Below are 55,850 nucleotides of genomic sequence, written 5' to 3' on the forward strand. Positions count from 1 at the left end.
CGCCGACTATCTCGCCATCGTCACCATCGCGGCCGCCGAGATCGTCCGGCTCATCTTCCGCTCGGTGGCGTTCAAGAACGTCTTCGGCGGCTCCGACGGCCAGCGCGGCTTCTCCGACGGCTTCTACGCGCTCAACCCCTTCTCCGAAGGGCAGTACGGCTTCAACCTCGGCCCGGTGCCGCTGTTCTTCAACAACCGGCAGCTGTGGGTCATCCTCGTCGGCTGGGTGCTCATCGCCCTGGCCTGCACCATGGTCTACCTGCTCATGAAGAGCCCCTGGGGCCGGGTGCTCAAGGCCATCCGCGAGGACGAGGACGCCGTGCGCAGCCTCGGCAAGAGCGTCTTCTCGTACAAGATGCAGTCGCTCATCCTGGGCGGCGTCATCGGCTCTCTCGGCGGCTTCCTCTACGGCCTGGCCTACGCCTCGGTGCAGCCCGACGTGTTCGGCACCGAGACCACGTTCTACATGTACACGATGGTCATCCTCGGCGGCGCCGCCCGCGTGCTGGGCCCCGTCATCGGATCGATGATCTTCTGGGGGCTGCTGGTCCTCATCTACGGCGTGCTCTCCGAGGCGGTCGGCGCGGGGTACATCACCTTCATGGACACCAACCAGGTCGGCGCCCTGCGCTGGATCCTGGTCGGCCTCGGCTTGATCCTGTTGCTCATCTTCCGGCCACAGGGCATCTTCGGTGACAAGAGGGAGATAGCAATCGATGCACGCTGAAACCCACGCTCAGGCAGGAACCTCCGAGCGCAAGGCCGCTGCCCTGGCGGCGTTCAAGGACCTGGCGCGCGATCCCGGCGTGCCCAAGCCCGACCCCATCCTCGTGGTGGACAACGTGGTGCGCCGCTTCGGCGGCCTGACCGCCGTCGAGGTGGGCCACGTCGAGGTCCAGCGGGGCTCCATCACCGCGCTGATCGGCCCCAACGGCGCCGGCAAGACCACGTTCTTCAACCAGCTCACCGGGTTCGACACGGCCGACTCCGGCTCGTGGACGTTCAACGGGCGGGCCATGAACGGCGTGCCCGCGCACAAGGTCGCCCGCAGCGGCATGGTGCGCACGTTCCAGCTCACCAAGGCGCTGTCCAAGCTGACGGTCATGGAGAACATGCGCCTGGGCGCCCAGCAGCAGAAGGGCGAGAACTTCTTCCGCGCGCTGGTGCCGAGCTTGTGGCGCGGCCAGGAGGACGAGATCACCGAGCGGGCCGAGGACCTGCTCACCCGCTTCAAGCTCGACGCCAAGCGCGACGACTTCGCCGGGTCGCTCTCCGGCGGCCAGCGCAAGCTGCTGGAGATGGCCCGCGCGCTCATGGTCCAGCCCGAGCTGGTCATGCTCGACGAGCCCATGGCCGGCGTCAACCCGGCGCTGACGCAGTCGCTGCTCGGCCACGTCAAGGACCTGCGCGAGCAGGGCATGACGGTGCTGTTCGTCGAGCACGACATGGACATGGTCCGCGACATCAGCGACTGGGTGATCGTCATGGCCCAGGGCGCCGTCATCGCGGAGGGCCCGCCCGGGACGATCATGTCCGACGAGCGCGTGATCGACGCCTACCTCGGCGCCCACCACGACGCGCCCCTGTCGGAGAGCGAACTGACGGCCCAGCTCCACGAGGCGGAGGCGGCGCTGGAGGCCGAGATCGAAGAGGAGACGCAGAAATGACCGTCCCCGAGTCGGCCCAGTCCAAGGCGGCCGTCACCGACCGCAGCGCCCACCTGGAGGGCGCCAAGGACGCCGTGCTGCGCTGCGACGAGCTGATCGCCGGCTACCTGCCGGGCGTCAACATCCTCAACGGCTCCGACCTCTACGTCAAAGAGGGCGAGCTGATCGGCATCATCGGCCCCAACGGCGCCGGCAAGTCGACGCTGCTCAAGGCCATGTTCGGGCTGGTCAACATCCGCAGCGGCACGGTGCTGCTCAAGGGTGAGGACATCACGAACATGAAGGCCCACTCCCTGGTCTCCCGCGGCGTCGGCTACGTGCCGCAGACCAACAACGTCTTCCCCAGCCTCACCATCGAGGAGAACCTCGAGATGGGCGCCTTCCAGGTGCCGGGGAAGTTCAAGGAGCGCTTCGAGTTCGTCGCCGAGCTCTTCCCCGCGCTCAAGGAGCGGCGCAAGCAGCGCGCCGGGTCCCTGTCCGGCGGTGAGCGGCAGATGGTGGCGATGGCCAGGGCCCTCATGACCGAGCCGTCCGTGCTGCTGCTCGACGAGCCGTCGGCCGGCCTGTCGCCCAAGCTGCAGGACCTGGTGTTCATCCAGGCCCAGCAGATCAACAAGGCCGGCGTCACGGTCATCATGGTCGAGCAGAACGCGCGCCGCTGCCTGCAGATCTGCCACCGCGGCTACGTCCTCGACCAGGGCCGCAACGCCTACACCGGCACCGGGCGGCAGCTCGCCAACGACCCCAAGGTCATCGAGCTGTACCTCGGCACGCTGGCCAAGGCATAAATCCCGATCAAGACGGCGGAGGGGCTGTTATCAGCCCCTCCGCCGTTCTTTAATGAGCGCTGTGAAACGTTTTGCGACAGTCGCGCTCATGCTTCCCGTCCTGCTCGTCGGCTGCCAGGACAACGCCTCGTCCGCCTCCAAGTACAGCACCGGCGGCGATCCCACCGACAGCCCGTGCGCCCGCGTGGTCTCCGCCATCGGGTACGCCAACCTCATGCTGAAGCCCAAGGGCCAGGAGGACCAGCAGTACTTCGAGGACGCCGTGATCGGCCGCCTGGCCGAGCTGCGCGGGATCACCATGGAATTCGGCGACCGGCTGCCCGACTCGCTCAAGGGGGCCGTACAGACGGTCAGGACCACGACCGCGGGGCTGGCCAGGAACGACGTGCCCCGCAAGCGGCAGGTGGCGCTGCTCAAGCAGTACCGCGTGGCCGCCGACGAGATCATGGCGGGATGCAGATAGCAAGAAGGGCCCGGCCGTGGCGGCCGGGCCCTTCTACGTGAGGCGGCGGTACTAGCCGGCGATGTTGCCGGTGCGGTACTCCAGCGCCTTGGTGGCGTACTTGTTGTTCGCGCCGTACTGGTAGATGCCGATGGTGGCGACGGCCGGGTCACCGGCCTCGTTGAACTCGACCGGGCCGCTGACGCCCTCGTAGTCGATGTCCTTGCCGGCCTTCAGCAGGTCCACGCACTCCTTGAAGCTCTTGCACTTCTCGCCGCCCTTGCTCACCTCGGCCAGCTTGGCCGCGATGTCCACGCCGGCGTCGCTCTTGGCGGCCTCGGCGGCCAGCGCGAGCAGGTTGGCCGCGTCGTACGACTCGGGGGCGTAGCTGAAGTCCTGCAGCTTGGGGTCGATCTCCTTCAGCTTGCTCTGGAACTCCTCGGGAGCCGCGGCGCCGGGGATCGTGCCCTTCACGCCGTCGAGCGTGCCCTTGGGCATCTTCACGTAGTTCGTGTTGGACGTGTTGCCGTCCACCATGTACCACTTGTGCTTGTCCGCGGGCAGGCCCTGCTTGACCAGCTCGGCGATGACCTTCGCCGTCTCCTCGAACCCGATCAGCACGATGCCCTTCGGGTTCTTCGCCTTGATCTTGGCCACGTCGGCGGAGAAGTCGGCCGCCTTCGGGTCGTAGTCGACGCGCTCGACGACCTCGGCGCCACCGTCGGTGACGGTCTTCTGCACCTGGTCGGCCAGGCCGGTGCCGTACGAGTCCTGCATCGCGAGGATGCCGACCGTGTCGTTGCCGTCGGCGACCACGAGGTCGCCCAGCACACGGCCCTGCAGCTTGTCCGGCGGCGAGGTACGGAAGTACAGGCCCTTGTCGTTGATCGTGGTGAACTTGTCGGAGGTGTTGGCCGGCGAGAACTGGATCACGCCCGCACCCGTGATCTTGTCGATCACCGACTCCGACACCGACGACGACGCGGCGCCGATGATGGCGTCGGCCTTCTGCGCCAGCAGCTTGTCCACCGACTGCGAGGCGATGTTGGTGGTCGTGTCACCCGAGTCCGTGTCGTACTTGGTGACCGGCTTGCCCAGCACGCCACCGGCCTCGTTGATCTCCTTGACGGCGAGGTTGACTCCCGCGATCTCGGGCGGGCCGAGGAAGGCCAGCGAACCCGTCTGCGGCAGCAGCGTGCCGAGGGTCAGCGTGCCGTCGCCCTTGGCCGCTGCGGGCGCCGACGAGGATGGCGCGGCAGACGTGGAAGTCTGCGTGGCGGTGTTGCCTCCGCCACCGCCGCAGGCTGTCAGGGCGAGGCTGGTGGCAGCCACGACAGCCAGCGCCCGACCCACGGGAGCAATGCGGACCATGAAGTGTCTCCTTCATTTCCAGAGGCCGGGATCCGCCAGCTGCGCCGAGCGTTCCCGAACGAATGCTGGAAACGTACAAAACCGCAGCGTGCTCCCGACAGATGCACTGAGGAACTGTCGGCACTTGGATGCGGAGTCGTAATCACTCCTCAACTTACGGACCTGCGCAAGGACGCTTAATCTGCACTGAGTGAAGCGCTTTACGGTTCTCCTCGTGACGGCGATGCTCCTCACCGGTTGCGGCTCCTCCGAGCCCTCTCCCCCGCCTTCCGCGAAGCCTCCCGGCGGCGTATCCGTCTCACTGGCGCAGTGGCGTTCGGACGAGCCCGTGCACGCGATCGAGGTGGCCGTCCGCAATACCACCGACACACCCGTCTATTTCGCCGATATCCAGCTTGTCACGCCCTCGTTCAGGACGCTCCCGCCGCAGCGGATCGACAGCGCCATCAAGAAGACCGAGCGCACGGACCTGCGCATCACGTACGGCCCCGCCAACTGCACCCCCAAGGGCCTGCCCGAGGTGCGGCCCGCCACGGTCGTGGCGCATCTCAGCACCGGCTCGGAGCCGCCGCGCAAGGTGGTGTTCGACGTGCCGCATCCCGACCCGCTGCTGGCCAGGCTGCTGCGGGACGAGTGCTCCGAGTTCCTGATCAAGGAGGCGGCGGACATCGAGTTCGGCCCGGAGTGGAAGGAGTCGGGCAAGGCCATGCGGGGCGAACTGGTGGTCACCCGGCGCGGCCAGGGCGCTGTCACGCTGAACGACATGGGCGGGACCACCCACTTCATCGTCACGCCCGGCCACCGGCCCCTGGGCGTGCTGGCGGCCGGGCAGCAGCGGATGGAGGTGCCGATCGCGCTCGCCCCCGGCCGCTGCGACCCGCACGCGTTCGCCGAGGCCAAGAAGGCGTTCCTGTTCCCCGTGCGGGCCAGCATCGACGGGGGCCAGGAACGCGTGGTCATCGTGGTGCCGCCCAAGCCGCTGCAGGACCGCCTCATCACGTACGCGCTGAGGACGTGCGGCTTGGGCCGATGAGAAACCTGCTAAATGGACTGCCGCTGCGACACCCGCCAGGCACGATGCTGGGGCGGCAGACCGATGAGCAGGTTTCTTGTCGGCAGGCCCCTAACCCTCGATCTTGCCGGTGCGGTACTCCAGCGCCTTGCCGGGGTACTTGTTGTCGTCGCCGTACTGGTAGACGCCGATCGTCGCCACCGACGGGTCACCGGCGTCGTCGAACTCCACCGGGCCGCTGAGACCGTCGTAGTCGATGTCCTTGCCGGCCTTGAGCAGGTCGACGCACTCCTTGAAGCTCTTGCACTTCTCGCCGCCCTTGCTCACCTCGGGCAGCTTGGCCGCGATGGCCTGGCCGGTGTCGTCCTTGGCGGCCTCGGCGGCCAGCGCGATCAGGTTCGCCGCGTCGTACGACTCCGCGGCGTAGGTGTAGTCCTTGAGCTTGGGGTCGAGCTCCAGGAGCTTCTTCCTGAACTCGTCGGGCGCCTCGGCGCCGGGGATGGTCCCCTTGACGCCCTTGAGCGTGCCCTTGGGCATCTTCTGGTAGTTGGTGTTCGACATGTTGCCGTCCACCATGTACCACTTGTACTTGTCGGCCGTCAGGCCCTGCTTGACCAGCTCCGCCACGACCTTGGCGCCCTCCTCGAACCCGATCAGCACGATCGCCTTCGGGTTCTTCGCCTTGATCTTGGCCACGTCGGCGGAGAAGTCGGCCGCCTTCGGGTCGTAGTCCACGCGCTCCACGACGCTCGAGCCGGCGTCCTCGGCGGTCTTGGTGATCTGGTCTGCCAGACCGGAGCCGTACGAGTCCTGCATGGCCAGGATGCCGACGGTGTCGTTGCCGTCGGCGGCGACCAGGTCACCCAGCACGCGGCCCTGCAACTTGTCCGGCGGCGCCGTGCGGAAGTACAGGCCCTTGTCGTTGATCGTGGTGAACTTGTCAGAGGTGTTGGCCGGCGAGAACTGCACCACGCCCGCACCCGTGATCTTGTCAATGATCGACTCCGACACCGACGACGACGCGGCGCCGATGATGGCGTCGGCCTTCTGCGCCAGCAGCTTGTCCACCGACTGCGAGGCGATGTTGGTCGTCGTGTCACCCGAGTCGGTGTGGACCTTGGTGACCGGCTTGCCGAGCACGCCACCGGCCTCGTTGATCTCCTTGACGGCCTGGTCCACGCCGGCGAACTCGGGCGGGCCGAGGAAGGCCAGCGAACCCGTCTGCGGCAGCACCGTGCCGAGCGTCAGCGTGCCGTCACCCTTGGCCGCGGGAGCCGAGGAGGCCGCCGCGGACGGGGCCGCCGAGTCGGACTGCTTCGCGGCCGTGTCACCACCGCCTCCACCACAGGCCGTCAGAGCCAGGCTCGCCGCTGCGGCGACGGCCAGTGCGCGTCCTGCTGGAGCAATGCGGATCATAAAAGAGACTCCCCCTATCTCAACGAAGGAACGATCACCTTCGCTGTGTTTTCCGAGCTCAGCATGCCTGTTCGGGAAGGGGGTGGGGAGTTCTTACGCCGCTTTTATGCGGATTCGTAATGTCCCAAACACGCCCGGCGTCCACCAGGTTCGCCGTGATGGCCACCCCCGAGTCGTCCCCGGCCACCTCGGCGGCCAGCGCCACCAGCGTCACGGCGTCGTACGACTCCGCCGCATACGTGAACTGCCTCGGTGACGCTCTTCTGCACCTGGTCGGCCAGGCCCGTGCCGTACGAGTCCTGCATCGCAGGATCCCCACGGTGTCATTTCCGTCGGACGCCAAGTCGCCGAGTCACCCGAGTCCGTGTCGACCTTGGAGACGGGCCTGCCCATGACCCCGCCCGCCTCGTCCGCCTCCCGCAGCGCCAGATCGACGCCCGCGAACATCGGCGGACCCAGATAAGCCAGCGAACCCGTCTGCGGCAGCACCGTGCCGCTGGCCAGCCTGCCGTCCCCTCTCCCCGCCGAAGCCGAGGAGGACGGTCCGGACCTCGCAGCCGTCGTGCTCGAACACGCCGCCAGCACCAGGCACCCCGCGGCGAGAAGGGCCGGCCCTCGGGAAGCCGTGCGAACCGGCGCGCAAATGGAGCGGATCATCGAAAGCGTCTCCGTTCGAGATGAGCGAACCTGCCGTCCACCCATCAGTTACGCGCCGGAACACCTCCCACGAAAGCGCCCGAAGCCGGTTGGGTGCCCACTCGTGACCACACCACAACCCACCGGCCCGAACCACCTGATATTGGGCCTTATCAGCTCCGCCCGGCCGCGTCGTCGATAACGATCTGAGCAACCTCACGCATGCTCAACCGCCGATCCATCGACGCCTTCTGAATCCACCGGAACGCCTGAGGCTCACTCCAACCGTGCTGCGTCATCAACAGCCCCTTGGCGCGCTCCACCAGCTTCCGCGTCTCCAGCCGCTCCGACAGGCTCGACACCTCGGCCGCCAGCGCCACCATCTCCTCGTGCCTGCTGACCGCCATCTCGATCGCCGGCACCAGATCCGCCTTCGTGAACGGCTTCACCAGATAGGCCATCGCCCCCGCGTCCCTGGCCCGCTCAACCAGGTCACGCTGGGAGAACGCGGTCAGAATCAGGCACGGGGCGATCCGCTCCGCCACGATCCGCTCAGCCGCCGAGATACCGTCGAGCACCGGCATCTTCACATCGAGGATGACGAGGTCGGGCTTATGCTCGGCGGCCAGCCGGATCGCCTGCTCACCGTCCCCGGCCTCGCCGACGACGACGTAGCCGTCCTCCTGGAGCATCTCCTTGAGGTCGAGGCGGATCAGGGCCTCGTCTTCCGCGATCACTACTCGCCGCTGCGTACTCACGAGCAGAAGAGTACCGATGTCCGGTACATTAGAGCCACGCTGGCGCCCTCTCGTTGATCGACTTCGGCAGTAGGGCGTGGCTTTTGTCCGGACAAATCCGGATAAATCCGCCGGAATGATGGAATGGCAGACATGGACGCCTCAAAAGCGTCTGCTCGAAAGGGCGTGCGGGTTCGAATCCCGCTTCCGGCACCTGTAGCGCAGCAGAAACTGTCAGTGATGGTTGCCACACTGGTCTCATGCACCCCCGCGAGACCGTGGATCGCGCCCTGCGCCTCTCGGCACAAGGCCTGTTCGACCGGCAGGTAGCCGAGCTGTGTGGCGTCTCCATTGGAGCGATCCAGAAGTGGCGGACCGGCGCCCGCCGCTCTAACAAGGACCAAGATCTTCGATGCCACAACAACTGTCCCCGCTGCCATGGCCGCGAGCTTGACGACGCGGCTTATGCCTACCTCCTAGGGCTCTATCTGGGCGACGGGCACATCGTCCGATGCCGTAAGGATGTCTACCAGCTCTCGCTTTTCTGCAGTGACGCCTGGCCCGGTCTGATCGACGAAGCCGAGCGGGCAATGGCCCTTACGATGCCCACCTCGTCCGTGAGCCGCCGACGACGCCAGGGCTGTACGGAGGTGAAGAGCTACTCCAAGCACTGGCTGTGCCTGTTCCCGCAGCATGGCCCAGGGATGAAGCACACTCGCGAGATCAAGCTGGCCACCTGGCAGCAGGAAATCATGGAGAAGCACCCGGGGCGCTTCGCCCGAGGGCTGATCCACTCCGATGGCTGCCGGGGTGTCAATCGGGTCCGTCGTGTCCTCTCCAGCGGTGTCCGGTGGTACGAATACCCCCGCTACCACTTCAAGAACGAGTCCCGCGACATCCTGGCTCTCTGCTGCGAGGCGCTCGACCTGCTCGGCGTGGCCTGGCGGTTCAACAACCGCAACGAGCTCTCGGTCGCCAGGCGAGAGGCCGTGGAGCTGCTCGACCTTCACGTCGGCCCGAAATACTGACCGGCACCAGGGGTCCCGTCGTCGTAGAACCCGCCTGTCGAGCCGTCGGGCCGAGGGTAGCGAGCTTGATGACGATGGCGGCGCCTTCCGCGAGTCTGAACCGCAGGTCCGCCGTCTTCACAAGGTCGCAAAGCCGTGCTGATGAGCTTTTCGGGACCGCTCACACCGGGAATACCGTCTCAAGATCGATGAAGACGGGGGTGGGGCGGGATGCCGTTGAGCGTGGCGGAGCGGGAGGCGTTCCTGGCGGAGGCGTACATCGCGAGCCTGGCCGTGGAGGCGGGTGACGGGCGGGCGCCGCTGGCCGTGCCCGTCTGGTACGACTACGTTCCCGGTGGCGACATCAGGTTCCTGACGGACGGCGACTCGCGCAAGGCCCAGCTGATCGCGAAGGCGGGCAGGTTCTCGATGCTGGTGCAGCGGGTCAGCCCGACCTATCGGTACGTGTCCGTCGAGGGGCCTGTCACCAGCTCCGGGCACACGACGCTGGAGGACCTCACCCGCATCGCCTCCCGCTACCTGCCGCCCGACGCGCTGGACGGATACGTACAGGGCTCCGACCTGCACGCGCTCGTGACGTTCAGGATGCGGCCGGAACACTGGCTCTCCGCCGACCTGGGCGCCCTCGGCTGACCCGCGAACGGTATTTTTGGGCTCGTGACTGCTACTGATCCCACCTCTACCGGCGCTTTCGGCGTCGGGCTCGCGACCATCGCCGCCGACGGCACCGTACTCGACACCTGGTTCCCCGCCCCCGAGCTGGGCGACGCGCCCGTGACGGGCACCGAGCGGCTCTCCGCCGGCGAGGCGGCCGGCGACCTGGCCGAGCTGATGGAGCTCGCGGGTCCCGACGCGGCGCGGGGCGTGGAGGTGGTGGCGGTACGCACCGGCATCGCCAAGCTCTCCGAGGCGCCCGTGGACGCGCACGACGTCTACCTGCGGCTGCACCTGATCTCCACGCGCCTGGTCAGGCCGCACGGGGTGAACCTGGAGGGCATCTTCGGCCTGCTCGCCAACGTCGTCTGGACCAACTTCGGCCCGTGCCCGGTGCCGGGCTTCGAGCGGACGCGCCTGCGGCTGCGGGCCAGGGGCGCGGTGACGGTGTACGGGGTGGACAAGTTCCCGCGGATGGTGGACTACGTGCTGCCCTCCGGCGTGCGGATCGCCGACGCCGACCGGGTACGCCTGGGCGCCCACCTGGCCGAAGGCACCACGGTCATGCACGAGGGCTTCGTGAACTTCAACGCCGGCACGCTGGGCGCCTCCATGGTCGAGGGCCGCATCTCGGCCGGTGTGGTGGTCGGCGACGGCTCCGACGTGGGCGGCGGCGCCTCGATCATGGGCACGCTGTCGGGCGGCGGCAAGCAGGTCATCTCGATCGGCGAGCGCTGCCTACTGGGCGCCAACGCGGGGATCGGCATCTCGCTGGGCGACGACTGCGTGGTCGAGGCGGGCCTCTACGTGACGGCGGGCACGAAGGTCGCCCTCCCGGACGGCACGGTGGTGAAGGCGGCCGAGCTGTCCGGCTCCAACGGGATCCTGCTGCGCCGCAACTCGCAGTCGGGCGCGGTCGAGGCGGTGCCCCGCACGGGCCAGGGCATCGAGCTCAACGCCGCCCTGCACGCCAACTGACGCTTCCCTGTCTGCGCGGGCGGCGCTTCACACCCTGTCGCCCGCGCACAGGCGCCACCGTGGTGCGCAACCGCAGTGCCCTTCTCCACGGTGGAAGGGCACTCGCCGTCTTGGCCGCTCGACCCGGCTCGTCGGCGTGGCGGATCGAGCGGGAGCCACGCGGGCGCCCCGCCGGTGCCTGGAGGGCCCTCAGCCGCGGTCAGCGGAAGGGCCCGCCACGACGGAATCAGTGCGCGTGGGAAACGGCCGAGCCGATGGTGTGGACACGGAGGGCGTTGGTCGAGCCCGGCGTGCCGGGAGGCGAGCCGGCGACGATGACGACCTTGTCGCCCTTCTCCAGCCGCCCCGACGACAGCAGCGACGCCTCCACCTGCCGCACCATGTCGTCCGTGTGGTGCACGAACGGCACGTGGAAGGTCTCCACGCCCCACGTCACCGACAGCTGTCCCCGCACGTGGGGCGAGGACGTGAAGGCCAGGAGCGGGATCGGTGAGCGGTAGCGGGCCAGGCGGCGAGCGGTCTCGCCCGACATGGTGAAGGCCACCAGCGCCTTGGCCCCGACGACGGCCCCCACCTCGGCGGCGGCGCGCGCGATGGCGCCGCCGGTGGTCTCCGGCATGCGCTCGAGCTTGTGGGTGGCGTGCAGGGACGTCTCCTCGGCGGCGCAGGCGATGCGGTCCATCGTGGAGACGGACTCGATCGGGTAGTTGCCGACCGACGTCTCGCCCGACAGCATGACCGCGTCGGCGCCGTCCATGACCGCGTAAGCCACGTCGGAGGCCTCGGCGCGGGTGGGCCGCGGGGCGTTCATCATCGAGTCGAGCATCTGGGTGGCGACGATGACCGGGTGGGCCTTCTCGCGGCAGAGCTCGATGATGCGCCGCTGCACGATCGGCACCTGCTCCAGCGGCAGCTCGACGCCGAGGTCGCCGCGGGCCACCATGATGCCGTCGAAGGCGTCGACGATCTCGGGGAGGCGGTCGACGGCCTGCGGCTTCTCGATCTTGGCGATCAGCGGCAGGCGTACGGCCTCCTGCTCCATGATGTTGCGCACCACGTCGGCGTCGGACGGGCGGCGCACGAAGGACAGGGCGATCATGTCGAAGCCGGTGCGGAGCGCCCAGCGCAGGTCGGCCTCGTCCTTGTCGGTCAGCGCGGGGGCGCTGACGTTGACGCCGGGCAGGTTGAGGCCCTTGTTGTCGGAGATCATGCCGCCGATGACGACGCGGGTGATGACGCGGTCGCCGTCGACGCGGGTGGCCTCGAGCACGAGGCGGCCGTCGTCGACCAGGATCGTGTCACCGGGGCGTACGTCGTTGGGGAGCCCCTTGTAGGTGGTGGAGACCTGCTCGCGGTCGCCCGGCACGTCTTCGGTGGTGATGGTGAAGACGTCGCCGAAGCCCAGCCTGACGGGGCCCTCCTCGAACGTCCCGACGCGGATCTTGGGGCCCTGCAGGTCGGCGAGCAGGCCTACACCGCGGCCCAGGTCGGCCGCCACCTCCCTGACGCGGTCGTAGACCTCTCTGTGCATGTCATGGTTGCCATGGCTGAGGTTGAACCGTGCCACGTCCATGCCGGCGGCGATCAGCTCGCGCAGGCGTTCCTTGGACGATGTGGCGGGGCCTAGAGTGCAGACGATTTTCGCGCGACGAGTCACGAGTCCTACCTTAATTGGTACAGACCACTTGGCAGTCACTGACGACGGAGAACGTAGCCCACGTTGGAGAACAGAACGAGAACGGCGACCCCCAGTCGCGTCAAGTTCGTGTACTTCTCGGGGTGAACGTCGAGGTCACGCCCAGGCTGCGACCGCCAGACGTCCCCATATCGTACGCCTCCCCCACCACCGCCCACGACTCGGCGGCAGATCACGGCTCGGCGGTGGCGGCTTTCCAGGCGTCCACGACGCCGTGTCCGTAGAAGCCGTTGTCGGCCGTGTCGCCCTGGCATTCCTGCGTCACGGTCTGGCCGTAGGTCTTGTACACGTACTGGCGGGGCGTCGGGCACGCCTTCGGGGTCGCCGTCTTGTACAGCAGGTCCTCGACCGTGGCGGGAGAGAGCTCGAGCCCGCCCTTGCCGGGCTTGCCGAAGCGGCTGACGAGGATCGCCGCGACGCCCGTGGCGTGGGGGGCGGCCATGGAGGTGCCGTCGAGGTACTGGTAGTAGGAGCAGGGGCCGGCCGTGCAGTCCTTGACGACGTCCGCGCCCTTGGGCTCGCCCTTGGCGTCGATGCGGCCGGCGGCCCGCAGCACGCGCTCGGGCGCGGCGGCCAGGATCGACCTGGTGGCCTTGGCGCCCTCGCCGTCCACCGCGTCGCCGCCGGGCGCGGCGAGGTCGGTCTGCTCGGTGCCGTAGTCGCTGTAGATCGCCTTGCGGCCGGAGGGTCCGAGCGCGGAGACGGAGATGACGCCGTTCGACTCGGCCGGCACGTCGATGCAGGAGTTGTCGATCCGGCGGACCTTCTTCTCGCCCGCCGGGTAGCCGGGGCTCTCCTTGTCGACCTTGGGGTTGCCGAGGTCGACGGATTCGTTGCCGAGGGCGGAGATGAGCGTGACGTTGTGCTGGCGGGCGTAGTCGAGCGCGCGCTGCATGCCGGTGATGATGGCCTGCTGTTCGAGCTGCTGCTTCTTGGTGTCGGCCGGGTTGGCCGTGCAGTTGAACAGCCAGGGGTCGACGTAGTAGCTCATGTTCACGACGTCCACGCCGATGTCGGCGGCGTAGGTGAGCGCGTCGAGGCTGGGCTTGAGGAAGAAGTACCCGGAGTCCTGCCCGGCCCGGATGTTCACGATCTGGACGTTCGGGGCCACGCCCGCGATGCCGATGCCGTTGATGGGCGAGGCGATCGTGCTGGCCACGTGGGTGCCGTGGCCGTCGTCGTCCTCGTCCACGGGGTCCTTGCAGCCGCTGACCTCGCAGGGGCCGTCGAGCGTGTCGCCGTCCTCGTCCTTGGGCTTGTCGGTGACGAAGTTGCGGCTGAGCTCGCGGTTGAAGTTGGGGGCGATGTCGGGGTGCTTGCCGTCCACGCCGGTGTCGATGACGCCGACCAGCACCTGCCTGCTGCCGGGAACCTTGGCGTTGGCGCGGTCGGCGCCGATCATCCGCATGTCCCACTGGCGGCCCGCCAGCGGCTCTCCCGAGCGGCTCCTGGTGAACGATCCCGCGTCGGGGAAGGCCGCTGACCGCGCCGTCACACCCGCCCCGGCGTGGTTGGTGGCGAAGCCGATGCTCCGGTCGGGGGACACTCCGACGACGGCCCGGTCGGCGCCCACCTGCTCCACGAATCCGCCGCTGCCCGAGGCCATGAGGTAGCCGAGCCTGGCGTCCCCTCCCACCGTGGTCCCGCCTGCCCGCTCGACGGCCTCCTGCGCCTGGCGCTGCTGTCCTTGGGCGTAGAAGACGAGGTATTCGGGGCCCGTGGGGGCAGCGGGTTTGCGCGGGGCCGTGGCCGGGGTGGAGGCGGAACAGGCGGTGAACGCGGCCATGGCGGCAAGCGCCATCAAGCCAGAGGCGACTCGCCGCATGCTTCCCCCATCCACCCAGTGCCGCAGATTCTGCATCTTCCCGACAGTCATCAGCTGATGCAACTTCGTAGTGAAATTTCGGACGGTAAGGAGCGAAGCGGACCCGAGGCATGGGATCCGCTTCACCTCAGGTCAGGCCGGCGTACCCGGCGCGGGCTCCACCTTGGCCCCGGTTTGGGCCGCGGGCTCGGACGCGTGCTCCAGGCGCATCCACCGACATAAAAGCGCCCGCCGTACAGGGCGGGCGCTTTCTGCGGAGCATCGGTCAGCGGGCGAGGTCGATCTTGACGCCGCCCAGCATGACCTGGCGAGGCATGGGGCGGCTCAGGAACTCGTGCGGGAACCCCAGGTCCACCCTGCTGGCCTCCTCCAGCGTGGCCAGGTGGCTCTCGCTGAAACGCACCTCCAGGGCCGCCAGGTTGTCCTCCAGCTGCCGCAGCGTGCGTGCCCCCACAATGGGCGCGGTCACGCCAGGGTTGAGCGTCGTCCAGGCCAGCGCGACCTGCGACGGCGTCACGCCCAGGTCGGAGGCCACCTGCTTGACCACGTCGGCGATGTCCAGGGCGCGCTCGGTCAGGGACCCGTTGGCCGCCGCGACGTTCTTGCGCGTGCCGGACGGATCGGCGGAGACCTCCTGGTCGAGGTCGGCGCGGCTGTACTTGCCGGTCAGCACCCCGCTGGCCAGCGGCGACCATGGGACGACCCCGAGCCCCATCTCGCGGGCCATCGGGATGAGATCGCGCTCGACGGTCCGCTCGACCAGGCTGTACTCGATCTGCAGCGCGATCAGCGGGGCCCACCCGCGCAGGTCGGCGATGGCCTGCATGCGGGAGACCTGCCAGGCGGGCGTGTCGGAGATGCCGGCGTAGAGCACCTTGCCCGACCTGACGAGGTCGTCCAGGCCGCGCAGGATCTCCTCCACCGGGGTGGTGAAGTCCCAGGCGTGCAGGTAGAGCAGGTCGATGTAGTTGGTGTTCAGCCGGCGCAGGCTCGACTCCACCGACTGGACCATGCTCTTGCGGTGGTTGCCGCCGGAGTTCGGGTCGCCCGGCCGCCTGGCCAGGGTGTACTTCGTGGCCAGCACCAGCTGCTCGCGCCGCCCCGACGCGAACTCGCCGACCAGGGTCTCCGAGGTACCCTCCGTGTACTGGTTGGCGGTGTCGATGAAGTTGCCGCCCCGGTCCACGTAGGCGTCGAAGATCCGCCGCGACTCGTCCTTGTCCGAGCCCCAGCCCCAGTCCGTGCCGAACGTCATGGTCCCCAGCGCCAGCGGCGAGACCCGCAGACCGGACCGGCCGAGCAGGCGGTAAGTGTCAAGAGTCGTCATGCCGTCAAGGCTGCTCCGGCGGTCGGCGGGGCGGAAGGGAAGGCTCTTCCTGGGAAGACCGGTCCTAGGCAGGCGCGTCGTAGGATCGAGGAGATGAACACCGTGGATCAGACCCGGGAGCTCGCGGCCTTCCTGCGCACCCGGCGCGAGCGGCTGACCCCCGGCGAGGTCTCCCTGCCCGCCCGCCGCGCCCAGCGGCGCACCCCGGGCCTGCGCAGGGAGGAGGTCGCCGAGCTGGCCGGCGTCAGCGTCGACTACGTGATCCGCCTGGAGCAGGGCCGCGGGCTGCGTCCCTCCCCCGAGGTGCTGGAGGCGCTGGCCGAGGCGCTGCGGCTGAGCGAGGACGAGCGGGCCTACCTGTTCGACCTGGCCCAGCAGCGGCCCACCAGGCATGCTCCGCCGGCGGAGGAGGCGGGTCCGCTGGCGCGGCTGGTGCTGGACCTGTCGCCGCTGCCCACCATGCTGATCAACCACCGCTTCGACATCCTGGCGTGGAACCCGGAGATGGCGGCCCTGTTCTCGATGGACCTGGCCACGCTGCCCCCGCCGCAGCGCAACACGCTCTGGCTGTGCATGCTCCACCCGGGCCTGCGCGGCTTCTTCCGTGACAGGGAGCGGGCGCTGCGCGAGAGCATCGCCGACCTGCGGGCCTCATGGGCGGCCCACCCCGACGACAAGGCGCTGACGGAGCTGATCGACGAGCTCACCACCGGCAGCGAGGAGGTCGCCCGCCTGTGGGCGCTGCGCGACGTGCGGGTCAACGGCCGGGGCCAGAAGCTGCTGCGGCACAGCACGAAGGGCCCGCTGACCGTCGACTACGAGGTGCTGGCCCCGCTCCAGACGCCCGAGCAGCGGCTGATCATCTACCGCGCCGCCGACCCGGCCTCGCAGGGCGTCCTCGACGCCATCGCCCGCGACTGCACGTGAAAGGCCCGGGGCCGAAGCCCCGGGCCTGAGGTCACACCAGCGGCCGAGCCGTCGGCAGGATCGGGTACGGCAGCGCCGTCTCCCCGGTCAGATACCGGTCCACGCCCGAGGCGGCGGCCCGCCCCTCGGCGATGGCCCACACGATGAGCGACTGCCCGCGCCCCATGTCACCGGCCACGAAGACGCCGTCCACCTTGGACATGTACGTCTTGTCGCGCGAGACGTTCCCCCGCGCGTCGTAGAAGCCGTCACCGGCGACCTCGGCGAAGTCCTGCAGCAGCGCGCCCTTCTCCGGCCCGAGGAAGCCCATGGACAGCGTCACCAGCTCGGCCGGGATCTCCCGCTCGGTGCCCGGGATCGGCTTGAAGCCGTTCTGCGGCCCCTCGACCTCGACCAGCCGCAGCGCCCGCACGTTGCCCTCGGCGTCGCCGACGAACTCCGTGGTGGAGACCGCGTAGACCCGCTCTCCCCCGCCGTCGGCCAGCTCCTCGTGGGCGCTCTCCATCTTGAACAGGATGGGGAACGTCGGCCACGGCTGGCTGCCGGGCCGGCTCGCCGGCGGCTGGGGCATGATCTCGAGCTGGGTGACGGACTTGGCGCCCTGCCGGATCGCCGTGCCGATGCAGTCGGCGCCGGTGTCGCCGCCGCCGATCACCACCACGTGCTTGCCCTCGGCCGAGATCGGCGACTTCTCGAAGTCGCCCTCCTGGACCTTGTTGGACAGCGGCAGGTACTCCATCGCCTGGTAGACGCCCTTGAGCTCGCGTCCGGCCGCCGGCAGATCGCGCCACTGGGTGGCCCCGCCCGACAGCACCACGGCGTCGAACTGCTCACGCAGCTCGGCGGCGGTGATGTCGACGCCGACGTTCACGCCGGTGCGGAACTCGGTGCCCTCGGCCCGCATCTGCTCCAGGCGGCGCTCGATGTGCCGCTTCTCCATCTTGAACTCGGGGATGCCGTACCGCAGCAGGCCGCCGATCCGGTCGGCCCGCTCGAACACGACCACGTCATGCCCGGCCCTGGTGAGCTGCTGCGCCGCGGCCAGCCCCGCCGGGCCCGAGCCGACGACCGCGACCTTCTTGCCGGTCTTGACGGCCGGGGGCTGCGGGGTCACCCAGCCCTCGGCGAACGCCCGGTCGATGATCTCGACCTCGACCCGCTTGATCGCCACGGGGTCGGAGTTGATGCCGAGCACGCACGCCGCCTCGCACGGGGCCGGGCAGAGCCGGCCCGTGAACTCGGGGAAGTTGTTCGTGGCGTGCAGCCGCTCGATCGCCTCGCGCCAGTCGGTGCGGTAGACGAGGTCGTTCCACTCGGGGATGAGATTCCCGAGCGGGCAGCCGTTGTGGCAGAACGGGATGCCGCAGTCCATGCAGCGGGCCGCCTGCTTGGTCAGCTTCTCCTGCGAGAAGTCCTGGTAGACCTCGCGCCAGTCGCTGATGCGGACGTCCACGGGGCGGCGCGCCGGCAGCTCCCGGTCGTGCGTGAGAAAACCCTTCGGGTCAGCCATTCGGTTACGCCTCCCTTAGCTTTGCACGGTGGTTGACAGGCACAGCCCGCCATGGCGGCCCGGCTCATTACGGCGGGTCATGACTGCACCGCGGCCGCCATGACGGCCTCGTCGATGTCCCGGCCTTCGATGCGGGCGGCCTCGGCGGCGGCCATCACCCGCTTGTAGTCGGTCGGCATGATCTTGCCGAACCGGGCGAGCGCCGAGTCCCAGTCGGCCAGCAGCTCCTTGGCGACCGGCGAGCCGGTCTCCGCGAAGTGCTTCTCGACCGTCTCCTTGAGGAACTCGCCGTCCTCCTCGGTGAGCGTCTCGATGGCGACCATCTCGCGGTTGACCCGCTCGGGCTTCAGGTCGAGCAGGTACGCGATGCCGCCCGACATGCCGGCCGCGAAGTTGCGCCCGGTCGCGCCGAGCACGACGGCCCGGCCACCGGTCATGTACTCGCAGCCGTGGTCGCCCACGCCCTCGACGACCGCCGTGGCGCCGGAGTTGCGGACGCAGAACCGCTCGCCGACGACGCCGCGGACGAACACCTCGCCGGACGTGGCGCCGTACAGGGCGACGTTTCCGGAGATGATGTGGCCGTCGAGCGGGGCCTCCTCGTGCGGCCGGACGGTGATCCGCCCGCCGGACAGGCCCTTGCCGAGGTAGTCGTTGGCGTCACCGGTCAGCCTCAGCGTGACCCCGCGCGGCAGGAACGCGCCGAACGAGTTGCCCGCGGAGCCGGTGAACGAGATGTCGATCGTGTTGTCGGGCAGGCCCTTGCCACCGTACCGCTTGGTCACCTGGTAGCCGAGCATGGTGCCGACCGTGCGGTTGACGTTGCGGATGGGCAGCTCCAGCGTGACCGGGGTGCCCTCGGCGAGCGCGCCCTCGGCGAGCTGGATCAGCGTGTTGTCGAGCGCGTGCTGCAGCCCGTGGTCCTGCTCGATGACGCGGCGCAGCGCCGTGCCGGCGGGCAGCTCGGGCTTGTGCAGGATCGGGGCCAGGTCGAGCCCACTGGCCTTCCAGTGGTTCTCGGCCGCCGACATGTCGAGCAGCTCGACGTGGCCGATCGCCTCGTCGAGCGAGCGGAAGCCCAGCTCGGCCAGGTATTCGCGGATCTCCTCGGCGATGAACTCGAAGAAGTTGACCACGAACTCCGGCTTGCCGCTGAAGCGCTTGCGCAGCTCGGGGTTCTGCGTGGCGACGCCCACGGGGCAGGTGTCGAGGTGGCAGACCCGCATCATGACGCAGCCGCTGACGACGAGGGGCGCGGTGGCGAAACCGTACTCCTCGGCGCCGAGCAGCGCGGCGATGACGACGTCACGGCCGGTCTTGAGCTGGCCGTCGACCTGAACGACGATGCGGTCGCGCAGGCCGTTCAGCAGGAGCGTCTGCTGGGTCTCGGCCAGGCCGAGCTCCCACGGCGCGCCCGCGTGCTTGAGCGACGTGAGCGGCGAGGCGCCGGTGCCGCCGTCGTGCCCGGAGATGAGCACCACGTCGGCGTGCGCCTTCGACACACCCGCGGCGACCGTGCCGACGCCGACCTCGGCGACCAGCTTCACGTGGACCCTCGCCTCCGGGTTGGAGTTCTTCAGGTCGTGGATGAGCTGGGCCAGGTCCTCGATCGAGTAGATGTCGTGGTGCGGCGGCGGCGAGATGAGGCCGACGCCCGGCGTGGAGTGCCTGGTCTTGGCGATCCACGGGTAGACCTTGTGGCCGGGCAGCTGGCCGCCCTCGCCGGGCTTGGCGCCCTGGGCCATCTTGATCTGCAGGTCGGCCGCGTTCACCAGGTATTCGCTGGTGACGCCGAACCGGCCGGAGGCGACCTGCTTGATCGCGGACCTGCGGGTGGCGTCGTAGAGCCGCTCGGGGTCCTCGCCGCCCTCGCCGGTGTTGGACTTGCCGCCGAGCCGGTTCATCGCGATGGCGAGCGTCTCGTGCGCCTCCATCGAGATGGAGCCGTACGACATCGCGCCCGTGGAGAACCGCTTGACGATCTCCGAGACCGGCTCGACCTCCTCGATCGGGATCGGGTTGCCCTTGCGCAGCTTGAACAGGCCGCGCAGGGTCATCAGCCGCTCCGACTGGGAGTCGACGAGGTTCGTGTACTCCTTGAAGATCTCGTAGCGGCGGGTCCTCGTGGCGTGCTGCAGCTTGAAGACGGTCTCGGGGTTGAACAGGTGCGGCTCGCCCTCGCGCCGCCACTGGTACTCGCCGCCGACCTGGAGCTTGCGGTGGGCGTTCTCCGCCCGCGGGTAGGCGTGGCGGTGACGCTGCTCGACCTCCTTGGCCAGCACGTCGAACCCGACGCCGCCCAGGCGCGAGGTGGTGCCGGCGAAGCAGGAGTCGATGACCTCCTGGCTCAGGCCGAGCGCCTCGAAGATCTGCGCGCCGGTGTAGGAGGCCACCGTGGACACGCCCATCTTGGACATGACCTTGATGACGCCCTTGCCGTACGCCTTGATCAGGTTGCGCACGGCCTTGCGCTTGTCCATCTGGAGCACACCGGTGTCGACCAGGTCCTCGATGGTCTCGATCGCGAGGTACGGGTTGATCGCGCCGGCGCCGTACCCGATGAGCAGTGCCATGTGGTGGCACTCGCGGGCCTCGCCGGTCTCGATCACCAGGCCGATCTTGGTGCGGGTCTTCTCCTGGATCAGGTGGTGGTGCACCGCGCCGGTCAGCAGCAGCGCCGGGATCGGCGCCAGCGTGTCGGAGGAGCCGCGGTCGCTCAGCACGATGATCCGGGCGCCGTTCGCGATCGCCTGGGACGCCTCGGCCCTGATCTCTTCCAGGCGGCGCAGCAGCGCCTCGCCGCCGCCGGCGACCTCGTACAGGCCGCTGATGACGTACGGGTGGAAGCCCGGCAGGTCGTGCTCGTCGTTGATGTGGATGATCTTGGCGAGCTCGTCGTTGTCGATCACTGGGTACGGCAGCACGAGCTGGCGGCACGACGAAGGACCCGGGTCGAGCAGGTTGCCCTCGGGGCCGATGGTGCTGGCCAGCGAGGTGACCAGCTCTTCACGGATGGCGTCCAGCGGCGGGTTCGTGACCTGCGCGAACAGCTGCGTGAAGTAGTCGAACAGCAGGCGCGGCTTCTCGCTCAGCACGGCGACGGGCGTGTCGGTGCCCATGGAGCCGATCGGCTCCTGGCCGGCCTTGGCCATCGGCGACAGGATGATGCGCAGCTCTTCCTCGGTGTAGCCGAAGGTCTGCTGCCGCTTGATCAGCGCCTCGTGCGTGGGGATCTCCCGCTGCCGCGCGGGCAGCTCCTCGAAGCGGACGAGCCCCGCGTGCAGCCAGTCCTCGTACGGGAGCTCGGCGGCCAGCTCGGCCTTGATCTCGTCGTCCTCGATGATCTTGCCGCGGGCGGTGTCGATGAGGAACATGCGGCCCGGCTGGAGGCGGCCCTTCCTGACCACGTCCTCCGGCCTGAAGTCCAGCACGCCGGCCTCGGAGGCCAGCACGACCAGGCCGTCGGCGGTCACCCAGAAGCGGCCCGGGCGCAGGCCGTTGCGGTCGAGCACGGCGCCGGCCAGGGTGCCGTCGGTGAACGTGATCGACGCGGGGCCGTCCCACGCCTCCATCATCGAGGAGTGGAACTCGTAGAAGGCCCGGCGCGCGTCGTCCATCTCGGTGTGGTTCTCCCACGCCTCCGGGATCATCATCAGCACGGCGTGGGGCAGGCTGCGGCCGCCGATGTGCAGCAGCTCGAGGACCTCGTCGAAGCTGGCGGTGTCGCTGCCATCTGGATCACAGATGGGGAAAAGTCGTGAAATTTCGCCCGGGATGTGGGCGGACTCCAGCATCGCCTCGCGGGCCCGCATCCAGTTGCGGTTGCCCTTGACCGTGTTGATCTCGCCGTTGTGGGCGATGTAGCGGTAGGGGTGCGCCAGCGGCCAGCTCGGGAACGTGTTGGTGGAGAAGCGCGAGTGGACCAGCGCGATCGCCGTCTCGTAACGCTCGTCGCTCAGGTCGGGGAAGAACGGCTCGACCTGGTCGGGCGTGAGCATGCCCTTGTAGACGATCGTCCTGGCGGACAGCGAGGGGAAGTAGACGTGGGCCTCGTGCTCGGCCCGCTTGCGCAGGCAGTACGCGAGCCTGTCGAGCTCCAGCCCCTCCCGGCCCTCCGGGTCGGCGACGAACAGCTGGGCGAAGTGCGGCATGACGGCCCTGGCGCTCGGCCCGGGCAGCTCGCGGTCGACCGGCAGCTCCCGCCAGCCGAGCACGGTGAGGCCCTCTTCGGCGGCGATCTCCTCGATCAGGCCGGTGGCGACGCTCCTGGCCTGCTCGTCGAACGGCAGGAAAGCGATGCCGGTGGCGTACGCGCCGGCAGAGGGAAGCGCGAACGGCACACTCGCGCGGTAGAACCCATCGGGAATCTGCGTCAGGATCCCGGCTCCGTCGCCGGTGTCCGGCTCGCTACCCTTGGCCCCCCGATGATCGAGATTGCAGAGAGCCGTCAGCGCCTTGACCACGATCCCGTGCCCCCGGCGCCCGGCGACGTCGGCAACCATGGCGACACCGCAGGCATCATGCTCGTTGGCGGGGTGGTACAGGCCCTGGGGCTCGGGGAACCCGAGGTGGGCAGCAGGCATTTAATCCCTCCCGTCGTCATCGTCTGTCGTGAACTGCTCGTACAGGCGGGGACGACGTTGGCCCTGCTGCATATCGTGGGTAGAGATTACCGCACGCTGCCGGAATGGTGCCCAGCACGTCCGCATTGCGAACATTCGGCCCTGTCCCAGCATCCGAACTCTCTATCCCAAAGCGCGGACCGGCCCGCCAAAATTCCCGCCGGCCACGCGGGTTTTCGCCATGGGAGCGACTCTCTACCCACCCGCCGCCCCACCTGCCCCATCCGCTGCCGGTTTCAAACCCCATGAGCCGCACAGGGCGCTTCGGCACCCTCCCTCTCACGAGTCGCTGAAGGCACAGCACCGGGGCCGGCGAAGCGTCGTACCCGGCAAGGGGCGCGACGTGGCCGGCGTGCGGGCGGATCAGCGGTCGGACAACCCCCGATAGGGTTGCCCTCATGGAGCGTGACGGCGTGGAGCGCCTGCTCAGCGAGGCCGGGGCGGACAGCAGGCGGCTGAGGCACGCCCTGACCCTCCTGTGCGACGCCCGGTGGTGGACGCTGGCCGACCTCGTCAGGGAGACCGCCACGTCCAGGCGCACGATCGAGGCCCTGCTGCGCGAGCTCACCCTGGAGCGGAGGGACGACACCTTCCGGGTGCCGCTGACCCACGTCCCCGACTACCAGGACCTCATCGCCCTGGCCCCGCCGCCGGAGGACCCGGTGGCCCACCTGCTCCCCCACTACACGCACGAGCTGGACCGGCTCAAGGACCTCGTCGCCAGGGCCCCGCGCGCCCGCCACGTGCTCGACCACGTCTCGGCCACGCCGGAGACGGTGCTGCGGCGGGCGCTGCTGCTGGGCGCCCGGTTCTGGCTGCCCGGCACGCGCCTGCTGTGCGTGGGCGACCACGACCTGACCTCGCTGGCCGTCAAACTGGTCCATCCGGAGACCGACGTCACGGTGGTCGACATCGACGAGCGCATCCTGGCGTACATCGACGACCAGCGGCTGGGCGTCCGCACCCGCTGGGCCGACCTGCGCCTCGGCCTGCCCGCCTCCGCCCGGGACCACGACCTGGCGCTCACCGACCCGCCGTACACGCCGGAGGGCACGGGCCTGTTCGTGGCGCGCGCCGCCGAGGCCGTGAAGGACGACGGCCGCATCCTGCTCGCGTACGGCGCCAGCGAGCGCACCCCGATGCTGGCCTTCAAGGTCCAGCAGGCCCTGGCGGACCTCAACCTCGCCTACGAGGCCATTTATCCCGACTTCAACCGATACTTCGGGGCAGAGGCCATCGGTTCCGCCGCCGACCTGTACATCCTCCGCCCCACCACCAAGACCCGCCCGGCCGTGACGTCCCGTCTGAGCCGTCAAACCACCGCCATCTACACACAAGGCCCGCAAGCGGTCGAAAGCGCCCAGAGCGCCCTCTCAGCGCCGGTGGAGGCCCTTCAGGGCTTCGACCCCGAGCTGCTGATCGGCGACTGGCCCAAGGAGCTCACCACCCCACGGGCCCGGCTCTCGACCTGGCTCTCCAAGCCGCACGCCGCCGCCCCGGACCGCGTGGCCGTGGCCCTGCCGCCCGGCCTCGAGGCCGTCCTTCCGCGCCTTCTCCTGGCGACCCGCGCGTCCCACGTCCGCGTCGTGGGGTCCGGCCTTCCGTCCCTGCCTGACGTGCTGTCCACCGTCTACAAGCTGAGCGCCGCCGGCGGCGTCCTCGATGCCGTACGCCTGCCGCAGCCGGACGGCGAGGCGGCCTCGGTGCTGCGCAGGATCCTGGACAACGGGCACGCCAAGCTGGCCAACACCTGGCGCGAGGCCCTCATCGCGGTGGCCCGCGCCCAAGGGGCGAGCCTGACCAAGAACGAGGCCCGCGCCCTCATCGGCGAGGCGGCCCCGTGGGCGGAGGGCCTGACCCCGCTGGAGGCCCCACTCCACCGCCTGTCCAGCCTGCCGGAGGCCGTCACCGAGACCGTCACCGCCCTGACGAGGACCACCTGACCTCACACCCGGAACGGGCCTGCCCGGCAACCGCTGGGCCAGGACCGCCGGTGAGAGCCAGGCGACGCCGGGTCAGGCCCTTGCCGGGTCAGGCCCTCGCCAGGGTCAGACCGTCGCCGAGACCAGACGGCGCCGAGACCAGACGGCGCTGAGACCAGACCGTTGCCGATGTCGGCCGGCCGCCGAATTAAGGCCGTTGCCGAGCTCGCTCAGGTCGCGGCCACAACCCGGTTCTGGACCACCCGTCCGAGCCCGTCGAGCGCCACCAGGGCAGTGATCAGGTCCTGGTCGGACGCCGTCCCTCCGACCCAGCTCACGGTCACGTAGTGGCCCATGGCCCGCGCCTGGGCCCGGCTGCGAGCGACCTCGAACACGGCGTCCTGCCGTACGAACCCGTCCTTGTCCAGCGCCGACACCAGCGCGTCTGCCGCCCGCCCGTCGCTCATGTTGAAGATGACGAACTGGCCCGACACCGTGCTCCCCTTGTACGTGGCCTGCAGCGCCTGCGTGCACCCCGCGGCGGAGGTGCCCCAGAGGACCTCGTCACAGTCGGCGAGCTGCCGCGTGGAGCCCAGGCGCATGGCGCCGAGGGCCTGGGTGGCAGGGGTGAAGACCTCGTTCAGGGTCAGAGGCGCGGCGTCGTGCTGGCGGGTGTCGATGGCGGTGTAGAAGGCGGAGGTGCGCTCGGCGTGGAAGCTGGCGGGCCGGGGCTCGTCGCGGCGCAGCCACAACCAGCCGCCTACGGCGATGACGGCCACGCCGACGACCACGGCGGTGATGACGACACGACGCGACATCAGCGGACCACCCCCACGGCGGGAACCGGCCCGCGCGCCCCGGTGATCGGGGGCAGGTGGCGTGACCTGGCGATCGGAATCAGATGGCTTGGTGTCAAGAGGATGGTCCTGTGATCGAGACGACGCGGCGGTACACGGCCTTCTCCGCCCCGCGCAGCGCCAGCGTGAGGGAGACGTAGTCGTCCTTGGGGCCGGGCTCGGCGCCGTCGACCCTTCCGAGCCACACCAGGCCGACGTAGTGGCCGAGCGCGTAGCCGCCCGCCTCGGAGTAGCCGCCCGCGGGGAAGGCGGCCTTGGGGGATTCCAGGGGACGCATCCACCCGCCCCGGTAGAGGGTCTTCAGCGACTCGACCAGTTCGGCGGCGGACTTGCCGTCCTTAAGGTTGATCAACGTGTACTGGCCCACGTAGCGGCCGTCGGAGCTGACGTAGAGGCCGCGGGCGGCCTGGGTGCATCCGGCGTCCGACACCTGCTCGAGCAGGGTCCCGCCCCACAGCGCCGCGGAGCAGTCGGTGTCGAGTTTCTTGGCGACGAGCTTGAGCTTGAGCTTCTTGGAGACGGCGAGCTCGTTCTGGCCGAACACCTCTTTCTCGGTGAGCGCCCGCTGATCTTTGGCTCGGTCCGTGACGGCGTCGAACAGCTTGGGCGAGCTCCAGCCCCTGAAGATGTGCGGCAGCGCCGTGTCGGGCCCGGCCACGGCGGCGCCGGGCTGACGTTCCGGGGTGTAGTTGCCGAGGGAGCCGATGACGGCCACCAGCCCGCCCAGGGCCGCCAGCACGGCCACGACCGAGACGACGATCACGAGCAGCCGCTGCTGCTTCGGCCGCAGCCCCCAGTCGGTGAGCAGGGGGAGCTGCCAGTCAGAGGGCGGAGTACGCCGCCGCTTACGCGACGACTGCCCCGACTGTCCGACATCGACCTCACCAGCGGACGCCCCACCAGCGACGCCAACACCCGAAGGGACAGCCCCGTCAGCCGACTCCCAGCCATGGACCTCATCTGCGGGATCGCCACCGCTTGCTCGACCGGCCGCGCGCCGACCACGTGACCCGGCAGCCGAACGTCTCCCCTTTGCCGCATCGGCCGAGAGACGCCCATCAACGCCGACAGGCGAAGGCCCGTCGGCGGGACCACGACCATGGGACCCACCAGCTGAAACGCCATCGGCCGCGCCACGACCATGCGTCCCAGCAGCCGAAACGCCATCGGCCGCGCCACGACCATGCTGCGCATCACCGGGAACGCCACCATCGGCGCCCCACCCGCCGCCATGGGCGTCGTCTGCCGAGCGAGCGCGACGCGTGCGAGCAGCCCTCCGGCCACCACGGGACCCCGCCGAGCGGCCGCCATCGTCGGCGCCCGCCGCGGACCGGCCGACCGCCGAGCGGCCGCCATCGTCAGCGCCCGCCACCGACCGGCCACCGTCGCCCGACTCCCAGCCGCCGTCCGCGCCGACAGCCGGCCAGCTGCCGGAGGCCCGGCCACCGGCACCGTTACCCGTGCCCACCCCGGACCAGCCGGCGCCGTCGGCACCCTGCGCGGACCAACCGGAGCTGTCGTTCCGCTGCGCTAACCAGCCACCGCTGTCCGCACCACGGCCCGGCCGGGCGCCACCGTCGGCATCCCGCCCGGACCAGCTCCCGCCATCCGCACCGTGCGCGGACCAGCTCCCGCCGTCCGGCCCGTGCCCGGGCCAGCTTCCCGCATCCGGCCCTTGCCCGGGTGTGTGGTGGGTGCCCCGCGAGCGTCCCGCGCTGTCAGGGCTCGAAGAAGGTCTGCCGTGCGACCCGGAGCCGCTTCGTCTGCGGGCCATCACACGCCCGCCGCGCCGATGAGGTTGCCGACGCCGAACGTGACCGCCGCCGCGACCCCGCCCACCGCGAGCTGCCGCAGCCCCGAGAACCACCAGCTGCGCGCCGTCACGGCCGAGACCAGCGCGCCCGCCGCGAACAGCGCCAGGCAGGACACCACCGCGGAGACCACCAGCTCCCGCGCTCCGAGCACGTACGGCAGCAGCGGCAGGACCGCCCCCACGCTGAACGACAGGAACGACGACACCGCTGCCACCACCGGCGAAGGCAGCTCGCCGGGGGCGACGCCCAGCTCGTTGCGGGCGTGGACCTCCAGCGCGCGGTCGGGGTTGCGGGAGATCTGCCTGGCCACCTCGGCGGCCAGGTCAGGGGCCACGCCCTTGTCGACGAAGGTGTCCGCCAGCTCCGCCTGCTCGTCGTCGGGGTGGCGGGCCAGCTCGCGCCGCTCCACGGCGATCTCCGCCTGGGCCAGCTCGCGCTGGCTGCCGACCGAGACGTACTCGCCGCCCGCCATGGACAGCGCCCCGGCCGCGAGCCCGGCCACGCCCCCGAGGGCGATGACCTTCGTGTTGGTCGTGCCGCCCGCGACACCCGCGATGAGCGCGAAGTTCGACACCAGGCCGTCCATCGCGCCGAACACCGAGGGCCGCAACCAGCCCCCGGTGACGTCGCGATGCTGGTGGTGGATCTCCGCGCGACCACTCATCGAGGGTTCTTCTCCTTCGTCACGACTTCGCCGTCAGAGTCGGAGGCCTCCGCAGTGACCTCGCCCTCGGAGGCGTCCGTCGCCGCGTCGTCCGTTGCGGAGGAGGCGTCCTTCTCAGGAGCCTTCGAGGGCTCGGTCTCGGAGGCGGGCTCCGATGTCGCGCCGTCGGGCGTGCCGTCGGGCGTGTCGTCCTCCGCGGGCCGTTCGTCCTCCGACCCATCCTCCTCCGACCGATCGGCAGCCGAGACGCCGGCCTCCGCATCGCCGTCCTCCGGCGTACCGGCCGCCTCGCCGGCCTGCTCGGCGGAGAGCACGACCTCCGCGCTGTCCCGGTTCCTGGCCAGCCAGAAGTACGCCAGCGCCGCCACGAACACCACGATCGACGTCCACTGGTTGAGCCGCAGCCCGAGGAGTGTCACCGCGTGGTCCACCCCGCCGACCGGGTCGATGCGCAGCCCCTCGATCCAGAAGCGGCCCAGCGTGTAGCCCGCGACGTAGAGGGCGAACAGCCGCCCGTGGTGCAGCGCGAAGCGCCGCCCCGCGAACAGGAGCGCGAAACCGAGCGCCACGTCCCACAGGGACTCGTACAGGAAGGTCGGGTGGTAGAGGACCCCCGGCTCGCCCCCGTGGTTGACGTCGATCTCCAGGCCCCACGGCAGCGTGGTGGGCGAGCCGTACAGCTCCTGGTTGAACCAGTTTCCCCACCGGCCGATGGCCTGGGCGAAGGCGATGCCGGGCGCCACCGTGTCGGCGACGGCGCCCATGGAGATGCCGCGCCGGCGCACATACCACCAGACGCCGAGCGCGCCGAGCGAGATCGCGCCCCAGATGCCGAGGCCGCCCTCCCAGATGTACAGCGCCTGGATGGGCTCCTTGATCGCGCGACTGCCGAAGTAGGTCTGCCAGTCGGTGATGACGTGGTAGAGGCGGCCGCCGATCAGCCCGAAGATGACTGCGGGGACCGCGATGTCGACGATCGTCCCCTTCTGGCCACCGCGAGCGCGCCAGCGCCGCTCGCTCAGCCAGACGGCGACGATGACGCCGAGCACGATGCATAGCGCATAAGCCCGGATCGGGATTATTCCGAGATACCAGACCCCCTGAGAAGGGCTGGGAATCGAGGCAAGGGGCATGTCAGGTGAGGGTAGCGGAAGAGAGCCTACTTGGCGGCCTCGGTAATCGCCTGGCGCAGTTCTTGCGGGCTGAAGAGTGCGGAATTGTCGATTTCCGAGCCGTTCAGTTTCACCGTCGGCGTATGGTTGATCTTCTGCGCGTCGATGATCTTCTTGCTGAACGAGAGCTGGGTGTCCGCGTTCTTCTCCGAGGTGACGCACTGGTCGAAGCCCTGCGCGGTCACTCCGGCCTCCTTGCCCCAGTTCTTCAGCTGATCGGGGGTGAAGCCCGCCTCGGTCTCCGAGGGCTGGTTCTGGTAGAGCAGGTCGTGGAAGGCCATCCACTGCTTGCCGTCCGCGATGCACCGGGCGGCGCTGCCCGCGCGCACGGAGTTGGACTTGGTGGGCTCCTGCGAGAAGATCGTGATCGGGTGGTAGACGACCTTGGCCTTGCCTTCGGCGGCGAGGTTCTTGAACGTCTGGCCGCTGACCCGTTCGAGCTCTTTGCAGGCCGGGCACTGGAAGTCCTCGTAGACGTCGACCACGGGCGCGGTGACGCCCTGCTTGGCCATCACGACCGACCCGTCGGCCTGCACGGTGATCGGCGCGAGGGCGGCCGCGGCCTCCTCCGGCTGCGAATTGCTGGCCGCATACCACCAGCCGAGCCCGACCGCCGCCACGGCGACCACACCGGCGGTCACGTAGGTGGTGAGCCGCTTGCGCTTGTCACGGGCGCGTGCGGCCGCCTGCTGCTCCTTGATCTTCTCGCGCGCTGTCTTGGCACTGGTGCGCTCAGCCTTGTTCATCGTCGTACTCCCCCTCATTACGATTGTCGCCCCCCAGGCCCAGGGCTCCGTCGAGCGCATAGCGGCCTGGCGCGAAACGCGTGATCCAGCCGCCGAGCAGCACGAGCCCGAAGTCGCGCAGGATGTCGAGCAGGTATGCCGGCTCCTGTCCCACTCCCAGCTGGCCGCCGCCGCCGAAGCAGCCGCAGTCGATCCGCAGGCCGTGCGCCCAGGCCCAGGCGATGCCGAACACGAACGCGAACATGAGCAGCCCACCGATCACCGCGGCCACTCTCGTCAGCAATCCGACGACCAGCAGCAAGCCGACGACGATCTCCAGGATCGGCAGGGCGTAGCCCACCGTGACGGCGATCGACTCGGGCAGCAGCTGGTACGCCTTGACCGCCACGACCGAGTCGGCCGGGTTGCCGATCTTGAGCGCGCCCGCCGCGATCAGCACCCCGCCCAGGACCAGCCGGGCGACGGTCGTCACCCAGGGTATCGCTGAAAAGGCGCTGCGTGACGATAGTGACGCGTCCACAGGTCATCTCCTCTTTCTCTGTGCCGGGTTGAGCCATCGCGGGCCGGGATGGGCACAGTACCGGGATCCCATATGACCACGCGGCAGATAAGCACCGACTAAGCATGGGGTTTCTTGCATGGAATTACTCAGCCGAGTTAATATTTACTCATGCCAGTAACAGTCACGGGCTCCGCCAGGCGCGCGCAGATCGTCGACGCGACCATCGCGACGATCGCCGAGCTCGGCTTCCAGCAGGCGTCGTTCGCCCGGATCGCCGAGCGCGCCGGGCTCAGCAGCACGCGCCTGATCTCGTACCACTTCGACGGCAAGGACGAGCTGATCGGCCAGGTCATCGGCACGATCTACGGGAAGCTGTCGGCGTTCATGAGCGAGCGGGTGAGCGCTCAGCACACGCCCGGCGCGGCGCTGGAGACGTACATCCGCTCGCTGGTGGCGTACATCAGCGAGCACCGCGCGGAGATGCGCGTGGCCACGGAGATCTTCCTCAACTTCCACCCGGAGGGCGGCTCGTCGGCGCGGGAGGCGGCCATCGACCTGTCGGTGCTCTCCCACGTCGAACGGCTGCTGGCCTGGGGGCAGGAGACCGGCGAGTTCGGCGCGTTCAACGTGCGGGTGACCGCGATGGCGATCCAGCGCTCGCTCGACGGGCTGCCGTTCCTGCTGGAGGCCGACCCGGACGCCGACCTGCCCGAGTACGCCGACGAGCTGGCCGGGCTGTTCGCCCGCGCCGTCAAGGCATGAGCGCCCGGCTCAGGGGCCTGCTCACCATCGCGGTGGACATCGGGCTCCCCATCGGCCTCTATTACGTGCTGCGCGCCTTAGGCACCGGCTACCAGACCGCGCTGCTGATCAGCTCGCTCATCCCGGGCATGAGTGTCGTGTCCGACCTCGTACGCCGACGCCGCCCCGACCGCCTGGGCATGTTCATGACGGCCATGATGCTGACCAGCGCCCTGGTCTCCCTGCTCGTCCACGACACGCGGTTCCTGCTGGCCAAGGACGGCTGGTTCATGGCGGTGGCCGGCGTGTGGTTCCTGGCCGGCGCGCGCGGCGAGCGCCCGCTGGCGTTCGTGTTCACCCGTTTCCTGCTGGAGGGCCGGGTCGGGCCGGACCGCGAGTCGTGGGACGTGCTGTGGGAGCGGCTGCCGGCCTTCCGCAGGATCTGGCGGGTGGTCACGGTCATCTACGGCACGGGCCTGCTGGTGGACGCCGCCGTGCGGGTCGTCATGGCCTACACGCTGCCGGTGGACGTCGTCCCGGGGCTCAGCGGCGTGCAGTACGGCGTCTGGCTGGCGCTGATGCAGGTCGTCGTCAACGTCTACCTGGTGCCCACCGGCCTCTACAACCGCTACTCCCAGCTCTACGCCGGGCTCCGTGACGACCTCAGCCGCACCTGAACCTGGCCTCACCCCAATCCGCGTGGTCGTTGCCGTTGCCGTCGCCGCCGTCACCGGCCACGAGGTCCACGAACCGGGTGCCGGACACGTCGGCGCTCAGCTCGTACGCCTCGTCGGCGGCCCTCAGCACGGGGCTGTGCGCCTTCTCCACACCGTCGGCCACCACGCTGAACTGCACGGACCCCCGCGTGGCCTGCACATCGTCAACCCCCACGAACGCCGTGAAGCCCGTACACGCGCCCCTCAGGTAGAAACGCACTTTCGCGGGCGCATGCGTGCCGAGCCCCTTGGCGAACGTCCGCCCGCCGATGACGATCGGCCCGCCGTCCGCCTCCCCGGTGTCGCCGTTGGACCGGTCGCGCTCGACCGGCCCCCAGCCGTTGTCGGCGACGACCCACTGCAGGTCGCTCGCGAAGGCGTCCGCTGTGGGCGGCGGGGGCAGCGTGCGCACGGTGGCGGAGGCGGTGAGCCGCTTGGCCGCTCCCCCGGCGGTGTACGTCACGGCGGCGGTCACCTGATAGGAGCCGTACGCGGCGTCCGCGGGCGGCGTGACCTGCCAGGTGGTGGCCAGCTTCCCGCCGGGCTCGACCGTGCCGGTCCCGTCGCCGCTGACCGCCCACCCGTCCGGTACGCCCAACGTCACGCGGACGTCGCCGGCCGCCACGTCCTCGAGGTTCGTGAACGTGGTGACGACCTCGTTGGCCGCCCCCTGCTCGAGAACGGCGGCGGGCGCCACCTCCAAGGTCCCGCAGGCCGCGGCGTCCTGCGCCGGGCCGAGGTAGGTCACGGAGAAGTCGTCGAGGATGAAGTCGGCCCCGGCCTGCTCGGGCTTGAGCGAGCGCAGGCCGACCCACACGTCGCCGCACCCGCCTGTCACACGTTCGGTGAAGGTGGCGGTGGCGCGCCGCTCGGGGATCGGCGTGCGCCGCGTCTCGACGCCGGAGCCGCCCTTGTCGTAGCCGGTCACCCACTCGTAAGTGTCCGGCTGCGCGTTCTGGTAGCGGAAGGACACCTTGTACGCGTGCCCCGCCTCGAACCGCGCCGTCCACGGCAGCGTGCGGTAGATCAGCCCCTGCCGCTCCTCGTGCGCCTTCAGCGACCAGTTCCCCTCCAGCACGTCGTCGACCGCCTTGCCGTTCCACCCGGCCTGCGTGTACGGCTCGTGCCGCTCCGACAGGTGCGTGCGCGCGTCGAACGACCCGCCCGCGTCGCCCTTCACGAACGGCCCCCAGCCGGGCTCGGCCGACTCGAACGTCTCCACCGCTCCCTCCGGCTCCCGCCGGAACAGCCGCACGTCGTCCACCCGCACGTCCCCGTCGGCGGCGGCGGCCGTGATCCGCAGCGTGGCCGACCCGCCCGGCGCGGTGAACGTCACCTTGGCCCGCTGGAAGAAGGTGTCGTGCTTCTCGTCGGAGGCGATGTAGTTCCTGGCCGTGGACCGGCTGACGGTCACCGACCGCCCGGCCACCTCCAGGGTGGTCTCGCGGGTCTTCCCCGGCTGGACCTCGACGAACGCGGAGGCGGTGTACGTACGGCCCGGCTCCAGGCCCCTCAGCCGCTGCTCGAGCCGCGCCCGCGCCCCGCCGCCGAGCAGCGCCACCCGCTGGCCCAGGTCGTTCTTCTGGACGCTCACCGGGCCCGTGACGCTCCACCCGGCGAGCCGGTCGCCGTTGAAGCCGGGGTCGCGCACGCCGCTGCCCTGCCCCCAGTCCGGATCGGCCTGCTCGGGCGCTCTGCCGGGGTAGAGCACGTACGGCACGCCCGCCTCCGCGCGTAACGTGATCCTGCCGTTGACCGGGGTGACCGTGCCCGTCTTGACGCGGCCCTGGTCGGTGAGCCTGTAGACGGTCATCGGCCGGTCGGCGTCCCAGGTGGTGTCCCCTCCGGCCGGGTTGAAGTGGTAGTACTTGCCCTGCCACGGCAGCAGGTACGTGGCCCCGTCGAGCACCTTGTGCCCGCCGGCGAACAGCTCGCGCCTCCCGTTCCGGTACGTGCCGCGCACGCCGCCGGTGAAGACGATCTCGTCCGCGTTCCAGTCCATGATCTTGTAGTGCTGCAGGTACTTGACCGGCAGGTTGTGCTCCCAGATGTTGCGGTAGAACGCGGTGAAGTCGTTCTTCGCCTGCCAGCCCTCGAACTCGACGATGCGGGCGTTGCCGAGGATCGGGTCGGCGTTCCAGACGTCCTTCTCGTCGTTGCGGATGAACCGGATGATCTGCGAGTTCAGTCCCTTGTTGGTGACTCCGCCGTAGTTGAGGTCGTTGGCCCAGTGTGACCAGAGCGACGAGCGTTCCAGCTTGTCCGACCACTCGGTGGTCACCTGCCAGCCCTGCCTGCGCAGCTCGGCCAGCGTGCGGTCGGCGACCCAGCCGTACGGCCTGAAGACGTCCACGTACAGCACCGCGAGGTTCCTGTCCGCCTCCGCGCGCAGCCGCGCGAGCCGCCGGGCGAGGGTGCCTCTGGTCAGGTCGCCGCGCTGGTCGATCAGGTACGCCTGGTCGAGCCAGTTCCAGCCCTTGGCGTCCTTGTTGACGAGCTGCTCGCTGAAGCTCCTGGCCTCGGGGTAGGACTCGGTGGCGTTGACGTGCACGCCGAACGTGGCGTTCCAGCCCTTCCCGGCCTTGAGCAGCGTGTTCAGGTCCTTCAGCCCCCCGGCGCGCCGGTTGTAGTTGCCGCCGTAGTCGGGGTGGGCCGAGTCGTGGCCCTCCGACTGGTAGCCCTTGAGCAGCGCGAGCTGGCCGAGGCCGTCGGTGGCCAGCGAGATGCGCTTGACGTCGTCGAGCGTGCGCAGGAACGGGTGCGTGGCCTGGCTGGAGAAGTTGAACGGGATGTGCGTGACCACGCGGTCCCTGGTCTGCTCGGCGCCGGGGGGTTCGACGGCGATGTCCCTGAACGCCACCGCGCCGTCCTGCCAGTCGAGCGTCCCGTCGCCGTTGGCGTCCGGGGTGACCACGACCTTGGCCCAGGGCGGCTCCTCGGTGAACGGCGAGCCGTCCGCGCGGTGCGTCCACTGACCGCTCCACACGCCCACCGTGACGGTGCCGCCGGCGTCCTTCCTGGCCTGGTGCCAGAGCCTGGCCGCGTCCTTGTCGGTGACGCCGGAGGGGTGGTCGTAGGTGGAGTTCGACTCGACCGCCGCGGCCAGCCGGTCGGTGTTCACGATCGCGTACGTCGCCCCGACCGGACCGGCGTCGGGCGCGGTGGCCGCCGTGACCTGGGCGAAGACGTCGGCGGTGCGGGTCGAGTTGGGGTCCAGCCGGGTGAACGCGGTCGCCGCGCCCGGCTGCGCGCTCGACACCGACACCAGGTCGTGGCCCGGCAGGTCGATCGTGTGGACGCGGAACGCCTCGGTGTCGGCCACCGAGTCGATCCTGAACGTCGTCACCCGGCCCTTCACCCCGATGCTGGCGCCCAGGACGACGCCTTCCAGGCCGGGGAAGGCCAGCCGGTAGCGCGCGGTCGCGCCGTCGTTCCCGGCCGGCGTCACGGCGGCGGTCCGCGCCTGGCCGTTGAGCACGACGGCGGGCACGCCCGTGCTGCCGCCGAGGACAGCCCCGCCGGCCCGGTCGATGTACCGCAGGACACGCGGGAAGCCGGGGTCCAGCTCCACGGTGAGCGCGGGCGAGGAGACGGCGATCGGGTTCGCCACGTCCGCGGGCCTTGGGAGCGCGTTCTGCGCGGTGGGGCCGGGCGGGGGCGCGCCGGTCGTGGGCGGCTCCGGGGACGACAACTCGTACGTGGGCGCGGGTGTGGGGGTGGGCGTTGGCGTCGGGTCGGCGGACGCCGGGGCGGCCGTGACCCCGGCGAGGAGTGGGGCCGTCAGTGCGAGGGCTGCCGCGAAGACGACGGGACTGGGACGCATAGGGGTCCTTTCGGGTCATGCGTCACACCGCTCGGGGACCCGATCATCACCCGTGCCGGACCGCACGCCAAGGACCTAGGTCGTGTTTCATAAGGCATTGAGCCACTGGTTGATCGCAGCGATGATGACGACGGCTTCGTAGCGTACGGCGAGCTTGTCGTAACGGGTCGCCATGCCGCGGTTGCCTTTGAGCAGGTTGATGCCGCACTCCACAGCGTGACGCAGCCGGTAGAACGCGGGGTCGAAGGCGGGCGGGCGACCTCCCTTCGATCCCTTGGCTCGCCGGTGAGCGTCCTGGTCGGCCTTGCTCGGAATGCACGCCTTGATCCCACGCCGGCGCAGATGAGTCCGGTTGGCCTTGCTGGTGTAGGCCTTGTCGGCCAGGACCCGGTCCGGGCGGGTCCTGGGACGGCCACCGCCGAGGCGGGCCACCCGGATCTTGCCGAGCACCGGTATGAACTGCGGGCTGTCGCCCCGCTGCCCGGCGGTCACCACCGCAGCCAGCAGCTTGCGGCCCTGCTCGCAAGCCAGATGGGTCTTGGTGGTCAGCCCGCCGCGCGAGCGCCCCAGGCCATGATCGGCCGGCTCGCTGTGCACCCCGCCGGGTGGTTCCTTTTGCAGGTGACCGTCCCGGCGTGCTCCGGCCGCGTGCTGGTGAGCCCGGGTGATGGTGGAGTCCACGCTCACCGTCCAATCGATCTTCCCGGCGGCGTCCGCACACGCCTGCAAGGCCGCCAGGATCCGCGCCCAGATCCCCTCCCGCTGCCAGCGCCGGAACAAGCCATACACGGTGAACCAGTGGCCGTAGCAGGCAGGAACGTCCCGCCACGGCGCCCCGGTCCGGATCCGCCACCGGATCCCGTCGATCAACTGACGCTTGCTCCACTTCGGCGGACGCCCCTTGCCCGATGCGGCAGGCAGATGCGGCTCCAGCGCCGCCCACTGCGCATCAGTGAGGTCGTGCCGCCTCGTCACCACTACGCTGGTCACGAGGTCTCCGGTATTTCGTTCTTCTTGGTCGTTGAACCACCTACCGGAGACCTCTTCGTTCAACGATCACCGACACGCCTCACACACGTGATCTTTCGAAACACGGCCTAAGCGCCAGAACCTTTCACTAATCCCGAAATTTCGTCATACGGACAGTAAATATCCCTCTATGCCTTACCGGCGTACGCCCTGCGCCATGTCGCCGGCCAGCTGGCCGATGGAGGCCCGGCCCGCGGCCTCGTCGGGCGCGTCGAGGATGCGCCGGATGAACGCCGACCCCACGATCACCCCGTCGGCGTAGGCCGCCACCTCGGCCGCCTGCGCTCCCGTGCCGACCCCGAGGCCCACACACACCGGCAGGTCCGTGTGCGCGCGGGTCCGCTGGACGAGGCCCTCGGCGGCGGAGTTGACCGACTCCCTGGCGCCGGTGACGCCCATCAGCGAGGCCGCGTACACGAAGCCCGTGCAGCAGTCGACGACGGCCTTGATGCGCTGCTCCGTGGAGCTCGGCGCCACCAGGAACACCGTGTCGATGCCGGCGCCCGCCGAGGCGGCCCGCCACGGCTCCGACTCCTCTGGCGTCAGGTCGGGCGTGATCGTGCCCACGCCGCCGGCGTTGGCCAGGTCGCGGGCGAACCGCTCGGCGCCGTACTTGTCGATCGGGTTCCAGTACGTCATGACGAGCGTGGCGGCGCCGGTGGCGGCGACGCCCTCGACCGTGCGCAGCACGTCGGCGATGCGCGTGCCGTTGGTCAGCGACCTGTGCACCGCGTCCTGGATCGTCGGCCCGTCCATGAGCGGGTCGGAGTAGGGCAGGCCGATCTCGATGACGTCGCAGCCGGCCTCGACCAGGGCCGCGGCGGCGGCTACGTCGCCGCCCTTGGAGGGGAAGCCCGCGGGCAGGTAGCCGACGAGCGCGGCCCGGTTGTCCGCCTTCGCCTTGGCGAAAACCGTCTGAAGAGTCGTCATGTCTGTCCGTTTCGAAGGTCGAGTCTCACCATGATGCCCTGCCCTGTCCCTACCCCTGCCTGGAAGGATGCACGGTGGGCGGCCCGGCGCAGGCCCGTCGCGGTCTAGAGGTTGAAGTACTTCATGGCCGTGCCCATGTCCTTGTCGCCGCGCCCCGAGAGGTTGACCAGGATGGTCGCCTCCGGACCGAGCTCGCGGCCGAGCTCGAGGGCGCCCGCCAGGGCGTGGGAGGACTCGATGGCCGGGATGATGCCCTCGGTCCTGGCCAGCAGCGAGAACGCGGCCATCGCCTCGTCGTCGGTGACGCCGTGGTAGGTGGCACGGCCGGAGTCCTTCAGCCAGGCGTGCTCGGGGCCGACGCCCGGGTAGTCGAGGCCGGCCGAGATCGAGTGGGACTCGATGGTCTGGCCCTCGTCGTCCTGCAGCACGTAGGTGCGCGAGCCGTGCAGCACGCCGACCGAGCCCGAGGTGAGCGTCAGCGCGTGCTCGCCCGTCTCCAGGCCGCGCCCGGCGGCCTCGTAGCCGTGCAGCTGGACGCCCTCGTCGCCGATGAAGGCGTGGAAGATGCCGATGGCGTTGCTGCCGCCGCCGACCGCCGCGCACACCGCGTCGGGCAGGCCGCCGGTCAGCTCCAGCATCTGGCGGCGGGCCTCGACGCCGATGATGCGGGCGAAGTCGCGCACGATCTCGGGGAACGGGTGGGGCCCCGCGACGGTGCCGAACAGGTAGTGGGTGGTGTCGACGTTGGTCACCCAGTCGCGGAACGCCTCGTTGATGGCGTCCTTCAGCGTCTGGGAGCCGTTGGTCACCGGGATCACCTTGGCGCCGAGCAGCTTCATCCTGGCGACGTTGAGCGCCTGGCGCTCGCAGTCGACCGCGCCCATGTAGATCACGCACTCCAGGCCGAGCAGGGCGGCCGCGGTGGCGGTGGCCACGCCGTGCTGGCCCGCGCCGGTCTCGGCGATCACGCGCTTCTTGCCCAGCCGCTTGGTCAGCAGGGCCTGGCCCAGCACGTTGTTGATCTTGTGGGCGCCGGTGTGGGTGAGGTCCTCGCGCTTGAGGATGATCCGCGCGCCGCCGGCCTGCTCGCTGAAGCGCGGCACGTCGGTCAGCGTGGTCGGCCGCCCGGCGTACGTGCGCAGCAGGTGATCGAACTCGCGGATGAACTCCGCGTCGTTCTTGGCCTTCTCGTAGACCGCGGCCACCTCGTCGAGCGCCGGGATGAGCGCCTCGGGCACGAACCGGCCGCCGAAGATGCCGAACTTGCCGTGCACGTCGGGGTCGTCGCCGTGCGCGCCGTTGCCCGCCAGGTCGGCGGAGGTCAGGATGGAGCCTTCGTGTGCCACTGCTATCCCTCTGCTGAGTGGTCGGGGCGCGTCGACGGATGGGCGCCGGCGGTCACCAGCGCCTCCACCGCCTTACGCGGATCCTTGCCGGTGACCAGGCTCTCTCCCACGAGGACGGCGTCGGCGCCGGCCCTGGCGTAGGCGAGCAGGTCGTGCGGGCCGCGCACGCCCGACTCGGCGATCTTGATCACGTTGTCGGGGATCTTCGGCGCCAGCTTCGTGAAGACGTCACGGTCGACCTCGAGTGTCTTCAGATTGCGGGCGTTGATCCCGATGACCCGGGCGCCGGCGGCGACCGCCCGCTCGAGCTCCTCCTCGGTGTGCACCTCGACCAGCGGGGTGAGCCCGATCGACTCGGCCCGCTCGATCAGTGACACGAGCGCCTCCTGCTCCAGGCAGACGACCATCAGCAGCGCCAGGTCGGCGCCGTGGGCCCTGGCCTCCCAGAGCTGGTAGGAGGTGAGGATGAAGTCTTTACGCAGGATCGGGATGTCGACCCGGGCGCGGACCGCCGCCAGGTCGTCGAGGCTGCCGCCGAACTTGCGCCGCTCGGTCAGCACGCTGATGACGTGAGCGCCACCCTCTTCGTAGTCGGCCGCCAGCGCCGCGGGGTCGGCGATCGCGGCGAGCGCGCCCTTGGAAGGGCTGGACCGCTTCACCTCGGCGATCACCGAGATCCTGTCACCGCCGAGCGCGGCCATCGCGTCCCTGGGGGCCGGGGCCCGCTCGGCCTGCCGCTTGAGCTCGTCCAGGGACACGGCCTGCTGACGGGCGGCCAGGTCGGCGCGCACCCCGTCGAGGATGTCGTCGAGGACACTCGGCCCTTCCGTCGGCTCACTCACGCGATTGGGGTCCCTCCGGTCGACAGTGGGGGCGGCGGAGAGTTCGCGTCGCGTCCGCTCTCTGCCTTGTCCTGCGATGGTATCGGCCCGCGTGGGGTCACCTCACCACAGGCCCCCGAAGTAGGCAGGACCTAGGGAGCGAGGAACGCCCCGAAAGGCAGGTTTCGGACGACCCAGTAGACCATGATGAGGGCGATGAAGGCCCACAGCCACGCCGGATGGGCGAGCGTGGTGCGTCTCGGCCGGCCCTGCCAGGCGCGTACGACCCATCGCCCCCACCAGAACAGCAGGAACGGGATCGTGGCCACCGCGAGAGGGTTCATCCCGAGGGCGGTGACGGGGTCGAGGTGGGCCAGCGCGTGAATGGTGCGCAGCGTGCCGCAGCCCGGGCAGTAGAGGCCGGTGATCCAGAGGAACGGGCAGGTGGGGTAGTGGCCGGGCTGGTTGGGGTCCACCACGCCGACGAACGCGAAGACGGCGCCCGTCGCGCCCGCAACACCGAGCGGCGCGAGCAGCTCTTTGAGTCGGGCCGTGCCGCGCCGCTCGGTGGTTGCGATGCTCATGCTCCCAGTATCCGCCTTCCGGCTCAGTAGGTCGTGCTGGGGACGCTGGACGCCAGGATGACGAACACCACGACGTAGAAGATGATCACCAGGACCCACCAGATGATGCCCGCGATCAGGCTCCGCTTCCACCAGGTCTTCGCCTCTTCGGACGCCTGAACGGCGCCCTGGTAGTCGCCCATCTGCCACTTCGAGTTGACCTGCGACGACTTCACGATCGACACGATGCCCAGCGGGAGGCAGCAGAACAGGGTGGTGATGATGGCCCAGACCAGGTGGTTCTCCGGCGGGGTCCCCCCGGCGGGAGGCTGCCCGTAGCCGCCGCCGTAACCGCCGCCGCTGGGGGGCTGCTGGCCGTACCCACCGCCGTAGCCGCCACCGCTCGGGGGCTGCTCGCCGTAGCCGCCCTGGCCGTAGCCGCCGCCACTCGGGGGCTGCTGACCGTAACCGCCACCGCCGCTCGGGGGCTGCTGCCCGTAACCGCCGCCACCGCTGGGGGGCTGCTGGCCGTAGCCGCCGCCGTAACCGCCACCGCCGCTCGGGGGCTGCTGCCCGTAGCCGCCGCCCGGCGGCTGGCCGCCGTAACCGCCGTCGCCCTGGTTGCCGTAACTCATGCTAATGACCCCTTATGTCGTCATCTTCGTGGTGAGTCGCGCGGCAGCCTAGCGAGAATGCATCTCTTACGTGGAGAAACGTCCATTTTGCGGACAAGTCGTAATCGGACCGCAAGCGGCTCGTCACGGTCCGGCTACGCACACGCCCCGTTGCGGATGTCAGTAGTCGTACGAGGACGACGTGGCGGCCGCGCTGAGCCCGATGAGGGACAGCAGCATCCCGCCGAAGATGATCCAGCCCAGCACCCAGAGCACGACGGTGATGTACGAGGTGACCAGGCCGCCGACGGCCATGCCGCCGCCCTCCTCGCCGGTCTTCTTGATCCGGTTGAGCGCGATGTGGCCGAGGATCACGCCCGGGATGCTGGTCAGGCCGCAGAAGATCAGGCCGACGATGCCCAGGACGAGCGAGGCCACCGCCATGCCGTTGGTCGACTTGGCCTGCTGGGGCGGCGGGCCGTACTGGCCGTAGCCCTGCTGGCCGTAGCCGCCGTAGCTCGGGGGCTGCTGGCCGTAACCGCCGCCGCTGGGCGGCTGCTGGCCGTAGCCGAGATCCTGCGGATAGCTGGGCGGCTGCTCCCCGTAGCCGCCCTGGCCGTAGCCCCCGCTGCTCGGCGGCTGCTGGCCGTAACCGCCGCCGCTGGGCGGCTGCTGGCCGTAGCCGCCACTGCTGGGCGGCTGCTGGCCGTAGCCGGGAGGCTGCTGGCCATACCCGCCGCCTCCGCTCGGCGGCTGCTGGCCATAGCCGCCGCCCCCGGCGGGAGGCTGCTGGCCGTATCCGCCGCCGGGTGGCTGCGCGCCGTAGCCGCCGCTACCGCCCTGATCCCCGTAGCTCATGCGCTTGGCTCCTCAAGTGTTCGTGGCGAGTTGCAACGGCAGCTTATTGAGGAAACGTTTGCCAAGCAGACACAGGTTCAAAACAGTAAAGAAATCGTCATAGCGCGTGAGGCCCGGCACGCCAGGCCATCCGGGCTCGCAGAGGCCCTCAATGGGGACCTCAGCGGGGCTCGGCCCGTGGCGGGGTCAGCGGGAGTCCGTGGGGTCGTCGCCGCGGTCGAGCGCGTCCCAGAGCGCCCTGTCGTCCTGGGCCTGGGCCTGGGCCTGGGGCTTGTCCGCGGTCCTGTCGTAGCGTGCCGACATCCCCGCCCACATGCCGCCGCGTACGACGGCGACGATCCCACCGGCGACCATCAGCGCCGCGCCGACGGCGGCGACGGCCGGCCAGAGCGGCGTGAGCTCCCAGGGGATCCCGGCGGCGCCGTGCAGCACGTTGCGTTCGCGCAGCCAGCCGTCCACGGTGTCGCCGCTCAGCGCCGTCCATGTCCCGGCCGCCGCGCCCACCCCGCACAGGGCGATCAGCGCGCCGACGACGCGCCGCCCCGCGCCCTTGGTCGCCAGCACCGCCACGATGCCGGCCAGCCCGGCCAGTGCCACGGGCGTCAGCACGGGGCTGAGATCGGCGCCGATGGGCGCGCCCGCGCCTCCTTGCCCCAGGACCCGCACCCAGGCGCGGCTCGCGGCGAACAGCACGAGCACGCACCCCAGGGCGGTCGCCCCGACCCAGCCCCACAGCTCTCTGTGCCCCATCCGAACCCGCTAACCGAGCGCGATCTCGAGCTGGTCTGCGTCGAAGCACGTGCGGTCCCCGGTGTGGCACGCGGCGCCGACCTGGTCGACCTTGAGGAGGACGGCGTCGCCGTCGCAGTCGAGCGCCACGGACTTGACGTGCTGGACGTTGCCGGAGGTGTCGCCCTTCACCCAGAACTCGGCGCGGCTGCGGGACCAGTAGGTGGCCCTGCCGGTGGTCAGCGTCCGATGCAGCGCCTCGTCGTTCATCCAGGCCAGCATGAGCACCTCGCCGGTGTCGTACTGCTGGACGATCGCGGCGACGAGGCCGTCGGGGTTGCGCTTCAACCGCGCGGCCACCTTGGGATCGAGGGACATGCCTCCATTCAACCAGCCCACCCCTACGCCCCGATCACCGCCGCACCACGTCCCGCCGACCCGGCGCACTCGATCTCCCGTGCGGCGTGCCACCCCGCACTCGCCGTCCCGTATGCGCGTGCGCCGCGCGGTCGAATGCCGCGTGCGAGGGGGCCACCCCGGCTCGTTGCCCAGAGCTGCGCGGACGGTGGAGCGGACTCCGTTGACGTGCGCGACCGCGGGGCGGTGTCAGGCCAGGGCCTGGGCGAGGGTGTCGTAGATGGGGAACAGCGCCGCCAGATTCGTACGCCGGAGCCGTCGCAGCACCTGGCCGTCCGGCGCCACCAGGGCCATCGTGCCGTTGCGCTCGCGCAGCGTGGCCAGCAGGCGCACCAGCACCCCGAGGCCCGTCGTGTCGATGAAGGTCAGCCCCGTCAGGTCGACCACGAGCCGCGGCCTGGGCGCCGAGGCCGCCTCGTCGAGGCACTGCCCGACCTGCGACACGTTGTCCACGTCCACCTCGCCCGTCAGGCTGACCACCACGAGGTCGCCGTGTTGACGTCGCGTCATCCGCAGGAAATCCACGCCCGTGCTCCTCATGACTTCTCCCCGTGGGCGGCCCCGCCGAAAAGGTACACCTGTCTGCGCTCCGTCACGGTAGGTTTTGCAGACAATGCGCTACGTGACGGCTCCGCGAGGAGTGGCTTCGGGGCGCGACGCGTGCAGGGAGGACAGCATCGTGGTGCAGGGCTCCGTCCTCGATCCCGACCTGGGGGATCACGTGTGCCTGCCGTTCGAGGACCGGCGGGAGCGGATGGCGGCCGCGAGGGCGTTCACGGTGAACGGCTTGCGCCGCCGTACCAAAGTGATGATCATCACCCATGGCGAGAGCCCCGAGCGGACGCGCGGGTGGCTGGGGCCGCTCGTGCCGGGGTTCGCCGACGCCGAGTCGGCCGGGCAGGTCGAGATCCTGGCCTGCGCCGACACCCACTTCACCGACGGCCGCCTCGACCCGGACCGGGTGCTCAGGAAGTTGACCGACGCCAAGGACCGGGCGCGCAAGCACGGTCAGCACGGCGTGTACGCCCTGGTCGACGCGTCGTGGGGAGCAGGCGACGCCGGCGGGCAGGCGGCGTTCGAGGCGGCGGCCAACGAGCTGTTCGGCGAGCGGTGGCTGGCGGCCGTCTGCCAGTACGACCGCAACCTGTTCGCCCGTGAGTCCATCGAGCGGGCCATGTCCGTGCACCCGGTCGCGCCCGAGCAGGCGCTGCTGCGCTTCGCCAACGAGCCGTGCGGGCTACGGGTCTGGGGCGAGGTCGACCTGACCAACAGGCAGGCGTTCGCGTCGTTGCTGGGGCGGCTGGAGAAGGAGCCCGCCGAGGTCGTGATCGACGCCTGCGGTCTCGCCTTCATCGACGCCGGCTCGGCGCAGCTGCTGACCCTGACGGCCATGGCGCGGCCCCGGGGGTCCACCGTGGTCGTCTGCGGCGACTCCATGGCCAGGGTGCTCCGGCTGATCAGGGCGGATGAGTTCATCACCGTTCGCCGGGTGGGCGATGCGTAGACAGGTGCTGTGCGCGAGCTTCGCGCGCGGGCGCATCACGCTCCTTCGCAAGGCGGTCGCCGAGCACGCCGCCTACGAGGGGCTGAGCGGACGGCGCCTGGAGGACTTCGTGCTCGCGGTCAACGAGATCGCCACCAACGCCGTGGTCCACGGCGGAGGGTACGGGCGGCTGCGGCTGTGGTCGCACGGCGGGCGGCTGTGGTGCGAGGTGACCGACGAGGGGCCCGGGCTGCCCGCGGGGTGGATGGGTGACATGCGGCCGCCCGCGGGGTTCGAGTTCCGCGGGCGGGGGTTGTGGTTGACGCGCATGCTGTGCGAGCACATCACGATCGTGTCCGGGCCCGGGGGCACGACCGTGACGTTCGCCGCCGTGGACCCCTGATCAGGAGTGGGCGGCGGAGACCCAGGAGGCGTGCAGGTCGGCGTACACTCCCGGCTCGTTGACCAGCTCGGCGTGCGGCCCGCGCTGCACCAGGCGGCCCGCGTCGAAGACCAGGACCTCGTCGGCGTTCTCGGCGGTCGACAGGCGGTGCGCGATCGAGATGGCCGTACGGCCCCGCGTGACGCCCTCCAGCGCCCGCGCGAGCCGTACCTCCGTCGCCGGGTCCACCGCCGAGGTGGCCTCGTCCAGCAGGAGCAGGTCGGGGTCGGCGAGGTAGGCGCGCGCCAGCGCGACGAGCTGCCGCTCGCCGGCCGACAGCGACTCGCCGCGCTGGCCCACGGGCGTGTCCAGGCCCGCGGGCAGGCCCTCCAGCCAGTCGGCCAGGCCCAGCTCGGTCATCGCGAGCTCGATCTCCTCGGTGGTGGCCGACGGCTTGCCGTAGCGGATGTTCTCCTCCAGCGTCCCGTCGAACAGGAAGCCGTCCTGCGGCACCATGACGATCCGCTCGCGCAGGGAGGAGAAGCGGACGTCGCGCAGGTCGCTGCCGTCCACCGTGACCCGTCCCGAGGCCGGGTCCATGAGGCGGGTCAGGAGCTTGGCGAACGTGGTCTTGCCCGACCCCGTCTCCCCCACCACGGCCACCCGGGAGCGCGGCGGGATCGCCAGCGTGACCTCGCGCAGCACGGGGGCGCCGCCGGGATAGGAGAAGTGCACGTTCTCGAAGGCGACCGAGATGGGGCCGCGGGGCAGCTCCACGCCCTTGTCGCCGGGGTCGGCCACGTCGGGCGGGGTGTCGAGGACGCCGAGGATGCGGCGCCAGCCGGCGACCGCGTTCTGCGCCTCGTTCAGCACCTCGGTGGCGGTCTGCAGCGGTGAGACGAAGAGGGTGACCAGGAACAGGAACGCCACCAGCTGCCCTTGGGAGATGTCCCCCGACAGGCCGAGCCGCACGCCGAGCAGCACGATCCCGGCGATGGCGATGGCGGCCACGATCTCGGTCAGCGGGAAGACGAACCCGACGATGGTCTGCGCCCTGACCTGGGCGCTCCTGTTGGCGTTCACGGCGCTGTCGATGCGCTCGGCGGTGCGGCGCTCGGAGGCGTACGCCCTGATGACGGCGGCACCGACGACGGACTCGCTCACGGCCGCCAGCATGTCGCCGGTGCGCTCGCGCACGACCGTGTACGCCCGTGACAGCAGCCGCTGGAAGCGCGGCAGGGCGATCATGAGCGGCACGAAGCAGGCCCAGACGAGCAGCGTGAGCTGCCAGGAGTAGACGAACATCAGGACGGTGGCCACGAAGAGCTGGCCGAACGCCACGATGATCATCAGCCCGCCCCACTGCATGAAGTTGCTGATCTGGTCGATGTCGTTGGTGACGCGCGAGACCAGGGAGCCGCGCCGCTCGGTGTTCTGGGTGAGCACCGACAGGTCGTGCACGTGGCGGAAGCCGCGCACGCGCAACGTCGCGAGGGACGACTCCGTCGCCTTGTAGAGGCGGACGTTCATGATGTACGCGGCGAGCGCCGTGAGCAGCACGGCCACCGCGCACACCAGGACGGCCCCGGTGATGTAGGGAATGTCCGGAGTGCCGCTCTTGAGGCCCGTGTCGATCGTCTGCTGAACCGCGATCGGCACGATGATCTTTCCGGTGGTCGCGACGACGGCCAGCGCCAGCGTCCCCGCCAGTCCTTTGCGGAACTCTGGGGTGTAAGAGAGTCCCCGGCGGATCGTGGCCAGCGCGGAACGTTCGGAATTGCCCTGAATGCTCTGCGCCGTCATGCGCTGACCTCTTCCCCTTCGATTTCCCCTTCGATGTGCCCTTCGGCTGTCACGTCTATGGCGGCCCGCTCGGCCTCCTCGCGCTCGTACGCGGTCACCAGGTTGCGGTAGCCGGCACAGCGCTCGAGCAGCTCCTCATGGGTCCCGCGGTCCACGACGCGGCCGTGGTCCAGATAGATGACCTCGTCGGCCAGGGCGATCGTGGCCATCCGGTACGCGACGACCACGACGGTCGACGCCTCGGCGGCGTCCCGCAGCCCGTACAGGATCTTGGCCTCGACCTGCGGGTCCACGCTGGAGGTGGCGTCGTCGAGGATGAGCAGGCGCGGCCGGCGCACGACGGCGCGCGCCAGCGCGAGCCGCTGGCGCTGGCCGCCGGAGAGCGACGCGCCGCGCTCGCCGACCCGGGTGCCGAGCCCGTCGGCGAGCCTGGCGACGAACCCGTCGGCCTGGGCCAGCCGCAGGGCGGCCCACACGTCCTCGTCGCCGATCTCCAGCCCGAGCGCGATGTTGCCGCGCACACTGTCGTCGAACAGGAACGTCTGCTGCGGCACCAGCGCCACCGACTCGGCGATGCCGCCGTAGGCCAGCTCGCGCAGGTCCACGCCGTCGAGCAGCACCCGGCCCGCGTCGGGGTCCACGAGCCTGACCAGCAGCTGCACGAGCGTGGACTTGCCCGACCCGGTGGGCCCGACCAGGGCGACGGTACGGCCTGCGGGCACGTCGAAGCTCACGTCGTGCAGCACCTCGGCCTCGCCGTAGGCGTACGAGACGCCGGAGACCTCCAGCGCCGCCGGGGCGGACGAGGTCGTGGCCGCCTGCCCGTACTCCATGGAGCCGGTCGCGTCCAGCACGGCCTGCACCCGCTGCCAGCCCACCACGCTGCGCGGCAGCTCGGCCAGCACCCAGCCGAGCGCCCTGATCGGGAAGGCCAGCAGCGTGAACAGGTACGCCACCTGCACCAGGTCACCGGAGTCGATCGAGCCGCCCGACAGCCGCATCGCGCCGACGGCGAGCACCGCGAGCACGCCGATCGTGGGCAGCGCCTCCAGCATCGGGTCGAACAGCCCGCGCACGCGCCCGACCGCGATGTTGGCGTCGCGCAGCTCGTGGGCGCGCCGCCGGAACCGGTCGGTCTCCAGCTCCTCCCTGCCGAGCGTCTTGACGACGAGCGCCCCGTCGAAGCTCTCGTGCGCGATCTCGCTGACCTCGGCGCGCAGCTTCTGGGCGCGGGTGGCGAGCGGGCTGAGCTTGCGCTGATAAATCAGGTTCAGTACGGCGATAGCCGGAAAAATCAGGAAACCTACCAGCGCGAGCATGAGGTCGGTGAACACCATCGCGATCGCCGCGGTGAACAGCATGACGATCACGCCCACGGCCATCGGCAGCGGCGCGAGCGGCGCCCAGGCGGCCTCGGCGTCGGCGCTGGCGTTCGACAGCAGCTGGCCGGTCGGGTGCTGATGGTGCCAGGACAGCGGTAGCCGCAGGTACTGCTTGGTCACGTCCCTGCGCGACCTGGCCTGCATGCGGTACTGGATGACCCCGGCGAGGATACGCCGCCCGGCCACGCCGAACGACTTGAGCAACGCCGCGCCCATGATGAGGAGCGTTCCCGTCCACAGCGTCCCCGAGGCGACGTCGCCCTGGGCGAACGTGGGCAGCACCACGTGCTGCGTCGCCCAGCCGAGCGCCCACGCGGAGCCCACGGTCATGCCCCCGTAGACCGCGCTGGCCAGCACCGCCAGCGCGAACACCGCCTTCTCCGTGCGAATGGCCACCCCAAGGACACGGAGTCCTTGACGCATCACGGCCGAGGTGACCTTAGTCGCCACGCGGAAGTGATCCCTTCAATCTGCCAGATCTGACATATCTGCCTAAGTCACTATCACTCCAGATCTGTACGTTATTCCCGCGGGTAGGGTTGCCCATGTGACTCACGCTCGCGACGAACGCACCGCGCTGTGCGACCTGTTCGACCGCCTCGGCCCGGACGCGCCGACGCTCTGCACGGGCTGGAGCACGTACGATCTGGCCGCCCACCTGGTGCTGCGCGAACGCCGGCCCGACGCGATGGGCGGCATCGCGATCAAGCCCCTGGCCGGCTACACCGCCTCCGTGCAGAACGGGCTCAAGGCCAAGCATCCCTATCCCGAGCTGGTCGGCATGGTGCGCAAGCCGGGCGGCGTCTACGGACTGCTGCCCTCCCTCGACGAGGCCGTCAACAGCCTGGAGTTCTTCGTCCACCACGAGGACGTCCGGCGCGCCCAGCCGGAGTGGGAGCCACGCGAGCTTTCCGACGACCTCGAGCGGATCATCTGGAAGCGGGTCGCCTCGGGCGCCCGGCTGATGCTGCGCAAGGCGCCGGTGGGCGTGGTGCTGCACCGGCTCGGCGGCGGCGTGGCGCTCGGCGGCCCCCGTGGCGGCGCCAAGGTGGAGGTGACGGGGCGGGCCGGCGAGCTGCTGATGTTCTGCTTCGGACGGCAGCGGCACGCCAGGGTGGAGCTGACCGGCGACCCCGAGGCCGCCGACCGGCTCCTCGACGCCTCTCTGGGCGTATAGCCGCTTTCAGGTGTACAGGCGCTCCCCGACGGAGGCCTGGGCCAGCCGGCGCAACGAGGCGATCAGCGTGTCGCCCACCGAGGTCCCGATGATCACGATCTCCACCGCGTGCTCGCGGTCGCTCACGTCGCCGACGAGGCCGACGTCGATCTCGGCGATCCGCTCGGCGGCCTCGGCGTAGGAGCCGAGCACGTCGAGCATGTCCTGGCGGCCGACCTCGTCGAGGGTCGCGAGCACGCCGACGGCCGTGCGGTAAGCGGGGTCGCCGGTCCTGATCCGCCAGCCCCGCTCGGTGAGCAGGTCGTGCAGGCGGCGCTCCGCCCGGTCCTTGTACGGCCCCGGCCGCGGGTCCTTGGCCTGGGTCACGGTCTTCTGCGCCGCGCCGAGCAGGTCGAACGCCTCGAGGTCCGGATTGTCGATCCTCGCGATCAAGTCGCGGAGCACCGCGATGGACAGCCCGCCGTACTCGACGAGGGCGCGCACGAGCTTGAGTCTGCGCACGTGCTCCTCGGTGTAGTCGGCCTGGTTACGGCCGGTCGGCTGGCCGGGCGCCACGAGGCCCTCCCGGATGTAGTACTTGATCGTCGGGACCGGGATCCCGGCCGACTCGCTCAGCTCTGCCATGCGCACGCTTTCACATCCCCTCTTGCCGTATGCGGATAGCCTAGCTATAGATAGTGATAAGTAGTGCTATCCACTATCCACGTAGGAGGCTTCCATGCTGCCATGGCACCGCCCGCTCCTCCTGTTCGCCGCCGCCATGGCCGCGCTGAGCTCGATCTTCCTGGCCCTCGTCTTCGTGGACGGCCGCACGCTCGACGGCCTCCCGCTCTGGATCAAGCCCCTGAAGTTCACGATCTCGTTCACGCTCTACGCGTTCACGTGGGCCTGGCTGCTCTCGCTCCGCCACCGGGCCGGACGGGTGAACTGGTGGGCGGGCACCACCCTGGTCGTGGCCGGGCTGGGCGAGGTGGCGCTCATCGTCTTCCAGGCAGCCCGCGGCCGGCACAGTCACTTCAACGAGGCGACCCCGCTCGACAGGTCGATCTGGATCGCCATGGGCGTCACGATCGGCCTGCTCATGCTCGCCAACCTGGTCGCCGCGGTCTTCGTGATCATCGAACGCCAGGCCGACCGCGTGAGCACCTGGACGGTACGGCTGGGCCTGGTCGTCTCCACGTTCGGCATCGCCTCCGGCGGCCTGATGGTGACCAGCGTGCCCGGGCAGACGTGGGCCGAGGACTTCGCCGGCGCCCACAGCGTGGGCGTGCCCGACGGCGGCCCGGGACTGCCCGTGGTCGGCTGGAGCACCGTCGGCGGCGACCTGCGCGTTCCGCACTTCGTGGGCATGCACGCCCTGCAACTGCTGCCCCTGTTCGCGCTGCTGCTCGCGGCCCTGTCCGCGCGGTTCGCCGCCCTGCGCCGCGAAGAGGTGCGGCTGCGCCTGGTGTTCATCGCCGGCCTCGCCTACGGTGGCCTGTTCCTCCTCATCCTGTGGCAGGCCCTGCGCGGCCAGCCGCTGATCCGCCCCGACGCCGCGACCCTGGCCGTGCTGGGCGTCCTGGTCGTCACCGCACTCGGCGCGGCCGCGGTCGCGCTCCGCCCCAAGAGAGAGCCCGAGAGAGAGCCCGAGAGAGAGACCGCTCCATGACCTCGTTCCTGTTCGACCTGAGCTTCTACGTGGCCGCGCCGTTCTGGGCGCTGATGATCCTGGCGCCCACCTGGCGGCTCACCCGCCAGGTGGCCGGCTCGCCGCTCATCGTCCTGCCCGCGGTGGTCGTCGAACTGGTCCTGCTCGTACCCCTGTTCGGCGAGTTCTGGCCCGTGGTGACCCAGCCCTCATTGGAAGGGCTGCAGAAGCTGGTGACCAGGCCGGAGGCCCTGACCGCGCTGTGGGCGCAGATCCTCGCCTGGGACCTCTTCCTCGGGCGGTGGATGTACCTCGACAGCCGCGAGAGGAACATCCATCCGCTGGTCATGGCCCCGATGCTGATCCTCACGATCTTGCTGTCGCCGATCGCGCTGCCGATCTATCTGGTGATCCGTCTCCCCTATCGCAGAAATACCGGCGTGGTAGGGGCTCACGGCTGAGTTCTAACCCGTACCATGGCAGTGGAAAGAAGCCCCCCGGTTATGATCATGAACATCTTCACAGAAGATGCCGATGATCGCCCAGATCCGGGTATATACGGCTGGGAATGGACTGCAGGAGGCCCCCATGCAGGTCAAGAAGGTGCTCACCTACGTGGCTGTCGCGTTCGTGGTGTTCTACCTTTTCACCAAGCCGGCCCAGGCTGCGGCGGCGGTCAACGGAGTGTTTGATGGAATTCTCCAGGGCGCCAACCAACTGGCTGTCTTCTTTACCAATGTTCTGACCTGACGCGAGCTTCTGTCTGCGTCAGGTGCTTCCCCGCGCTGCCAGATCGTGTTACGCAGGCAGGATGAGAGATCGCCCGAGCGGCACCAAGATCAATCAGCTCGATCCCAATGCGCGGCGGATCCTCGAGCGAGCTGAGCTCGAGGGCATCGAGCTGATCCGTTTTCTCTACGCCGACCACGCTGGCGTGATCCGGGGGAAGGCGGCATCCCGGTCACGGCTGGCCGAACGGCTCAGCACGGGCATCGGGCACACGGTGGCCATGATGGCGATGAACATGCTCGACCAGCTCCAGGAGGTCGAGCACATGGGTCCGGTGGGCGAGGTGCGCATTCTTCCCGACCCCACCACATATGTCCCATTGCCTCACGCCCCCGGTGCGGCCGCGATGCTCTCGGACCTGTGCCTGCCCGACGGCACGCCCTGGGAGGCCTGCCCGCGCACCTTCCTCAAGGAGGCCGTCGCCGAGCTGGCCACCGAGGGTTACTCCCTGGTGGCCGCGTTCGAGCCGGAGTTCACCCTCGGCCGCCGCCTGCCGGACCCGGCCGGCGGCCCCGACCGGCTGGTGCCGCTCGACGACTCGCTCTGCTACGCGAACACCGGATTCGACACCGCCCACGACTACACGATCAAGCTCATCCACGCCCTGGAGCAGCAGGGGCTACGGATCGAGCACTACCATCCCGAGTTGGGACCTGGACAGCAGGAGCTGTCCATCCGCCACGCGCCCGCGCTGCGCGCCGCCGACAACCACGTCCTCTACCGCGAGACCGTGCGCGGGGTCGCCCTGCGCACGCAGATGTGGGCGACGCTCGCCCCCAAGCCGCTGGCCGACCAGGCGGGAAACGGGACCCATCTGCATCTGTCGCTGTGGAGCGACACGCGGAACGTCTTCGCCGAGGAGAGCGAGGTGCGCGACGGGTTCATCGGCGGCCTGATCGCCCACCTGCCCGCCCTGACCGCGCTGACGTGCGGGAGCGTCAACAGCTTCCGGCGGCTGGCGCCCCGCATGTGGTCGAGCGCGTACGCCGTCTACGGGCCCGACAACCGGGAGGCCGCGGTCCGCGTGTGCTCCCCGCTCGGCGAGACCGGCGAGCCGAACCTGGAGCTCAAACCGTCGGACTCCTCCGCCAACCCGTACCTGGCGCTCGGGGCCGTCATCCACGCGGGCCTGGACGGGATCCGCCGCAAGCTGGACCCGGGACCCGCCGTCGACGTGGACCCGGACACGCGGCCCGGCCAGTACACGCGCCTGCCCTCGTCGCTGGACGAGGCGCTGGACGCGCTGGAGGCGGACGAGGTGCTCATGGAGGCGCTGGGGCCGCTGCGGCGCAGCGCGTACCTGGCGGTCAAGCGCTCTGAGGCGGCGGCGTTCGCGGCCAAAGACGTCGCTTACGAGCTGTTCCACCACATGCGGGTGTTCTGAGAGCCCGCCCCCGCTGCCCCGGAACGACTCACCGGCCCGCTTGGCCGGTGGGTAGGCGGCGCCTACCCACCGGCGGTGCGGTCAGCGGACCGGGTGGCCCGCCACTCGGAGTGTCTCCTTGACCTCGGAGATCTTGAGCGTGCCGAAGTGGAACACCGAGGCCGCCAGCACCGCGTCGGCGCCCGCCGCCACCGCCGGAGGGAAGTCCTCCAGGCGGCCGGCGCCGCCGCTGGCGATCACCGGGAGCCGCACCGCGGCACGCACCGCGCGCAGCATCTCCAGGTCGTAGCCGTCGAGCGTGCCGTCACCGTCCATCGAGTTGAGCAGGATCTCGCCCACGCCCAGCTCCTCGCCGCGCGCCGCCCACTCCACCGCGTCGATGCCGGTGCCGCGCCGCCCGCCGTGCGTGGTCACCTCGAACCCGCTGGCGGTGCCCGCGGCGCGCCGGGCGTCCACGGACAGCACGATGCACTGGGCGCCGAACCGCCGGGACGCCTCGGTGAGCAGCTCGGGCCGGGCGATGGCGGCCGTGTTGAGCGACACCTTGTCGGCCCCGGCCCGCAGCAGCCGGTCGATGTCCTCGACCGCGCGGACGCCGCCGCCGACGGTCAGCGGGATGAACACCTGCTCGGCCGTCCGGCGCACGACGTCGAGCATGGTCTCCCGCTCGCCGGACGACGCGGTGATGTCGAGGAAGGTGAGCTCGTCGGCACCCTCCTCGTCATAACGCCTGGCGAGCTCGACGGGGTCGCCGGCGTCGCGCAGGTTCTCGAAGTTGACGCCCTTGACCACGCGCCCGGCGTCCACATCGAGACAGGGAATGACTCTTACGGCTACGGTCATGCTCGAACAGCCTCGATTTCGATCTCGACCAGCATCCGAGGGTCGACCAGCCCGGCCACCCTCACTCCAGTGCAGGCGGGGCGCACCTTCCCGAAGACCTCGCCGATGGCCTGGCCCACGAGGTCGAAGTGGCGCTGCTCCACCACATAGTAACGGACCATGACCACGTCCTCGCAGGTCAGGCCGCCCGTCGTGACGGCCTCCAGCGCGATGTCGATCGCGGTCAGGCTCTGCTTGTAGGCGTCACCCAGATGGCGCACCTCTCCGCCGACCGTGGCCGTGCAGCCGGACACGATCACCCGATCACCCGCGACGACAGCGCGGGCGTAGCCGTACCTCTCCTCCCAGATGCCGCCGGAGAACACCCGCGACCCGGTGCTTTCCATGCCGAAGATGCCAACGCTCATCTCGCCCCCTCCCGGCAAGAGCTACACGCGTACTGCAGCAAGCGCGTTTTCCAGTGTGAACGCGTGAGCGTAGAGCGCACTGCCCACGATGGCTCCCTCGAGTCCGTCGGGGACGAGGGACGCGAGTGCCACCAGGTCATCCAGGGAGGAGACACCGCCGCTGGCCACGACGGGCTTGTCGGTGCGGGCGCAGATCCGGCGGTAGAGGTCGAGGTTGGGGCCCTGGAGCATGCCGTCCTTGGTCACGTCGGTGACGACATAGCGGGGGCAGCCGTCGGACTCGAGCCGGTCGAGGACCTCCCAGAGGTCTCCGCCTTCCTCGGTCCAGCCGCGGGCCGCCAGCGTGGTGCCGCGCACGTCGAGCCCCACCGCGATCCTGTCGCCGTGCTCGGCGATGGCCTTCCGGCACCAGTCGGGGTTCTCCAGCGCGGCGGTGCCGATGTTGACCCGGCGGCAGCCGGTGGCCAGCGCGGCGGCCAGGGAATCGTCGTCGCGGATGCCGCCGGACAGCTCCACGTTCACATCGAGCCGGCCGATGACGTCGGCGAGCAGCTCCCGGTTGCTCCCCCGGCCGAACGCGGCGTCGAGATCGACCATGTGGATCCACTCGGCGCCCGCCTCCTGCCAGGCCAGCGCGGCGGCCAGCGGCTCGCCGTAGCCTTTCTCCGTCCCGGCCACACCCTGCACCAGTTGCACAGCCTGGCCGTCGATCACATCCACAGCGGGCAACAACACGAGCGACATTCAGGTCCTCCGGTCGAAAGCGAGAGTCAGCACAACGGGCGCGAGCAGCAGCGAGAAGACGAACACGCCGAAACTGAGGAAGATCGACCCCCACAGCAGCCACACGATCGCCTGCACGAACAGGAACCCCAGCCCGAGCGCGACGTTCTGGGCGCGGTGGCGGCGGGCGATCAGGCCGCCCTGGCGGTAGAACCGCACCGGGCGCGGGATCAGCCTGGCCAGGAGCGCGCGGCGGCGTGCCTTGCGTGCCTGCCGCTCCTCGTTGGCCCGGATCGCGCGCGCCCGCTCCGCCTCTCGCTCGGCCCGCCGGCGCGCACGCTCCTTGCTCATGAGATCTTGCGGCTCATAGCGAGCCGAGCCAGTTCTTCAGCAGTACGGCTCCGGCGTCGCCGGACTTCTCGGGGTGGAACTGGGTGGCCATGAGCGGGCCGTTCTCCACGGCCGCCACGAACGGCACGCCGTGCTCGGCCCAGGTGACGATCGGCTCGCCGAACCCCTCGCCGGCACGGAGCTCCCACTCGCGCACACCGTACGAGTGGACGAAGTAGAAGCGGGTCGCCGCGTCGAGCCCCGCGAACAGGACGCTGCCGGCGGGCGCCTTGACCGTGTTCCACCCCATGTGGGGCAGCACGGGCGCCTCGAGCCGTTCGACGGTGCCCGGCCACTCGCCGCAGCCCTCGGTCTCGACGCCGTGCTCGACGCCCCTGGCGAACAGGATCTGCATGCCCACGCAGATGCCCAGCACCGGACGCCCGCCGGACAGGCGGCGGCCGATGATCTGCTCGCCACGGACGCCCTTGAGCCCGGTCATGCACGCCTCGAACGCGCCGACGCCCGGCACCACCAGGCCGTCGGCGTCGAGGGCGGTGTCGAAGTCGGGCGTCACGGTCACCTCGGCGCCCACCCTGGCCAGCGCCCGCTCGGCC

At 70.1% G+C, this 55,850-nt stretch carries 52 protein-coding genes and 1 tRNA gene (2 of these 53 cut by a window edge); 20 read left to right on the plus strand and 33 right to left on the minus strand.

Annotated features, from left to right (window positions below; all coding sequences use genetic code 11):
* From ABD830_RS04620 to ABD830_RS04635, 4 genes are all read left to right on the plus strand, one after another.
* Positions 1 to 727, plus strand: the 3' portion of a protein-coding gene (locus ABD830_RS04620; RefSeq protein ID WP_344985077.1) for a branched-chain amino acid ABC transporter permease. 272 nt of this gene lie to the left of the window's left edge; the window shows 727 of its 999 coding nt (coding positions 273-999); its start codon lies beyond the left edge, outside the window; it ends in the stop codon at positions 725 to 727.
* Positions 717 to 1,667, plus strand: coding sequence for an ABC transporter ATP-binding protein (locus tag ABD830_RS04625; protein ID WP_344985078.1), 951 nt, complete (start codon positions 717 to 719; stop codon positions 1,665 to 1,667). The genes ABD830_RS04620 and ABD830_RS04625 overlap by 11 nt, the downstream gene beginning before the upstream one ends.
* Entirely contained in the window at positions 1,664 to 2,455 is a 792-nt protein-coding gene (locus ABD830_RS04630; protein ID WP_344985079.1) for an ABC transporter ATP-binding protein, read from the plus strand. The genes ABD830_RS04625 and ABD830_RS04630 overlap by 4 nt, the downstream gene beginning before the upstream one ends.
* 88 nt (positions 2,456 to 2,543) lie before the next feature.
* A complete protein-coding gene (locus tag ABD830_RS04635; RefSeq protein WP_344985080.1) occupies positions 2,544 to 2,918 on the plus strand; it encodes a hypothetical protein in 375 nt (124 codons plus the stop codon).
* Between the two features lie 51 nt (positions 2,919 to 2,969).
* Here the strand turns inward: ABD830_RS04635 and ABD830_RS04640 are convergent, their stop codons facing one another.
* The gene (locus tag ABD830_RS04640; RefSeq protein ID WP_344985081.1) at positions 2,970 to 4,268 is read right to left on the minus strand and encodes an ABC transporter substrate-binding protein; all 1,299 of its coding nucleotides are present in this window, start codon (positions 4,266 to 4,268) and stop codon (positions 2,970 to 2,972) included.
* A gap of 214 nt (positions 4,269 to 4,482) precedes the next feature.
* On the opposite strand from ABD830_RS04640, the gene ABD830_RS04645 reads away from it, so the two are divergent.
* On the plus strand, positions 4,483 to 5,301 hold the full coding sequence (locus ABD830_RS04645; RefSeq protein ID WP_344985082.1) for a hypothetical protein: 819 nt from the start codon (positions 4,483 to 4,485) through the stop codon (positions 5,299 to 5,301).
* 90 nt (positions 5,302 to 5,391) lie between these two features.
* Here ABD830_RS04645 and ABD830_RS04650 read toward each other — a convergent pair whose 3' ends face one another.
* Positions 5,392 to 6,696, minus strand: coding sequence for an ABC transporter substrate-binding protein (locus ABD830_RS04650; protein WP_344985083.1), 1,305 nt, complete (start codon positions 6,694 to 6,696; stop codon positions 5,392 to 5,394).
* Between the two features lie 809 nt (positions 6,697 to 7,505).
* Positions 7,506 to 8,090 (minus strand): ANTAR domain-containing response regulator, encoded by a 585-nt coding sequence (locus ABD830_RS04655; RefSeq protein ID WP_344985084.1) that lies wholly within the window; start codon positions 8,088 to 8,090, stop codon positions 7,506 to 7,508.
* Positions 8,091 to 8,199: 109 nt separating this feature from the next.
* On the opposite strand from ABD830_RS04655, the gene ABD830_RS04660 reads away from it, so the two are divergent.
* From ABD830_RS04660 to dapD, 4 genes are all read left to right on the plus strand, one after another.
* Positions 8,200 to 8,282: transfer RNA gene (locus ABD830_RS04660), tRNA-Leu, on the plus strand.
* Positions 8,283 to 8,329: 47 nt separating this feature from the next.
* Positions 8,330 to 9,097 (plus strand): helix-turn-helix domain-containing protein, encoded by a 768-nt coding sequence (locus ABD830_RS04665; RefSeq protein WP_344985085.1) that lies wholly within the window; start codon positions 8,330 to 8,332, stop codon positions 9,095 to 9,097.
* A 210-nt stretch (positions 9,098 to 9,307) separates the two neighbouring features.
* The gene (locus ABD830_RS04670) at positions 9,308 to 9,730 is read left to right on the plus strand and encodes a pyridoxamine 5'-phosphate oxidase family protein (protein WP_344985086.1); all 423 of its coding nucleotides are present in this window, start codon (positions 9,308 to 9,310) and stop codon (positions 9,728 to 9,730) included.
* Between the two features lie 24 nt (positions 9,731 to 9,754).
* Positions 9,755 to 10,729: a 2,3,4,5-tetrahydropyridine-2,6-dicarboxylate N-succinyltransferase gene (gene dapD, locus ABD830_RS04675; protein WP_344985087.1), complete on the plus strand. Its 975-nt coding sequence runs from the start codon at positions 9,755 to 9,757 to the stop codon at positions 10,727 to 10,729.
* 226 nt (positions 10,730 to 10,955) lie between these two features.
* Here dapD and pyk read toward each other — a convergent pair whose 3' ends face one another.
* The 3 genes from pyk to ABD830_RS04690 all read right to left on the minus strand — a co-directional run bounded on the left by pyk (position 10,956) and on the right by ABD830_RS04690 (position 15,577).
* Positions 10,956 to 12,386, minus strand: a complete 1,431-nt coding sequence (pyk, locus tag ABD830_RS04680; protein WP_344985088.1) for a pyruvate kinase — start codon at positions 12,384 to 12,386, stop codon at positions 10,956 to 10,958.
* A 211-nt stretch (positions 12,387 to 12,597) separates the two neighbouring features.
* The gene (locus ABD830_RS04685) at positions 12,598 to 14,226 is read right to left on the minus strand and encodes a S8 family peptidase (RefSeq protein WP_344985089.1); all 1,629 of its coding nucleotides are present in this window, start codon (positions 14,224 to 14,226) and stop codon (positions 12,598 to 12,600) included.
* 289 nt (positions 14,227 to 14,515) lie between these two features.
* Positions 14,516 to 15,577, minus strand: a complete 1,062-nt coding sequence (locus ABD830_RS04690) for an aldo/keto reductase (protein WP_344985090.1) — start codon at positions 15,575 to 15,577, stop codon at positions 14,516 to 14,518.
* A 93-nt stretch (positions 15,578 to 15,670) separates the two neighbouring features.
* On the opposite strand from ABD830_RS04690, the gene ABD830_RS04695 reads away from it, so the two are divergent.
* Complete coding sequence (locus ABD830_RS04695; RefSeq protein ID WP_344985091.1) at positions 15,671 to 16,504, plus strand: helix-turn-helix domain-containing protein; 834 nt, start codon at positions 15,671 to 15,673, stop codon at positions 16,502 to 16,504.
* A gap of 31 nt (positions 16,505 to 16,535) precedes the next feature.
* Here the strand turns inward: ABD830_RS04695 and ABD830_RS04700 are convergent, their stop codons facing one another.
* Positions 16,536 to 18,014, minus strand: a complete 1,479-nt coding sequence (locus ABD830_RS04700; protein WP_344985092.1) for a glutamate synthase subunit beta — start codon at positions 18,012 to 18,014, stop codon at positions 16,536 to 16,538.
* A gap of 77 nt (positions 18,015 to 18,091) precedes the next feature.
* Positions 18,092 to 22,597, minus strand: coding sequence for a glutamate synthase large subunit (gltB, locus tag ABD830_RS04705; protein WP_344985093.1), 4,506 nt, complete (start codon positions 22,595 to 22,597; stop codon positions 18,092 to 18,094).
* Positions 22,598 to 23,034: 437 nt separating this feature from the next.
* Between gltB and ABD830_RS04710 the strand changes: the two genes are divergently transcribed.
* A complete protein-coding gene (locus ABD830_RS04710) occupies positions 23,035 to 24,579 on the plus strand; it encodes a bis-aminopropyl spermidine synthase family protein (protein ID WP_344985094.1) in 1,545 nt (514 codons plus the stop codon).
* 209 nt (positions 24,580 to 24,788) lie between these two features.
* Here the strand turns inward: ABD830_RS04710 and ABD830_RS04715 are convergent, their stop codons facing one another.
* The 6 genes from ABD830_RS04715 to ABD830_RS04740 form a co-directional block, all read right to left on the minus strand.
* Positions 24,789 to 25,376, minus strand: coding sequence for a hypothetical protein (locus ABD830_RS04715; RefSeq protein ID WP_344985095.1), 588 nt, complete (start codon positions 25,374 to 25,376; stop codon positions 24,789 to 24,791).
* A 94-nt stretch (positions 25,377 to 25,470) separates the two neighbouring features.
* On the minus strand, positions 25,471 to 26,178 hold the full coding sequence (locus ABD830_RS04720; RefSeq protein WP_344985096.1) for a hypothetical protein: 708 nt from the start codon (positions 26,176 to 26,178) through the stop codon (positions 25,471 to 25,473).
* A gap of 1,010 nt (positions 26,179 to 27,188) precedes the next feature.
* Positions 27,189 to 27,893, minus strand: a complete 705-nt coding sequence (locus ABD830_RS04725) for a VIT1/CCC1 transporter family protein (RefSeq protein WP_344985097.1) — start codon at positions 27,891 to 27,893, stop codon at positions 27,189 to 27,191.
* Positions 27,890 to 29,026, minus strand: a complete 1,137-nt coding sequence (gene lgt / locus ABD830_RS04730; protein WP_344985098.1) for a prolipoprotein diacylglyceryl transferase — start codon at positions 29,024 to 29,026, stop codon at positions 27,890 to 27,892. Before lgt ends, ABD830_RS04725 begins: the two co-directional genes overlap by 4 nt.
* A gap of 26 nt (positions 29,027 to 29,052) precedes the next feature.
* Positions 29,053 to 29,811 (minus strand): DsbA family protein, encoded by a 759-nt coding sequence (locus tag ABD830_RS04735; protein ID WP_344985099.1) that lies wholly within the window; start codon positions 29,809 to 29,811, stop codon positions 29,053 to 29,055.
* The gene (locus ABD830_RS04740) at positions 29,798 to 30,283 is read right to left on the minus strand and encodes a MauE/DoxX family redox-associated membrane protein (RefSeq protein WP_344985100.1); all 486 of its coding nucleotides are present in this window, start codon (positions 30,281 to 30,283) and stop codon (positions 29,798 to 29,800) included. Before ABD830_RS04740 ends, ABD830_RS04735 begins: the two co-directional genes overlap by 14 nt.
* A 198-nt stretch (positions 30,284 to 30,481) precedes the next feature.
* Here ABD830_RS04740 and ABD830_RS04745 point away from each other — a divergent pair, with 198 nt between their 5' ends.
* A complete protein-coding gene (locus ABD830_RS04745) occupies positions 30,482 to 31,075 on the plus strand; it encodes a TetR/AcrR family transcriptional regulator (RefSeq protein WP_344985101.1) in 594 nt (197 codons plus the stop codon).
* Positions 31,072 to 31,731, plus strand: a complete 660-nt coding sequence (locus ABD830_RS04750) for a VC0807 family protein (protein ID WP_344985102.1) — start codon at positions 31,072 to 31,074, stop codon at positions 31,729 to 31,731. The genes ABD830_RS04745 and ABD830_RS04750 overlap by 4 nt, the downstream gene beginning before the upstream one ends.
* Here ABD830_RS04750 and ABD830_RS04755 read toward each other — a convergent pair.
* From ABD830_RS04755 to ABD830_RS04805, 11 genes are all read right to left on the minus strand, one after another.
* Positions 31,718 to 35,593, minus strand: coding sequence for an endo-alpha-N-acetylgalactosaminidase family protein (locus tag ABD830_RS04755; protein WP_344985103.1), 3,876 nt, complete (start codon positions 35,591 to 35,593; stop codon positions 31,718 to 31,720). The genes ABD830_RS04750 and ABD830_RS04755 overlap by 14 nt on opposite strands.
* Positions 35,594 to 35,680: 87 nt before the next feature.
* On the minus strand, positions 35,681 to 36,568 hold the full coding sequence (locus ABD830_RS04760) for an IS5 family transposase (RefSeq protein WP_378521066.1): 888 nt from the start codon (positions 36,566 to 36,568) through the stop codon (positions 35,681 to 35,683).
* A gap of 189 nt (positions 36,569 to 36,757) precedes the next feature.
* On the minus strand, positions 36,758 to 37,552 hold the full coding sequence (gene trpA, locus ABD830_RS04765; protein ID WP_344985104.1) for a tryptophan synthase subunit alpha: 795 nt from the start codon (positions 37,550 to 37,552) through the stop codon (positions 36,758 to 36,760).
* A gap of 104 nt (positions 37,553 to 37,656) precedes the next feature.
* Complete coding sequence (trpB, locus tag ABD830_RS04770; RefSeq protein WP_344987624.1) at positions 37,657 to 38,862, minus strand: tryptophan synthase subunit beta; 1,206 nt, start codon at positions 38,860 to 38,862, stop codon at positions 37,657 to 37,659.
* A 38-nt stretch (positions 38,863 to 38,900) separates the two neighbouring features.
* On the minus strand, positions 38,901 to 39,740 hold the full coding sequence (trpC, locus tag ABD830_RS04775) for an indole-3-glycerol phosphate synthase TrpC (RefSeq protein WP_344985105.1): 840 nt from the start codon (positions 39,738 to 39,740) through the stop codon (positions 38,901 to 38,903).
* Positions 39,741 to 39,871: 131 nt separating this feature from the next.
* Positions 39,872 to 40,303 carry a DUF2752 domain-containing protein gene (locus ABD830_RS04780; RefSeq protein ID WP_344985107.1) on the minus strand — a complete coding sequence of 144 codons (432 nt, stop codon included), beginning with the start codon at positions 40,301 to 40,303 and terminating at the stop codon, positions 39,872 to 39,874.
* Positions 40,304 to 40,326: 23 nt separating this feature from the next.
* Entirely contained in the window at positions 40,327 to 40,917 is a 591-nt protein-coding gene (locus ABD830_RS04785; RefSeq protein ID WP_344985108.1) for a CD225/dispanin family protein, read from the minus strand.
* A 159-nt stretch (positions 40,918 to 41,076) separates the two neighbouring features.
* Positions 41,077 to 41,754 (minus strand): DUF4190 domain-containing protein, encoded by a 678-nt coding sequence (locus tag ABD830_RS04790; RefSeq protein WP_344985110.1) that lies wholly within the window; start codon positions 41,752 to 41,754, stop codon positions 41,077 to 41,079.
* A 186-nt stretch (positions 41,755 to 41,940) separates the two neighbouring features.
* Positions 41,941 to 42,504: a TIGR02234 family membrane protein gene (locus ABD830_RS04795; protein WP_344985111.1), complete on the minus strand. Its 564-nt coding sequence runs from the start codon at positions 42,502 to 42,504 to the stop codon at positions 41,941 to 41,943.
* 9 nt (positions 42,505 to 42,513) lie between these two features.
* The gene (gene hisI / locus ABD830_RS04800) at positions 42,514 to 42,861 is read right to left on the minus strand and encodes a phosphoribosyl-AMP cyclohydrolase (RefSeq protein WP_344985112.1); all 348 of its coding nucleotides are present in this window, start codon (positions 42,859 to 42,861) and stop codon (positions 42,514 to 42,516) included.
* Between the two features lie 228 nt (positions 42,862 to 43,089).
* Complete coding sequence (locus ABD830_RS04805) at positions 43,090 to 43,440, minus strand: STAS domain-containing protein (RefSeq protein WP_344985113.1); 351 nt, start codon at positions 43,438 to 43,440, stop codon at positions 43,090 to 43,092.
* 82 nt (positions 43,441 to 43,522) lie between these two features.
* Here ABD830_RS04805 and ABD830_RS04810 point away from each other — a divergent pair, with 82 nt between their 5' ends.
* Both ABD830_RS04810 and ABD830_RS04815 read left to right on the plus strand, forming a co-directional pair.
* Positions 43,523 to 44,404, plus strand: coding sequence for an MEDS domain-containing protein (locus ABD830_RS04810; protein WP_344985114.1), 882 nt, complete (start codon positions 43,523 to 43,525; stop codon positions 44,402 to 44,404).
* Positions 44,397 to 44,786: an ATP-binding protein gene (locus tag ABD830_RS04815; RefSeq protein ID WP_344985115.1), complete on the plus strand. Its 390-nt coding sequence runs from the start codon at positions 44,397 to 44,399 to the stop codon at positions 44,784 to 44,786. Before ABD830_RS04810 ends, ABD830_RS04815 begins: the two co-directional genes overlap by 8 nt.
* On the opposite strand, the gene ABD830_RS04820 is transcribed toward ABD830_RS04815, so the two are convergent.
* Together ABD830_RS04820 and ABD830_RS04825 are read right to left on the minus strand one after the other, a co-directional pair.
* Entirely contained in the window at positions 44,787 to 46,568 is a 1,782-nt protein-coding gene (locus tag ABD830_RS04820) for an ABC transporter ATP-binding protein (protein ID WP_344985116.1), read from the minus strand.
* The gene (locus ABD830_RS04825; protein ID WP_344987625.1) at positions 46,565 to 48,373 is read right to left on the minus strand and encodes an ABC transporter ATP-binding protein; all 1,809 of its coding nucleotides are present in this window, start codon (positions 48,371 to 48,373) and stop codon (positions 46,565 to 46,567) included. Before ABD830_RS04825 ends, ABD830_RS04820 begins: the two co-directional genes overlap by 4 nt.
* A gap of 124 nt (positions 48,374 to 48,497) precedes the next feature.
* Between ABD830_RS04825 and ABD830_RS04830 the strand changes: the two genes are divergently transcribed.
* Complete coding sequence (locus tag ABD830_RS04830) at positions 48,498 to 49,127, plus strand: TIGR03085 family metal-binding protein (protein WP_344985117.1); 630 nt, start codon at positions 48,498 to 48,500, stop codon at positions 49,125 to 49,127.
* A 6-nt stretch (positions 49,128 to 49,133) separates the two neighbouring features.
* Here the strand turns inward: ABD830_RS04830 and ABD830_RS04835 are convergent, their stop codons facing one another.
* The gene (locus ABD830_RS04835; protein ID WP_344985118.1) at positions 49,134 to 49,751 is read right to left on the minus strand and encodes a MerR family transcriptional regulator; all 618 of its coding nucleotides are present in this window, start codon (positions 49,749 to 49,751) and stop codon (positions 49,134 to 49,136) included.
* Between the two features lie 94 nt (positions 49,752 to 49,845).
* Here ABD830_RS04835 and ABD830_RS04840 point away from each other — a divergent pair, with 94 nt between their 5' ends.
* The 4 genes from ABD830_RS04840 (at position 49,846) to ABD830_RS04855 (ending at position 52,930) form a co-directional block, all read left to right on the plus strand.
* Complete coding sequence (locus tag ABD830_RS04840) at positions 49,846 to 50,778, plus strand: hypothetical protein (protein ID WP_344985119.1); 933 nt, start codon at positions 49,846 to 49,848, stop codon at positions 50,776 to 50,778.
* Positions 50,775 to 51,218 carry an ABA4-like family protein gene (locus ABD830_RS04845; RefSeq protein ID WP_344985120.1) on the plus strand — a complete coding sequence of 148 codons (444 nt, stop codon included), beginning with the start codon at positions 50,775 to 50,777 and terminating at the stop codon, positions 51,216 to 51,218. Before ABD830_RS04840 ends, ABD830_RS04845 begins: the two co-directional genes overlap by 4 nt.
* Positions 51,219 to 51,291: 73 nt before the next feature.
* Positions 51,292 to 51,507 (plus strand): hypothetical protein, encoded by a 216-nt coding sequence (locus tag ABD830_RS04850; protein WP_344985121.1) that lies wholly within the window; start codon positions 51,292 to 51,294, stop codon positions 51,505 to 51,507.
* Positions 51,508 to 51,568: 61 nt separating this feature from the next.
* Entirely contained in the window at positions 51,569 to 52,930 is a 1,362-nt protein-coding gene (locus tag ABD830_RS04855; protein WP_344985122.1) for a glutamine synthetase family protein, read from the plus strand.
* Positions 52,931 to 53,011: 81 nt separating this feature from the next.
* Here the strand turns inward: ABD830_RS04855 and hisF are convergent, their stop codons facing one another.
* The 5 genes in view from hisF to hisH are tightly spaced (at most 21 nt apart) and all read right to left on the minus strand, a layout consistent with a single transcriptional unit that may run on beyond the window.
* On the minus strand, positions 53,012 to 53,773 hold the full coding sequence (gene hisF / locus ABD830_RS04860; protein ID WP_344985123.1) for an imidazole glycerol phosphate synthase subunit HisF: 762 nt from the start codon (positions 53,771 to 53,773) through the stop codon (positions 53,012 to 53,014).
* Positions 53,770 to 54,180, minus strand: a complete 411-nt coding sequence (locus tag ABD830_RS04865; protein WP_344985124.1) for a Rid family hydrolase — start codon at positions 54,178 to 54,180, stop codon at positions 53,770 to 53,772. Before ABD830_RS04865 ends, hisF begins: the two co-directional genes overlap by 4 nt.
* Before the next feature lie 21 nt (positions 54,181 to 54,201).
* Entirely contained in the window at positions 54,202 to 54,924 is a 723-nt protein-coding gene (priA, locus tag ABD830_RS04870) for a bifunctional 1-(5-phosphoribosyl)-5-((5-phosphoribosylamino)methylideneamino)imidazole-4-carboxamide isomerase/phosphoribosylanthranilate isomerase PriA (RefSeq protein WP_344985125.1), read from the minus strand.
* Positions 54,925 to 55,254 carry a hypothetical protein gene (locus tag ABD830_RS04875; protein WP_344985126.1) on the minus strand — a complete coding sequence of 110 codons (330 nt, stop codon included), beginning with the start codon at positions 55,252 to 55,254 and terminating at the stop codon, positions 54,925 to 54,927.
* 13 nt (positions 55,255 to 55,267) lie between these two features.
* Positions 55,268 to 55,850, minus strand: partial view of an imidazole glycerol phosphate synthase subunit HisH gene (hisH, locus tag ABD830_RS04880; RefSeq protein WP_344987626.1) — the 3' portion only. It continues 50 nt past the right edge of the window; only the last 583 of its 633 coding nucleotides appear in the window; the start codon falls outside the window, past its right edge; its stop codon occupies positions 55,268 to 55,270.

It is taken from the genome of Nonomuraea helvata (assembly GCF_039535785.1).
GTDB lineage: Bacteria > Actinomycetota > Actinomycetes > Streptosporangiales > Streptosporangiaceae > Nonomuraea > Nonomuraea helvata.

Coding starts and splice junctions, on each gene's coding strand:
- ABD830_RS04875 (WP_344985126.1), bottom strand. CDS start 55,254: ATGAGCAAGGAGCGTGCGCGCCGGCGGGCCGAGCGAGAGGCGGAGCGG.
- ABD830_RS04650 (WP_344985083.1), bottom strand. CDS start 6,696: ATGATCCGCATTGCTCCAGCAGGACGCGCACTGGCCGTCGCCGCAGCG.
- ABD830_RS04835 (WP_344985118.1), bottom strand. CDS start 49,751: ATGGCAGAGCTGAGCGAGTCGGCCGGGATCCCGGTCCCGACGATCAAG.
- ABD830_RS04685 (WP_344985089.1), bottom strand. CDS start 14,226: ATGGCGCTTGCCGCCATGGCCGCGTTCACCGCCTGTTCCGCCTCCACC.
- ABD830_RS04725 (WP_344985097.1), bottom strand. CDS start 27,893: ATGAGTGGTCGCGCGGAGATCCACCACCAGCATCGCGACGTCACCGGG.
- ABD830_RS04825 (WP_344987625.1), bottom strand. CDS start 48,373: ATGCGTCAAGGACTCCGTGTCCTTGGGGTGGCCATTCGCACGGAGAAG.
- ABD830_RS04855 (WP_344985122.1), top strand. CDS start 51,569: ATGAGAGATCGCCCGAGCGGCACCAAGATCAATCAGCTCGATCCCAAT.
- ABD830_RS04690 (WP_344985090.1), bottom strand. CDS start 15,577: ATGACGACTCTTGACACTTACCGCCTGCTCGGCCGGTCCGGTCTGCGG.
- ABD830_RS04840 (WP_344985119.1), top strand. CDS start 49,846: ATGCTGCCATGGCACCGCCCGCTCCTCCTGTTCGCCGCCGCCATGGCC.
- ABD830_RS04780 (WP_344985107.1), bottom strand. CDS start 40,303: ATGAGCATCGCAACCACCGAGCGGCGCGGCACGGCCCGACTCAAAGAG.
- trpA (WP_344985104.1), bottom strand. CDS start 37,552: ATGACGACTCTTCAGACGGTTTTCGCCAAGGCGAAGGCGGACAACCGG.
- ABD830_RS04640 (WP_344985081.1), bottom strand. CDS start 4,268: ATGGTCCGCATTGCTCCCGTGGGTCGGGCGCTGGCTGTCGTGGCTGCC.
- ABD830_RS04665 (WP_344985085.1), top strand. CDS start 8,330: ATGCACCCCCGCGAGACCGTGGATCGCGCCCTGCGCCTCTCGGCACAA.
- ABD830_RS04710 (WP_344985094.1), top strand. CDS start 23,035: ATGGAGCGTGACGGCGTGGAGCGCCTGCTCAGCGAGGCCGGGGCGGAC.
- ABD830_RS04820 (WP_344985116.1), bottom strand. CDS start 46,568: ATGACGGCGCAGAGCATTCAGGGCAATTCCGAACGTTCCGCGCTGGCC.
- ABD830_RS04735 (WP_344985099.1), bottom strand. CDS start 29,811: ATGAACAAGGCTGAGCGCACCAGTGCCAAGACAGCGCGCGAGAAGATC.
- ABD830_RS04670 (WP_344985086.1), top strand. CDS start 9,308: ATGCCGTTGAGCGTGGCGGAGCGGGAGGCGTTCCTGGCGGAGGCGTAC.
- ABD830_RS04625 (WP_344985078.1), top strand. CDS start 717: ATGCACGCTGAAACCCACGCTCAGGCAGGAACCTCCGAGCGCAAGGCC.
- ABD830_RS04635 (WP_344985080.1), top strand. CDS start 2,544: ATGCTTCCCGTCCTGCTCGTCGGCTGCCAGGACAACGCCTCGTCCGCC.
- ABD830_RS04695 (WP_344985091.1), top strand. CDS start 15,671: ATGAACACCGTGGATCAGACCCGGGAGCTCGCGGCCTTCCTGCGCACC.
- ABD830_RS04865 (WP_344985124.1), bottom strand. CDS start 54,180: ATGAGCGTTGGCATCTTCGGCATGGAAAGCACCGGGTCGCGGGTGTTC.
- ABD830_RS04755 (WP_344985103.1), bottom strand. CDS start 35,593: ATGCGTCCCAGTCCCGTCGTCTTCGCGGCAGCCCTCGCACTGACGGCC.
- ABD830_RS04795 (WP_344985111.1), bottom strand. CDS start 42,504: ATGGGGCACAGAGAGCTGTGGGGCTGGGTCGGGGCGACCGCCCTGGGG.
- ABD830_RS04785 (WP_344985108.1), bottom strand. CDS start 40,917: ATGAGTTACGGCAACCAGGGCGACGGCGGTTACGGCGGCCAGCCGCCG.
- ABD830_RS04790 (WP_344985110.1), bottom strand. CDS start 41,754: ATGAGCTACGGGGATCAGGGCGGTAGCGGCGGCTACGGCGCGCAGCCA.
- ABD830_RS04700 (WP_344985092.1), bottom strand. CDS start 18,014: ATGGCTGACCCGAAGGGTTTTCTCACGCACGACCGGGAGCTGCCGGCG.
- ABD830_RS04630 (WP_344985079.1), top strand. CDS start 1,664: ATGACCGTCCCCGAGTCGGCCCAGTCCAAGGCGGCCGTCACCGACCGC.
- ABD830_RS04745 (WP_344985101.1), top strand. CDS start 30,482: ATGCCAGTAACAGTCACGGGCTCCGCCAGGCGCGCGCAGATCGTCGAC.
- ABD830_RS04850 (WP_344985121.1), top strand. CDS start 51,292: ATGATCGCCCAGATCCGGGTATATACGGCTGGGAATGGACTGCAGGAG.
- ABD830_RS04815 (WP_344985115.1), top strand. CDS start 44,397: ATGCGTAGACAGGTGCTGTGCGCGAGCTTCGCGCGCGGGCGCATCACG.
- priA (WP_344985125.1), bottom strand. CDS start 54,924: ATGTCGCTCGTGTTGTTGCCCGCTGTGGATGTGATCGACGGCCAGGCT.
- lgt (WP_344985098.1), bottom strand. CDS start 29,026: ATGCCCCTTGCCTCGATTCCCAGCCCTTCTCAGGGGGTCTGGTATCTC.
- ABD830_RS04715 (WP_344985095.1), bottom strand. CDS start 25,376: ATGTCGCGTCGTGTCGTCATCACCGCCGTGGTCGTCGGCGTGGCCGTC.
- hisF (WP_344985123.1), bottom strand. CDS start 53,773: ATGACCGTAGCCGTAAGAGTCATTCCCTGTCTCGATGTGGACGCCGGG.
- hisI (WP_344985112.1), bottom strand. CDS start 42,861: ATGTCCCTCGATCCCAAGGTGGCCGCGCGGTTGAAGCGCAACCCCGAC.
- ABD830_RS04845 (WP_344985120.1), top strand. CDS start 50,775: ATGACCTCGTTCCTGTTCGACCTGAGCTTCTACGTGGCCGCGCCGTTC.
- gltB (WP_344985093.1), bottom strand. CDS start 22,597: ATGCCTGCTGCCCACCTCGGGTTCCCCGAGCCCCAGGGCCTGTACCAC.
- ABD830_RS04750 (WP_344985102.1), top strand. CDS start 31,072: ATGAGCGCCCGGCTCAGGGGCCTGCTCACCATCGCGGTGGACATCGGG.
- ABD830_RS04805 (WP_344985113.1), bottom strand. CDS start 43,440: ATGAGGAGCACGGGCGTGGATTTCCTGCGGATGACGCGACGTCAACAC.